The sequence below is a fragment of the Sulfurovum xiamenensis genome (assembly GCF_030347995.1).
Classification (GTDB): domain Bacteria; phylum Campylobacterota; class Campylobacteria; order Campylobacterales; family Sulfurovaceae; genus Sulfurovum; species Sulfurovum xiamenensis.
Genome location: NZ_JAQIBC010000003.1, coordinates 115,344 through 173,014, shown reverse-complemented (window position 1 = coordinate 173,014; position 57,671 = coordinate 115,344). Strand labels below are relative to the sequence as shown.

At 39.6% G+C, this 57,671-nt stretch carries 62 protein-coding genes (1 of these 62 only partly in view); 12 read left to right on the top strand and 50 right to left on the bottom strand.

What is annotated here, in order from left to right; translation table 11 throughout:
• The first annotated feature begins 252 nt into the window (after positions 1-252).
• Entirely contained in the window at positions 253-600 is a 348-nt protein-coding gene (locus tag PF327_RS06470; protein WP_008245582.1) for a hypothetical protein, read from the top strand.
• Positions 601-724: 124 nt separating this feature from the next.
• On the opposite strand, the gene PF327_RS06465 is transcribed toward PF327_RS06470, so the two are convergent.
• The 3 genes from PF327_RS06465 to PF327_RS06455 form a co-directional block, all read right to left on the bottom strand.
• Complete coding sequence (locus tag PF327_RS06465) at positions 725-1,279, bottom strand: hypothetical protein (RefSeq protein ID WP_008245583.1); 555 nt, start codon at positions 1,277-1,279, stop codon at positions 725-727.
• Between the two features lie 63 nt (positions 1,280-1,342).
• A complete protein-coding gene (locus PF327_RS06460) occupies positions 1,343-1,864 on the bottom strand; it encodes a hypothetical protein (protein ID WP_155993873.1) in 522 nt (173 codons plus the stop codon).
• Positions 1,865-1,866: 2 nt separating this feature from the next.
• Positions 1,867-2,421 (bottom strand): hypothetical protein, encoded by a 555-nt coding sequence (locus PF327_RS06455; protein ID WP_008245587.1) that lies wholly within the window; start codon positions 2,419-2,421, stop codon positions 1,867-1,869.
• Between the two features lie 117 nt (positions 2,422-2,538).
• Between PF327_RS06455 and PF327_RS06450 the strand changes: the two genes are divergently transcribed.
• The 4 genes from PF327_RS06450 to PF327_RS06435 all read left to right on the top strand — a co-directional run bounded on the left by PF327_RS06450 (position 2,539) and on the right by PF327_RS06435 (position 5,387).
• The gene (locus PF327_RS06450; RefSeq protein WP_289401794.1) at positions 2,539-3,504 is read left to right on the top strand and encodes a DUF2167 domain-containing protein; all 966 of its coding nucleotides are present in this window, start codon (positions 2,539-2,541) and stop codon (positions 3,502-3,504) included.
• A 111-nt stretch (positions 3,505-3,615) separates the two neighbouring features.
• Positions 3,616-4,113, top strand: a complete 498-nt coding sequence (locus PF327_RS06445; protein WP_008245590.1) for a DUF2569 domain-containing protein — start codon at positions 3,616-3,618, stop codon at positions 4,111-4,113.
• Positions 4,114-4,157: 44 nt separating this feature from the next.
• Complete coding sequence (locus PF327_RS06440; protein ID WP_289401793.1) at positions 4,158-4,673, top strand: hypothetical protein; 516 nt, start codon at positions 4,158-4,160, stop codon at positions 4,671-4,673.
• A 42-nt stretch (positions 4,674-4,715) separates the two neighbouring features.
• Positions 4,716-5,387 carry a penicillin-insensitive murein endopeptidase gene (locus PF327_RS06435; protein ID WP_008245592.1) on the top strand — a complete coding sequence of 224 codons (672 nt, stop codon included), beginning with the start codon at positions 4,716-4,718 and terminating at the stop codon, positions 5,385-5,387.
• A 293-nt stretch (positions 5,388-5,680) separates the two neighbouring features.
• Here the strand turns inward: PF327_RS06435 and PF327_RS11450 are convergent, their stop codons facing one another.
• Positions 5,681-5,962 carry a GNAT family N-acetyltransferase gene (locus PF327_RS11450; protein WP_008245593.1) on the bottom strand — a complete coding sequence of 94 codons (282 nt, stop codon included), beginning with the start codon at positions 5,960-5,962 and terminating at the stop codon, positions 5,681-5,683.
• A 501-nt stretch (positions 5,963-6,463) separates the two neighbouring features.
• Positions 6,464-8,557: a molybdopterin oxidoreductase family protein gene (locus tag PF327_RS06430; protein WP_289401792.1), complete on the bottom strand. Its 2,094-nt coding sequence runs from the start codon at positions 8,555-8,557 to the stop codon at positions 6,464-6,466.
• A 180-nt stretch (positions 8,558-8,737) separates the two neighbouring features.
• Here PF327_RS06430 and PF327_RS06425 point away from each other — a divergent pair, with 180 nt between their 5' ends.
• Both PF327_RS06425 and PF327_RS06420 read left to right on the top strand, forming a co-directional pair.
• Positions 8,738-9,988: an L-lactate MFS transporter gene (locus PF327_RS06425; protein WP_289401791.1), complete on the top strand. Its 1,251-nt coding sequence runs from the start codon at positions 8,738-8,740 to the stop codon at positions 9,986-9,988.
• 126 nt (positions 9,989-10,114) lie between these two features.
• The gene (locus PF327_RS06420; protein WP_289401790.1) at positions 10,115-10,363 is read left to right on the top strand and encodes a hypothetical protein; all 249 of its coding nucleotides are present in this window, start codon (positions 10,115-10,117) and stop codon (positions 10,361-10,363) included.
• Between the two features lie 166 nt (positions 10,364-10,529).
• Here PF327_RS06420 and PF327_RS06415 read toward each other — a convergent pair whose 3' ends face one another.
• From PF327_RS06415 to PF327_RS06370, 10 genes are all read right to left on the bottom strand, one after another.
• Entirely contained in the window at positions 10,530-11,027 is a 498-nt protein-coding gene (locus PF327_RS06415) for a YajQ family cyclic di-GMP-binding protein (RefSeq protein ID WP_289401789.1), read from the bottom strand.
• A 10-nt stretch (positions 11,028-11,037) separates the two neighbouring features.
• Positions 11,038-12,300 carry a homoserine dehydrogenase gene (locus PF327_RS06410; protein WP_289401788.1) on the bottom strand — a complete coding sequence of 421 codons (1,263 nt, stop codon included), beginning with the start codon at positions 12,298-12,300 and terminating at the stop codon, positions 11,038-11,040.
• A complete protein-coding gene (locus PF327_RS06405; RefSeq protein ID WP_289401787.1) occupies positions 12,293-13,525 on the bottom strand; it encodes an LL-diaminopimelate aminotransferase in 1,233 nt (410 codons plus the stop codon). The genes PF327_RS06410 and PF327_RS06405 overlap by 8 nt, the downstream gene beginning before the upstream one ends.
• Positions 13,526-13,581: 56 nt before the next feature.
• Positions 13,582-14,178: a hypothetical protein gene (locus tag PF327_RS06400; RefSeq protein ID WP_289401785.1), complete on the bottom strand. Its 597-nt coding sequence runs from the start codon at positions 14,176-14,178 to the stop codon at positions 13,582-13,584.
• Positions 14,165-14,851, bottom strand: a complete 687-nt coding sequence (gene rlmB, locus PF327_RS06395) for a 23S rRNA (guanosine(2251)-2'-O)-methyltransferase RlmB (protein WP_289401784.1) — start codon at positions 14,849-14,851, stop codon at positions 14,165-14,167. Before rlmB ends, PF327_RS06400 begins: the two co-directional genes overlap by 14 nt.
• 67 nt (positions 14,852-14,918) lie before the next feature.
• Positions 14,919-15,734 carry a 16S rRNA (cytidine(1402)-2'-O)-methyltransferase gene (gene rsmI / locus PF327_RS06390; RefSeq protein ID WP_289401783.1) on the bottom strand — a complete coding sequence of 272 codons (816 nt, stop codon included), beginning with the start codon at positions 15,732-15,734 and terminating at the stop codon, positions 14,919-14,921.
• 102 nt (positions 15,735-15,836) lie between these two features.
• Positions 15,837-16,037, bottom strand: a complete 201-nt coding sequence (gene rpmE, locus PF327_RS06385) for a 50S ribosomal protein L31 (protein WP_008245603.1) — start codon at positions 16,035-16,037, stop codon at positions 15,837-15,839.
• A gap of 184 nt (positions 16,038-16,221) precedes the next feature.
• Complete coding sequence (locus PF327_RS06380; RefSeq protein ID WP_289401782.1) at positions 16,222-16,968, bottom strand: DUF4395 domain-containing protein; 747 nt, start codon at positions 16,966-16,968, stop codon at positions 16,222-16,224.
• 157 nt (positions 16,969-17,125) lie between these two features.
• Positions 17,126-17,794, bottom strand: coding sequence for a 16S rRNA (uracil(1498)-N(3))-methyltransferase (locus tag PF327_RS06375; RefSeq protein WP_289401781.1), 669 nt, complete (start codon positions 17,792-17,794; stop codon positions 17,126-17,128).
• Between the two features lie 2 nt (positions 17,795-17,796).
• Positions 17,797-18,222: a hypothetical protein gene (locus tag PF327_RS06370; RefSeq protein WP_008245615.1), complete on the bottom strand. Its 426-nt coding sequence runs from the start codon at positions 18,220-18,222 to the stop codon at positions 17,797-17,799.
• Between the two features lie 87 nt (positions 18,223-18,309).
• Here PF327_RS06370 and PF327_RS06365 point away from each other — a divergent pair, with 87 nt between their 5' ends.
• Positions 18,310-19,527 (top strand): molybdopterin molybdotransferase MoeA, encoded by a 1,218-nt coding sequence (locus tag PF327_RS06365; RefSeq protein ID WP_289401780.1) that lies wholly within the window; start codon positions 18,310-18,312, stop codon positions 19,525-19,527.
• 28 nt (positions 19,528-19,555) lie between these two features.
• On the opposite strand, the gene PF327_RS06360 is transcribed toward PF327_RS06365, so the two are convergent.
• The 8 genes from PF327_RS06360 to mnmG all read right to left on the bottom strand — a co-directional run bounded on the left by PF327_RS06360 (position 19,556) and on the right by mnmG (position 27,639).
• Entirely contained in the window at positions 19,556-20,119 is a 564-nt protein-coding gene (locus PF327_RS06360; protein ID WP_289401779.1) for a c-type cytochrome, read from the bottom strand.
• A gap of 53 nt (positions 20,120-20,172) precedes the next feature.
• Complete coding sequence (locus PF327_RS06355; protein WP_008245631.1) at positions 20,173-20,754, bottom strand: 6-pyruvoyl trahydropterin synthase family protein; 582 nt, start codon at positions 20,752-20,754, stop codon at positions 20,173-20,175.
• 60 nt (positions 20,755-20,814) lie between these two features.
• Positions 20,815-21,573, bottom strand: a complete 759-nt coding sequence (locus PF327_RS06350; RefSeq protein ID WP_289401778.1) for a 7-carboxy-7-deazaguanine synthase QueE — start codon at positions 21,571-21,573, stop codon at positions 20,815-20,817.
• The gene (gene moaA, locus PF327_RS06345; protein ID WP_289401777.1) at positions 21,573-22,550 is read right to left on the bottom strand and encodes a GTP 3',8-cyclase MoaA; all 978 of its coding nucleotides are present in this window, start codon (positions 22,548-22,550) and stop codon (positions 21,573-21,575) included. Before moaA ends, PF327_RS06350 begins: the two co-directional genes overlap by 1 nt.
• Positions 22,551-22,680: 130 nt before the next feature.
• Positions 22,681-23,667, bottom strand: coding sequence for a c-type cytochrome (locus PF327_RS06340; RefSeq protein WP_289401776.1), 987 nt, complete (start codon positions 23,665-23,667; stop codon positions 22,681-22,683).
• 1 nt (position 23,668) lies between these two features.
• Complete coding sequence (locus tag PF327_RS06335; RefSeq protein WP_008245639.1) at positions 23,669-24,898, bottom strand: cytochrome b; 1,230 nt, start codon at positions 24,896-24,898, stop codon at positions 23,669-23,671.
• A 13-nt stretch (positions 24,899-24,911) separates the two neighbouring features.
• Positions 24,912-25,424 (bottom strand): Rieske 2Fe-2S domain-containing protein, encoded by a 513-nt coding sequence (locus PF327_RS06330; RefSeq protein ID WP_008245641.1) that lies wholly within the window; start codon positions 25,422-25,424, stop codon positions 24,912-24,914.
• Between the two features lie 340 nt (positions 25,425-25,764).
• A complete protein-coding gene (mnmG, locus tag PF327_RS06325; protein ID WP_289401775.1) occupies positions 25,765-27,639 on the bottom strand; it encodes a tRNA uridine-5-carboxymethylaminomethyl(34) synthesis enzyme MnmG in 1,875 nt (624 codons plus the stop codon).
• A 98-nt stretch (positions 27,640-27,737) separates the two neighbouring features.
• Here mnmG and ribE point away from each other — a divergent pair, with 98 nt between their 5' ends.
• Positions 27,738-28,355 (top strand): riboflavin synthase, encoded by a 618-nt coding sequence (gene ribE, locus PF327_RS06320; protein WP_289401772.1) that lies wholly within the window; start codon positions 27,738-27,740, stop codon positions 28,353-28,355.
• Entirely contained in the window at positions 28,355-28,648 is a 294-nt protein-coding gene (locus tag PF327_RS06315; RefSeq protein WP_289401771.1) for a cupin domain-containing protein, read from the top strand. The genes ribE and PF327_RS06315 overlap by 1 nt, the downstream gene beginning before the upstream one ends.
• On the opposite strand, the gene PF327_RS06310 is transcribed toward PF327_RS06315, so the two are convergent.
• The 7 genes from PF327_RS06310 to PF327_RS06280 are packed head-to-tail and all read right to left on the bottom strand — an operon-like array spanning position 28,628 to position 36,724.
• Positions 28,628-29,410, bottom strand: a complete 783-nt coding sequence (locus PF327_RS06310) for a tRNA (5-methylaminomethyl-2-thiouridine)(34)-methyltransferase MnmD (RefSeq protein ID WP_289401927.1) — start codon at positions 29,408-29,410, stop codon at positions 28,628-28,630. The two genes, PF327_RS06315 and PF327_RS06310, sit on opposite strands and share 21 nt — an antisense overlap.
• A 30-nt stretch (positions 29,411-29,440) precedes the next feature.
• Positions 29,441-29,956, bottom strand: coding sequence for an S-ribosylhomocysteine lyase (luxS, locus tag PF327_RS06305; RefSeq protein WP_008245649.1), 516 nt, complete (start codon positions 29,954-29,956; stop codon positions 29,441-29,443).
• A gap of 47 nt (positions 29,957-30,003) precedes the next feature.
• Positions 30,004-30,636 (bottom strand): HAD family hydrolase, encoded by a 633-nt coding sequence (locus PF327_RS06300; RefSeq protein ID WP_289401770.1) that lies wholly within the window; start codon positions 30,634-30,636, stop codon positions 30,004-30,006.
• The gene (locus PF327_RS06295) at positions 30,620-32,242 is read right to left on the bottom strand and encodes an ABC transporter ATP-binding protein (RefSeq protein ID WP_289401769.1); all 1,623 of its coding nucleotides are present in this window, start codon (positions 32,240-32,242) and stop codon (positions 30,620-30,622) included. Before PF327_RS06295 ends, PF327_RS06300 begins: the two co-directional genes overlap by 17 nt.
• Positions 32,239-33,609, bottom strand: a complete 1,371-nt coding sequence (locus tag PF327_RS06290; protein WP_289401768.1) for an ABC transporter permease — start codon at positions 33,607-33,609, stop codon at positions 32,239-32,241. Before PF327_RS06290 ends, PF327_RS06295 begins: the two co-directional genes overlap by 4 nt.
• On the bottom strand, positions 33,606-34,583 hold the full coding sequence (locus tag PF327_RS06285; protein ID WP_289401767.1) for an ABC transporter permease: 978 nt from the start codon (positions 34,581-34,583) through the stop codon (positions 33,606-33,608). The genes PF327_RS06290 and PF327_RS06285 overlap by 4 nt, the downstream gene beginning before the upstream one ends.
• Entirely contained in the window at positions 34,577-36,724 is a 2,148-nt protein-coding gene (locus PF327_RS06280; RefSeq protein WP_289401766.1) for an ABC transporter substrate-binding protein, read from the bottom strand. The genes PF327_RS06285 and PF327_RS06280 overlap by 7 nt, the downstream gene beginning before the upstream one ends.
• A gap of 276 nt (positions 36,725-37,000) precedes the next feature.
• On the opposite strand from PF327_RS06280, the gene PF327_RS06275 reads away from it, so the two are divergent.
• Both PF327_RS06275 and PF327_RS06270 read left to right on the top strand, forming a co-directional pair.
• Positions 37,001-38,473 (top strand): NAD(P)/FAD-dependent oxidoreductase, encoded by a 1,473-nt coding sequence (locus tag PF327_RS06275; RefSeq protein WP_289401765.1) that lies wholly within the window; start codon positions 37,001-37,003, stop codon positions 38,471-38,473.
• A gap of 47 nt (positions 38,474-38,520) precedes the next feature.
• Positions 38,521-38,679, top strand: a complete 159-nt coding sequence (locus PF327_RS06270) for a hypothetical protein (RefSeq protein ID WP_008245664.1) — start codon at positions 38,521-38,523, stop codon at positions 38,677-38,679.
• A 176-nt stretch (positions 38,680-38,855) separates the two neighbouring features.
• On the opposite strand, the gene rpsI is transcribed toward PF327_RS06270, so the two are convergent.
• From rpsI to PF327_RS06170, 20 genes are all read right to left on the bottom strand, one after another.
• Entirely contained in the window at positions 38,856-39,245 is a 390-nt protein-coding gene (gene rpsI, locus PF327_RS06265) for a 30S ribosomal protein S9 (RefSeq protein ID WP_008245665.1), read from the bottom strand.
• Positions 39,246-39,247: 2 nt separating this feature from the next.
• Positions 39,248-39,673, bottom strand: coding sequence for a 50S ribosomal protein L13 (gene rplM / locus PF327_RS06260; protein ID WP_038000538.1), 426 nt, complete (start codon positions 39,671-39,673; stop codon positions 39,248-39,250).
• Between the two features lie 95 nt (positions 39,674-39,768).
• On the bottom strand, positions 39,769-42,501 hold the full coding sequence (locus PF327_RS06255) for a RecB-like helicase (protein ID WP_289401763.1): 2,733 nt from the start codon (positions 42,499-42,501) through the stop codon (positions 39,769-39,771).
• Positions 42,498-44,855: a PD-(D/E)XK nuclease family protein gene (locus PF327_RS06250; protein ID WP_289401762.1), complete on the bottom strand. Its 2,358-nt coding sequence runs from the start codon at positions 44,853-44,855 to the stop codon at positions 42,498-42,500. The genes PF327_RS06255 and PF327_RS06250 overlap by 4 nt, the downstream gene beginning before the upstream one ends.
• A 101-nt stretch (positions 44,856-44,956) precedes the next feature.
• Positions 44,957-45,505 carry a FixH family protein gene (locus PF327_RS06245; RefSeq protein WP_008245674.1) on the bottom strand — a complete coding sequence of 183 codons (549 nt, stop codon included), beginning with the start codon at positions 45,503-45,505 and terminating at the stop codon, positions 44,957-44,959.
• Positions 45,492-46,121, bottom strand: a complete 630-nt coding sequence (locus PF327_RS06240; protein ID WP_008245677.1) for a hypothetical protein — start codon at positions 46,119-46,121, stop codon at positions 45,492-45,494. The genes PF327_RS06245 and PF327_RS06240 overlap by 14 nt, the downstream gene beginning before the upstream one ends.
• A gap of 107 nt (positions 46,122-46,228) precedes the next feature.
• The gene (locus PF327_RS06235) at positions 46,229-46,465 is read right to left on the bottom strand and encodes a DUF4006 family protein (protein WP_008245678.1); all 237 of its coding nucleotides are present in this window, start codon (positions 46,463-46,465) and stop codon (positions 46,229-46,231) included.
• Between the two features lie 10 nt (positions 46,466-46,475).
• Positions 46,476-47,366, bottom strand: a complete 891-nt coding sequence (locus PF327_RS06230; RefSeq protein ID WP_289401761.1) for a c-type cytochrome — start codon at positions 47,364-47,366, stop codon at positions 46,476-46,478.
• A complete protein-coding gene (locus tag PF327_RS06225) occupies positions 47,363-47,581 on the bottom strand; it encodes a cytochrome c oxidase, cbb3-type, CcoQ subunit (RefSeq protein ID WP_008245682.1) in 219 nt (72 codons plus the stop codon). The genes PF327_RS06230 and PF327_RS06225 overlap by 4 nt, the downstream gene beginning before the upstream one ends.
• Positions 47,582-47,592: 11 nt before the next feature.
• Positions 47,593-48,261 (bottom strand): cytochrome-c oxidase, cbb3-type subunit II, encoded by a 669-nt coding sequence (gene ccoO, locus PF327_RS06220; protein WP_008245684.1) that lies wholly within the window; start codon positions 48,259-48,261, stop codon positions 47,593-47,595.
• A gap of 15 nt (positions 48,262-48,276) precedes the next feature.
• Entirely contained in the window at positions 48,277-49,743 is a 1,467-nt protein-coding gene (gene ccoN, locus PF327_RS06215) for a cytochrome-c oxidase, cbb3-type subunit I (RefSeq protein WP_008245686.1), read from the bottom strand.
• Positions 49,744-49,993: 250 nt separating this feature from the next.
• Positions 49,994-50,608 (bottom strand): tetratricopeptide repeat protein, encoded by a 615-nt coding sequence (locus PF327_RS06210; RefSeq protein ID WP_289401760.1) that lies wholly within the window; start codon positions 50,606-50,608, stop codon positions 49,994-49,996.
• 1 nt (position 50,609) lies between these two features.
• A complete protein-coding gene (locus tag PF327_RS06205; RefSeq protein WP_289401759.1) occupies positions 50,610-51,143 on the bottom strand; it encodes a hypothetical protein in 534 nt (177 codons plus the stop codon).
• Positions 51,144-51,233: 90 nt separating this feature from the next.
• On the bottom strand, positions 51,234-52,097 hold the full coding sequence (locus PF327_RS06200; RefSeq protein ID WP_289401758.1) for a protoheme IX farnesyltransferase: 864 nt from the start codon (positions 52,095-52,097) through the stop codon (positions 51,234-51,236).
• Positions 52,094-53,305 carry a cytochrome c oxidase subunit II gene (gene coxB, locus PF327_RS06195; protein WP_289401757.1) on the bottom strand — a complete coding sequence of 404 codons (1,212 nt, stop codon included), beginning with the start codon at positions 53,303-53,305 and terminating at the stop codon, positions 52,094-52,096. The genes PF327_RS06200 and coxB overlap by 4 nt, the downstream gene beginning before the upstream one ends.
• Before the next feature lie 15 nt (positions 53,306-53,320).
• Positions 53,321-53,677 carry a cytochrome C oxidase subunit IV family protein gene (locus PF327_RS06190; protein ID WP_289401756.1) on the bottom strand — a complete coding sequence of 119 codons (357 nt, stop codon included), beginning with the start codon at positions 53,675-53,677 and terminating at the stop codon, positions 53,321-53,323.
• Positions 53,664-54,392: a cytochrome c oxidase subunit 3 gene (locus PF327_RS06185; RefSeq protein ID WP_289401755.1), complete on the bottom strand. Its 729-nt coding sequence runs from the start codon at positions 54,390-54,392 to the stop codon at positions 53,664-53,666. The genes PF327_RS06190 and PF327_RS06185 overlap by 14 nt, the downstream gene beginning before the upstream one ends.
• A complete protein-coding gene (locus PF327_RS06180; RefSeq protein ID WP_289401754.1) occupies positions 54,392-56,047 on the bottom strand; it encodes a cytochrome c oxidase subunit I in 1,656 nt (551 codons plus the stop codon). Before PF327_RS06180 ends, PF327_RS06185 begins: the two co-directional genes overlap by 1 nt.
• Positions 56,040-56,834 (bottom strand): SCO family protein, encoded by a 795-nt coding sequence (locus tag PF327_RS06175; RefSeq protein WP_289401753.1) that lies wholly within the window; start codon positions 56,832-56,834, stop codon positions 56,040-56,042. Before PF327_RS06175 ends, PF327_RS06180 begins: the two co-directional genes overlap by 8 nt.
• Before the next feature lie 286 nt (positions 56,835-57,120).
• On the bottom strand, positions 57,121-57,671 hold the 3' portion of the coding sequence (locus PF327_RS06170) for a D-alanine--D-alanine ligase (protein ID WP_289401751.1). 490 nt of this gene lie beyond the right edge of the window; the window shows 551 of its 1,041 coding nt (coding positions 491-1,041); the start codon falls outside the window, past its right edge; the stop codon is at positions 57,121-57,123.

Sequence of the window (57,671 nt, the reverse complement as noted above, 5' to 3'; positions counted from 1 at the left end):
GCTTTAAATTTGATGATTAAGTATAGACCAAAAGAAAAAAGGGAAGAGAAAAGTATGTCATATTGACATTCTTTTAGCAGAACTTTCTTGTTCTTACTCTCTGTAGGTGAAGTGAGAAAAGGTATAAAGTCCAAAAATGAGATACAAAAAATAACTCTATTGGTAGAAAAAAGACAAATCAGATAAAATTTATCCTATTTAAAGCTATCTTTGATATAAGAGTGAATAAACAACATACTAAAGGACATAATCATGACAAACAATGAAGTAACGTCTCAAAAAGAAGATAAAGCGTATGCTACCATATCCTTCACGGATACGGTAGCATTTAACTATACCTTACCCGGTGATAAAGAACCACAAACCATAGAACATGAGCTAACCTTCATTTGGGAAGATACGATCGATAAGTTTATAGAAGAACATGGTACCGACAAACCTTACAAAGTACATACCTTTAAACGGGAAAGAGAACAAAAATTTTTCATAGAACAGATAGAAGGCAGAACGGATGACCTCATAGACGAGGTACAAGAAGAAATAGCCAACAAAATGAAGTTTGGCTTTGACTTTAGTGGACAACTACATAATGACGACTAAATAAAAATTGTAGTGTACACTACAATTATGGATTGCTTATTTGTTGTGTGCATCCTCATCAAGACGATGGAGATGAGTTAAAACCTTATAAAGTTCTCTATTTTATAAGGTTTTGATAACTTCATTATTTTGTACACTTTACATAGTTGGTTAATACATCTTCCCATGCTTTGTCAGAATCAAAATTATTAACCAAAGCACTTTTTGACTGCTCCTCTAAAAAAGCACCCATACCATGCTGAATCATATAATTTGGATAATAGGCTGGTTTGCCTAATTCTTTTAATGCACTGCATATTGTATTTAGCTCACCATTGACTCTTTTTAGTGCTAATTGAAACTCATTCGTATCAGTTTCATTTAAATTGCCTAAATAATTCATTCGTAAAACAGGAATTGCTTGATGTGCAGTCTGGTCTTTGACTCTATGTGCATCGAAACGCCCATATGCCAATGCAGCAAAATAGAGTTCACCGGCTTTTTGATAATCTGATTTCTCTAGACACTTTGCAATACCAACAAAAATATCTGCAGGAGTGTTTGTATTACTAAGTTCTTTTACTTCAATACAATTAGTTGGGTATTTTGATTCTAAATTTCCTTTTGTCTCAATCTTATAAATTTCTGCATTTACAGTAACAATGCATAGTGTAGTAAATACGAATAAGAATTTTTTCATGTGTCATGCTCTCCTAAAGTTTTTATTGTAACTGTCATATTTCAGCGTAGAAATATAAATGACTTAGAGAACTTCAACACTTTTATTTAATGCAGGAAGCCACTCTATTGATATAAAAGGTTTACCATCCTTTTCTTTACACGTTTCTAAAGGTTTTATCGTCATTCTAGTTGCTTTATGACTATGTATGTTGCGTTTCTTGATTTCAACATCATACATATCATCTTCATAGACGGCATTCATGGAATATATGTAGTTACTCTTTGGTGTAACATATGCACCTAATGTTATATTTTGTGATCCGGACAATAATGACACTGTCTTAAAATTAATTCGAAGATAATAGTGTTTATTATTCATAAGTGCAAACTTGTTTATCCCGTTCTGGAGTTTCACTTCCCCTTTCATCTTCTGATTACACGGTCCATCCAATTCATACACTTCTAAATATGTACTACTGTCAGCCTTGACATTCACGGTAAGATTTTTCTTGCCCTGCTGCTGATAAGCTCCTGGTGAAGAAGAGCAGCCATTCAGCAGTAGTACTACACTAGTGAGGGTATAAAATAATAATTTACGTAACATAATTATGGTGCAATATTTGGGCATGATCTAGATCCAGTTTTTGCCCAATTCTTTATAGCGTTAACAATATCTTCTTGAACCCCCATTAACATTGATCCGCGATAAATATCAACTTGTGTTTTATTACCTTTATTATGTAAATCTACAACTGCAATAAAATAACCATCTTTGAAAGCCTCACCATAAATAGCAGATGTCATACCTGATTGTAGACTATCTGAATCACCTTTTACTTCTAAAGTTGATAATGTACGGCCTCTTTTAAACTTTGTTTTATAGTACATGGTGTCCGTACTTGTTTGCATGTAGTATCCATTATGTGTTGTACTTGTATGTTTAAATGCTTTATTTAGACATTTATTTGAATTCCTTTGAAGTAAACTAGCAACTTTATAATATGGACGATTAACAACAAAGCTATCTTTTTTGGTACTGAACATACCACTGCCTACTGAATCACGAACCTCTTGAGGAGTAGTCGGTGATGATGAACTTGCACATCCACTAAAGATACCTGTTAGTAATAGAGCACTGGAGATTATTATAATTTTTTTCATTAAACATCCTAAATTTTGAAGTTTAAGATTGTATCAAGGTTAAGATTTAATTAAGCTTCTATATATCCTAATTTTATATAATAACTTATATTAATATATAAAGAGGGAGAAGAGTACATGAAGTATTTTGGAGTAATTTTTACATTCATTATGTTGTTTTCAAATCAACTGATGGCTGAAAATGAGACAAATTTAACGGCAGAGCAAGAGCAAGAGCAATATATTACTGAAGCTAACAAAATTTTGGATTCACTGAATCCTCAACAAGGTGAGATAAAATTACCTAATGGTGTGGCAACACTACAAGTGCCAGAAAACTTTTATTATCTTAGTCCGGAAGATACAGAAACTGTGTTGGTAAAAATATGGGGGAACCCTCCTGGAGGAGAAAAAACACTGGGTATGATTTTCCCTACCGGGGTAACACCGTATGACAATACCGCTTGGGGTGTGACAGTTGAATATGTGGAAGATGGTTATGTCTCTGATGAGGATGCCGATAAAATAAATTATGATGAACTTCTCTCTGACATGAAAGAGAGTACTGCTAATGCGAGTCAAGAACGTATAAAACAAGGGTATGATGCCATTAGCTTGATTGGATGGGCTGCTAAACCATACTACGATGAAAAAACACATAAGCTGCATTGGGCGAAAGAGATCAAGTTCGGTTCACAAGAGATCAATACGCTCAATTACAATATTCGAGTGTTAGGACGAAAAGGTGTTTTGGTCTTAAACTTTATTGCAGGTATGGATCAGTTGGATATGATAAATTCTAAAATTGATACAGTCTTGAAAATAGCAGACTTCAATGAGGGTTCACGCTATGCAGATTTCAACCCTGATATCGATACGGTCGCAGCATATGGAATTGGTGCATTAGTTGCTGGTAAGGTTGCAGCAAAGGTCGGTATTTTAGCAACAATATTACTGTTTTTGAAAAAATTATGGATTTTCCTTCTTATCGGTGCTGGTGCTTTTGTGAAGAAACTCTTTAGTCGTAAGAAAAATGATGAAATTATAGAAGAAACAGTAGTAAATGAGAATATAGATAAAGATGATACTGAGATTAAACAATAATTAGGATTCTTATGGCGTATATCTTAGATCAGAATAAAAAAAGACATAACAGATAAATAGCCTATATAAGCTATGCGGTACAAATATAGAGAAACTTAACATGGGGAGAACATGAAAGATAAAGATAATTTAAAAGGCTTGGGTGGATGGTTGATACTGGTTGGTATTGGGGTTGTAGTTGCCCCCATCAGATTAATATATGAATACGGTCCAATGTACTATTCTATCTTTACAGATGGATCATTTGAGGTATTGACAACTCCGGGTACAGAAGCTTACAATTCACTCTGGGGTCCACTACTGATCGGTGAAGCACTTGGTAATACATTTTTAGTGCTTGCATCTATCTATCTTGTTTATCTATTTTTTACTAAACATTATCTATTCCCTAAGATTTATATTGCCATTATTCTATTCTCTCTTGTCTTTATCACTTTGGATGCATGGGTCGGTTCACTTGTTATTACGGATGAACCTATGTTTGATCCAGCAACAACTAAAGAGTTCACACGAAGTTTAGTAGGAGCAGTAATATGGATTCCGTATATGCTTGTTTCTAAAAGAGTAAAAGCAACATTCATCGAGCATAAGCCTGAAAAAATACTTTGAGTGTTATAAAGATCTTTCTGAGATATGTTTAAAAGAGTATATAGATGAATATTGAATTAGCAAAAAAGATAGGCAGAAGAAAATCACTAAAATCTGCAACTATAGGTGTAATTCTTATCTATATTATATTTGTTATAGGGGCAGATAAGGAAGGCTTCATATATTCTCTTGTGTGGGTTTTTACAGATCAATATAGAATTAATATTTTAATAGGTATTTTAATATTTTACTTCTTTGCCTATATTGTTGGAGGGAAAGCAGGATATGAAATTTTAATAGAAAAGAAACGTTGGTATAAACTCATTGGAGTCAAATATGCAATGATTGTACTGTTGATAACAGCATTCTTATTTGGATGGACTGGATATTTTCAGGAAGGATTATCTGTACCTGAAATTTTTTCAGATGCATCACCTGAATTTATTGAAGCGTATAAAGCACAGCAAGAACCATTTTATGATTATGTGTTTAAATCATTCTTTTGGATAACACTTGCAGGAAGCATTCCTGCTGTTATTGTAGGTATGTTATTTGGAAGATCAATCAAAAAATCATTATAAATCTATTTCAGGTTTTGAGTAGTTAGAAATAATAAGGTTACAATGAAATATTTAGTATATATAGTTTTATTTTATAGTTCATATGCACCGGCTTTAGAAAGTATATGCTATGGCAGTACATCAAATGGTAGACTGGAAAATGGCGTACAACTTCCAAGTAAAGGGAATAACTTCGTAAGTTACAGTAAAACAGCAGAGATATTAGGCAGAACATATGTGCATTCAAAAGTAAAGGAGATTATATTAGCCTCATATAAATCTCTAGAAACAGAAATGCCTACAAAAGTTTATAAATATGCCGAAACAGGTTTTAAAGAAGGAGGTAAATTCTCTCCTCATAAAACACATCAAAATGGTTTATCAGTAGACTTCATGGTTCCTGTAGTGAACAATAAAGGTAAATCAGAACATCTGCCTACACACATATTCAATAAGTTTGGATATGCCATAGAGTTTGATAAAAAAGGTCACTACAAAGCGTACAGTATTGATTATGAAGCTATGGGAGCACATATTGTTAGCCTACATAAAAGTGTAAAAGAGAGAGGTGCAAAGATATGGAGAGTAATCTTTGATCCGGAACTACAACCTTACCTTTTTCGAACCAAATATGGAAAATATCTTAAAACACATATCAATTTCTCCAAGAAAAGATCTTGGGTAAGGCATGATGAACATTATCATGTTGATTTTATAGTGAAATGTCTTAAGTAGTAAATCATATGGAAACAAAGAAATTACGTATATACTTGACATATATTACAGTATCACTGTATTTATTTTTACTGCTTCCCACGTTTTACGTGGTAACCCATACATCAATTAATAATGAACAACAAAAGTCAGTTTTAAACTCAAACCACTATATGCATTCCCACAAACATCGTGGGAACGAAGAAAAAACACAACGACAAATAGAAAGACTGTCTCAAAGGTATAAAGAAGTAAAAGGGCAAATTAAAAAAAGAATCTTAACAACATATACTACGTATAGTTTTCCCACAACTCTATTTGGTCCACACATAATTTGTAGTATTCTTTTGTTTTGTTTTAAATAAATCTTCTTCAAAATTATTTTTTTCATAAAATATATTCAAACTTTTGCTAATTGATAGCAATGTTATAGTATTAAATTCTTTTTTTAAACAGTTTATTAAATATGTCCCCAAACCACTCTTCTGATAATATGCATCTATTGATATTTGATTTATATAAATCTTTTTTAAAAATTCGTCTTTTATCTTATAGTCTATAAATCCAACTCTATCGATATCTATATATAAATCCAATCTACTATTATTTTTAGTTTGATGTTTATACGCTGTTGTTATATTCTTTGGGTTTTTATTTTCATTAATTATGTTAAATGACTTCTGCTTTGTTGTATTGATATCTATTGTAATAGGGGCTTCCTTAGGGTGAGCACATCCGTTATGGATAAAAGTGCATCGTGAAAAAAGCCTAACAAAAATCTGTTTAATGTTAATTTGAGTAGATCTAAGCTTTAAATATGGTTATAGAATTTTTAAAGGATTATAAAAACGAAGTCAAATACAGATCGAATATTTGAAATTACATTCAGTATATCATAATAATAAGTATTAATGATAAAAAGGACATGACTGCATCAAAAGTTTCGAAATAATGTGATAGGAAATTAAAACCTTATAAAATGTTCTATATAAGGAAGTTTTATAATAAAATTGTTAAAAAAATATAATGGAGTCAAAGAAGAATAGGCGAGTCTCTAAGGTCGCAAATCACGACCTCAAAATCTAACCCAAAACCCTCTACGCACTTACAGGAATAATGTCGACCTGAATCGATTTAAATGCAGCTGTCATGATCAGTTCATCACTCTTATCACCGAAAATCTTATTGAGTTTTGAATCCACATGGTGAAACGTGGTATAGAGTGTTTTAGGACGTACTTTATCTGTGAATTTTACCTTTAATGGATTTGTTTGACCATACTCGGTTTTGAGGATCACCCTCTCCGTTGGGAAATCTGCACTATCGCTTTCATGTACTAAAAGAATATCCTCTGTATGTTTTTTCATGAGGTTCTCTGTATATTTGGTTTGCGCGGAGTTATTATAGTGGGCCATGATTCTTCCAGTCGTCAAGTGGTAGCCCTTAAGTGCTTTATTTAGAATCTCTTCGATCATCCCTGAGAGTTTATACCCATGGTATCTGAATGCTCCGATACCATCTTTGGTTCTAAAATCTTCTCTATGCAGTACCGGTGTACCACCCTCTTCAGTGATCGGCCAGGAAATTCCCTGCTTTTCATTGGCTCTAAGCATCTCATAAGAGGCACCACTGAATCTATTTGTTGCAGTTTTTCTCACATCATTCCAGATATCTTCAGAGGTTTCAAAACCGAACTCCCCTCCCATTTTCTCATCAAGAAGTTTGATCACTTCCCAGTCATCCGGAAGATCAGAGTGTACCAGTGGCGTTGAGAGGTGGACTTTTCTCATGGCATTGATATAGATACCTGTTTTTTCATAGGCTGATTTAACACCCACTACGATGTCTGCACGTTCTGCAATATCTGTCATGAACAGCTCTTGTACAAAGATAAGCTCGAGGTTTTCAAATGCTTTTGTGATCTTATTGATATTCGGATGAATATGCGTGAGATCTTCACCGATATTCAACACACCTTTAATGGTTCCGTCAAGCATGCCATCCACCAACTGAGGTGTCATAAGTCCCACCTCTTTTGGTGCAGTGTAGTCCGGTGCATAGTAAGGAAGCATACCCATATCACAGGCACCTTGTACGTTCGTTTGACCTCTTAAAGGCATTACACCCGCACCATCTTTACCGATGTTCCCGGTCATCAGTGCCAAATGGACGATAGCCATGACCGCGTAAGAGCCATCGACATGTTCAGTGATCCCAAGTCCCCATAAAATAAGAGATTTCTTCGTTGCATACTCACGGGCGATCTCCGGGAGCATATCTGCCAGATACTCATACCCTTCCACTTCTCTGAAAAATTCAGGATTCGCATAAGGATCATTTAAAATGTTCTCTTTAAAGTGTTCAAAGTTCTTTGTTCTGTTCTTGATAAAATCTTTATGGTACAGCTCTTCAGTGATGATCGTATATGCCAACATATTGAGTACAAGCAGATTCGCTTCATGTGGTGTGACTGCTTTATATTTTGAGAATTTATGCAATTTGATCTCACGTACATCAAAACATGCGATAGGTGTACCCTTTTGTGCCGCTTTGATCATACGGTTACCGACAATCGGGTGTGCTTCAGTCGTATTGGAACCCATTACGATCATAAATTCTGTTTTGTAAATATCATCAAACGGGTTACTTGCAGCCCCCTCACCGATGGTCAGTCTCATTCCCTTGAGTGATGGAGAGTGACAGACTCTGGCACAGTTGTCTACGTGTGGAGAGTTCAGTGTATAACGCGTGAACTTTTGGAAATAGTAAGCTGATTCGCATGAAGTTCTAGCCCCTCCAAGCGAACAGACAGATTTTTCACCATATTGTGATTGAATATCTTTGAGCTTCATTGCCCCTGCAGTGGTAGCAGCATCCAGATCAGTCTCATACCAGGTATCATCAAGATCAGTAAGCGAACTGGAAATCGCTTCTTTAATCTCAGGGTTCTTCTCTAAAAAGCTTTTGCGGATACGTGGCGTTCTTAATCTCTCTTTTGCATCAACAAAGTCATATCCATGTGTCCCTTTAATACAAAGTTTTCCTTCAGATGTAGCGCCATCCGGATGTGCAAAAATCTTCTTGATTTTATTCTCTTTTGTGTCAACCTCAGCTGCAATATCACAACCCACACCACAATACGCACAAACACTGTCTATTATTTCACAATTGTTATCAGCTTTTTTTGTCATCATGTACCCTTTTGTACTTAAATAGGAGTAATTTTATCCTATTTTAATTAAAATTATGTTTTTTTAAGTAAGTGTTGTTACTATCTGCCAAATTATATCAAAAAAGGACACTAATATTTACATTTAGTGTAGAGTACAGATATATATGATCCCTGTAATTCAAACATTAAGGAAAATTCAATGACTACACAAGTTAAAAACCGCTGGTTCATGGCCCTGGCTGCGATGGCAATTCACATATCTATAGGCTCTGTCTATGCATGGAGCGTCTATGTAAAACCTATACAGTCCACCATGAACTGGACACTGACGGATGTCACTATCACTTTTTCTATCGCTATCTTCTTCTTGGGTCTCTCTGCCGCACTTATGGGTAAATTCGTAGAGCGTAAAGGACCAAGGGTTGCTGCGACACTTGCAGCTGTTCTATTTGGTCTGGGGACTGTTGGTTCCGGTCTGGCTATCCACCTGGAGTCAAAACTGCTGCTTTACGTTACCTATGGTATTTTAGGAGGAGCTGGACTTGGTATAGGGTACATTTCTCCTGTTTCTATGCTTGTCAAATGGTTCCCGGACAGACGGGGTATGGCAACGGGACTTGCTATCATGGGCTTTGGTTTTGCCTCTGCCATCTCAGGGCCTGCCATAAAAGTCCTGATCGATTCTGTAGGTGTCTCTTCAACTTTTTATATTTTGGGTTCTATCTACTTCATTGTAATGTTTACTGCAGCACAATATCTTGCCAATCCTCCAGAAGGATATATGCCTGCACATTTCACTGCTGCCATCAATGCAGGGAAAAAGAAGCTCAAAGAGGACCTGGTAAACATTACACGTGATGAAGCCGTCAAAACTGCCAGATTTTACGGACTTTGGATCATGCTTTTCATCAATGTGACCTGCGGTATCGCGATCATCTCTGTCGCTTCTCCGCTCTTACAGGAAGTCATAGGTATCTCTGCTTTGGCTGCCGCCTCAGCCGTAGGACTTATGGGTATATTCAACGGTGCAGGTAGAATTGCATGGGCAAGTATCTCGGATTACTTGACAAGACCTGTCGTCTTTATCCTTTTCTTTATCACGCAGATCATTGCATTTTATATGCTTACTACCGTGACAAGTATACTGCTCTTCCAGATCCTCCTTTACTATATCATGACCTGTTACGGCGGTGCATTTGCTTCTGTTCCTGCCTACATCGGTGATATATTCGGTACGAAAGAGCTTGGTGCTATTCATGGGTATATTCTTACTGCCTGGGCGTTAGCCGGTCTTGTAGGTCCTATCATCATCGCCTATGTCAAAGACACAACGGGGAGTTATACGGGTACCTTGTATGTCTTTGTCGCTCTTTTCGTTGTGGCTCTCATTACCTCACTGCTCATGCTTGTAAACATCAAAAAAATAAAAAATAAGCAGATAATGGCATAGTTTTCTATACTTAATTGAGCCCTATAAAGATAAATAAGAGTAAAATTCTCTTATTTATCCTAAAATTAAAGTTTGTATTAATCTTACTCTGTTATTATCACGAAAAATTAAAACCAAAGGATGACTATGTCAACTATAAATATAGCCCAAGAATGTGGATGCTTCAGAAGAAGTGAATTAGAAAACAATGTTACGTTTGATAACAAAGATGATGCGATGATGAAAGCACAAGATATGGTAAGCCATATGAATGAAAAGTTCTGTGGTAAACATGGATTTGAACTTAGAGAAAGTGGTGATAACTTTAGCATCACTATGAAAGTACCTCAAGCAGCTGCTTCAGGTGGATGCTGTGGTGGAGGGCACTGTTCATAAGAACAGTTCTTCCAATCAATAATGTCGTGGCGAACGCCCTCGTAAGCGAAGCGATTCGAGAGCCACGACGATTTTTTGCTTCGTTTGTTCTAAAAAAATGAAGAGAGAAACAATGCCTCGATCAAGCAAAGAGGCAATCATATAAAATTAACAAAACGTTAAACTATTATTTAAAATTCCCAAACACCAACGGTGCTTTAAGCTCAAGCTTTTTCACTTCAGAAATTACAGCCTGAAGATCATCTATCTTCTTCCCCGATACACGTACTTCATCACCCTGTATAGATGGTGTGACCTTTATCTTCATATCTTTGATCGCTTTAACGATCTTTTTGGCTTCATCTTTATCGATCGTGTCAACGATACGGTAGATCACTTTTGTATTACCGCCGGATATGCCTTCAGTTTTCACCTCTTCAAGTGACTTTCCTGCGATACCTCTTTTGATCAGTTTGGAGATCAGTATATCTTTGAGTGCATCTATCTTGGAGTCTGTAGAAGAGCTGAGACTCAAGGTCTTACCCGCTTCATTGAGGTTGATCTCGGCTACCAATCCTTTAAAATCAAAACGTGTAGCCACCTCTTTTTGGGCCATGACGACCGCATTCTTTAGCTCCATCATGTCCAGTTTTGCTGATATATCAAAATAGTGGTCTTTTGCCATCGCAGCTCCTTTACTTCTCGATCCTCATCATAGCGATCTTACCATGTACCACATCCAGTTTTTCTAAAGCGATCATGGCATCTTGCATTTTACTCTCTCTGCAGGTATGTGTTGTAAAAAGCAGTTTGGCTATCTCATCATTTTTAGTAGGCTTTTGAAGCATTGCTTCTATAGAAATATCAAATTTTCCAAGCGTTGAAGTGATCGCTGCAAGCACACCACTTTTGTCATCCACTTCCAGTCTTAGGTAGTACTGGGTCACAATATCCTCTTTAGGCAGAAGCTTAAGCCCACTCTCTAAACCTTTTTTATATCCGAGCATAGGCCCCTGGTTACCACGTACGATATCAACAATATCTGCTATGACTGCAGAAGCAGTAGCATCACCGCCAGCACCAGGTCCGTAGTACATGGTTTCACCTACACGGTCACCTACCACAGTGACTGCATTCATCACACCGTCCACTTTGGCGATCATAGACTCTTGCGGTATCATGGTTGCATGCACTCTAAGCTCTACCCCCTGACCCACTTTTTTGGCGATACCAAGCAGCTTGATCTCATAACCGAACTCTTTTGCAAAAGAGACATCTGTTTGCGTGATATTCTCTATACCTTCAATGAGGATATCTTCAGGTTTTGCATCCAACCCATAGGCGATACTTGCCAAAATGAGCAGTTTGTGCGAAGCATCAAACCCACCCACATCAAACGTAGGATCAGCCTCTGCATACCCCAGTTCTTGAGACTCTTTCAGGATCTCATCATACTGTGCACCTTCATTGATCATTTTGGTAAGCATATAGTTACATGTACCGTTCATGATCCCCTGAATAGACTCTATATGGTTTGCTGAAAGCCCGTTACGCAATGCCCCGATGATAGGTATACCACCAGCGGTACTTGCTTCATACATCAAAGGGATGTCACCGGCTATCTCTTGCAGTTCATAACGATGGTACGCAAGCAGTGCTTTATTCGCAGTCACAACGGCTTTACCGTTCTCAAGCGCTTTTTTAACGAGTCTGTAAGGCTCATCCACACCGCCCATCAACTCTATCACGATGTCGATCTCTGGATCATCAACCACATCATATGGATTATCACTTAGTGTAATGCTTACCCCTCTATCTTTCGAAAGATTTTTCACCACACCCGATTTTACAACGATCTTTTCTCCGGCTCTGGCTTCGATGATGTCACCGTTCTCTTCAAGTATCCTTGCAACACTTGCACCGACAGTACCTACACCTAAGATTCCTACTTTAACCATTCTTTTTCGCCTCTTCCAGTTCTTTGAGGAACTTCTTGATATTTCTCGCAGCTTGACGGATACGGTTTTCATTTTCTATCAGTGCGATACGTACATATTCATCCCCGTATTTACCAAATCCTATACCAGGACTTACAGCAACTCCTGCATGAAGAAGAAGTTGTTTTGAAAACTCTAAAGAACCCATCTCTCTTGCTACTTCAGGTATCTTACCCCAGATGAACATGGATGCACTTGGTTTTGCCAATGGCCAGCCTGCATTGGTAAATGCTTCTATCATCACATCACGTCTTTTCTCATAACGAGGAATGATCTGCTCATCAGGGATATATCCATGCTCATCGAGTGCTACTGTCGCAGCCACTTGGATCGGGGTGAACATTCCATAATCTAACCATGATTTGATACTCTGGAGTGCCCCTATAAGCTTTTTATTTCCTACGATGAAACCTACTCTCCAACCTGCCATATTATAAGACTTTGAAAGTGTATACGACTCAACAGCCACATCTTTTGCACCCTCCACACTCATAATCGATGGTGTCGTGTATCCATCAAATGTGATATCTGCATACGCAATATCTGAAATAATATAAAAACGTTTCCTTTTCGCCAGTGCAACCAGTCTCTCGTAAAACTGTGGTGTCACTGTCGCTGTCGTTGGATTGTGTGGGAAGTTCACCACCAAGAATTTTGCCTGAGGTACGGAATTGTCCAGTGACTCTTCTACATCTGCCAAAAATCTGTCTTCATCTACCTCAAATGTGTTTTCATCAAAAATAAGCTGCATCTTCTCAACATTGGCTCCAGCCAAAATAAATGCCTGAGAGTGAATAGGATAAGTAGGGTCTGGGACAATAGCAACATCACCCGGGTTGGAAATCGCTTGTACAAGATGCACATATCCTTCTTTACTCCCCATTGTGGCAACGATCTCTGTATCAGGGTCGAGATCTGCATTGTACTTACGCTTATACCACTTGCTCATTGCCAAACGAAGTTTATAAATCCCTTTACTTGCACTATACCCATGTGTTTTTGGTTTTTGAGCCGTTTCACATAGTTTATCGATGATAGGTTGTGGCGTAGAAGCATCAGGGTTTCCCATAGAAAAATCTATGATATCCACCCCTTTTCTTCTGAGGTCCATTTTAATCTCATTGATCTCTGCAAAAAGATACTTTGGCAACCGGTTTATTTTTTCAAATTGAATTTCATCAAACATGCTTTACTCACTTTACATTTTTTTTCATTTTTATCATTAGTCCCATCCAGACAGTACTAAAATTGGCTTACAGGTTCAGTCGAAACATTTCCTTCTTCCACCATGGCTTTACCACTCTCTATATGCTCTTTAGGAACAACATCTTCTACTGTTTCTTCTACTACTCTGTTTGTATCCATATTGCTGACAACCACATTGGCAATACTGAGATCTTCTATGCTCATCTCTTCTTTATTTTCTTCATTATCCATGACAGTATTTTCTATCTTTTGTTCATCGATAAAGGGGATGAGCCCACTCAAATGGTTTTTATCGAACTGTGTAAAAAAATACCAAGAAGCATACGCCAAAAGAGCCAAGACAAGAAATAAAAACAATTTTGATTTCCCTTTTTTCTCTTCATCCATAGGATGCACTACAGTAAAACCTTTCTCTTCTTTTTCATTCGAGTAATAGGCCAATGCTTCTTCTTTTAACTGACTTAGATCTGCTTTATACTCTCGTTCTAGAATAGAGATAAAACCTAAGGCTTTGATCTTTTTTATTGCATCAAAATTTGCAGCCAAAAGATTTTCAAGATTCTCTTCAGATATCTTTGTCTTTTGACTGATACTTTTTATCGTATTTTCTTCAAGTATCTCATTTAATTGCATAACCCATCCTATGTATTAAAATCGCTGCGGCTGCACTCACATTCAATGAGTCAAATGCATGTTTCATCTCTATCGATACCCTATGATCCAGTTTAGCTATGACCTTCTTGGAAAGTCCTTTGCCTTCACTCCCCAACACAAGTACACGTTTGGTGTCAAATGTCATCTCTTGTACATTTTCTCCATCCATCGAGGCACCATAGAAAGTAAATCCAAGTTGCTGAAGTTCATTAAATGTATCTAAAATATTTGCTGAGATCATAAAGGGCATATCCAGCATAGCACCGGAACTTGTACGTGCAATGGCAGCAAAATTAAGCTGCTTGACCCCTGCCGAAATTACAGCATCCGCACCGAGTGCATAAGCAGACCTTACAATGGCCCCTATATTCCCCACATCTGTTAAACCATCCAGTACAACAATAAAATCATTTTTTTTGATCTCTGTCAGAGTGCTTTGTTCAAATGCTTCCATCTCAACCAGTATTCCCTGGTGATTTCCGCCCTTACTCATAGATTGGGCCCACTTCTCTTCTAAAAACTTAATACTATTATGGTATTTATGGAACAGCTCTTTAGGAAGTATTCCCTTCTTAGCAACATAGACAGTTTTTATTTTCTCCGAATGCTGCTCCAGAGCATGCAAACAGACTTGTTTTCCATATATAATCATAAAAATGATAACCTTTTTATCCTAGTTACTAATTGAGTGATTTTACCTTTTTTTTGCTTTTACAGTGTTAAGTAGTTTGTGTGAGTTCACTATACCACTCTTTGACACTTTTATCACTAAGCTGTGCAAGCAGTTTCGCTTTAGGTTTTGGGGGTAGGTCCAAACTTAAGACTTCGGTAAAACTAAGACTTTTTTCTATACTTTTTTGGGCTTTGATGATCACTACCCATTCACCGCGTATGTTCAACTCTTTGAATTCTTCATTGAGTGATTTAGCTGTACCTCGATAGTATCTTTGATATTTTTTACTGATCTCTTTTGCCAGAAAAAGTTCTCTATCCTCATCGAGTATCACGATCTCATTTAAAAGTTTTTCCAGACGGTGAGGGGCTTCATACAATACGGTGTTGTAGCCATTGCTCATCGCTTCACTCAGTGCGGTACTTCTCTCTTTGCCTTTGTGCGGTAAAAATGCATAAAAAAGAAATTTTCCCTCTTCAAAACCGCTTGCTGCATACGCTGTGGTCACTGCAGATGCCCCAGGAAGCACATCGTAGGGTATGTTGTTTTCTTGTGCATAAGCAACAAGGATCTGTCCGGGATCAGAGATGATCGGCATACCCGCATCACTGACATATACTACTTCTTTGTCCCCTAAAATGCTGCCAAACTCCTCAAGTCTCTCTTCTCCATTATGTTCATTAAAAGAGTAGAACGATGCATCAGGATACATCATATCAAACCGCTCTTCGAGCAGACGCAAAAGTCGTTTGGTCTGACGTGTATCTTCACATAAAAAGAGTTCAGCTTTTTCAAAAAGCTTCATCGCTCTGATCGTAATATCTTGGGGGTTTCCAATGGGGGTGGGAATAAATGTTAACATAGTAAATACTTTAATGTATGAAGCGTATAAGTGAGTGCTTAAAGAGAAAGCAAACTTAGCATGACTGCAAGCATAGAGAACATACTCTCTATGCTATCAAGATTAACTTAATTTATATTTGTTCTTGAACTTCTCTACTCTACCAGCAGCATCAAGAATTTTTTCAGAACCTGTAAAGAATGGGTGACATTCGTTACAAATATCAATACTTAACGCTTCTTTATTTGTTTTTGTTTGAAATGTGTTACCACAAGCACATGTAACTTTACACTCAACATAATCTGGGTGAATTTCTTTTCTCATTTTCTAACCTTTTAGTTTATTTTGTGTGTCAGGCAACTAACCTGCTCTAGCCGATGACTCTTCCTTTTTCAGAAAAAAGGGGCATTGCAACGCTCTCAGGCGAGACAATATAGGGCGAAATTATACCCAAATAGTTTTAAAAAATTATAAAACGCCTCTCTGCCCATCAGGAGCATACAAGCCTCTACCAATCCTCATCATCATCTGCAAAAGCAGCAGCGGCTTCTCTTTCATACGCTTCATCTTTCTCCTGCTGCAACTGTGCATCGGTCAATACCGCTTCATGCAGGAATTCACCAAAGAAGGTTTGAGGCTCTGAATTCGCTATGAAAAGATAGGTTCCCGCAACAAGTCCGATCATCGTTAAAGCAGTGATCACTTTTTGAACAGGGTTGAACATCTGTATCGGCTCTTTTGCTCGTACTTCACACACACCTCCGGGACAATGTACCGGATCTAGTTTGGTAAAAATTTTATAGAATTTACACCCTACACAGATCGAAAAAGCACTCTCCAAAAATGTAAAAAGAAGACAAAGTACACAGATCAATACTTTGTAAAAAGAGATGTCCCAGTGTATCACAAACCACCATACCATAGGAAGGGCGATAAACCATCCCATCGTCCATGCAAAACGTTTTTGTAATGCACTCACATATTCCGGTTTTTGATTTTGTACAAAAAATTTTCCCACAAGCAAAGAGGGAGAGTAGCTCGGGTTTATGACCCTGACGGTAAAATCAAGAAATAAAAATGCCAGATAGACCCTTGCCACTATTGTGTGGTTAAAACCAATACCGACAAAAATAACGATCATTCCCAACATACCGAGTATACCTGCACCAGCCCGTGCCTCTCGTTCATTGATCACGCCAACATCATATCCTGGGACTTTTTCGCCATATTCCCATAAAAAATTTGGTAACTTCAAACCATTTCCTTTGTTGTCATATCGTCTCATCTACTCATAGGATCGAAACCCAGATGAGCGAATCTAAAAAATAGAATGATGAGTATATCCAAGAAGTATTAATCAAAACATAATATGCCAAAATGTTTCAACATGATACAAGCCAAGTGCTAAAAATCTACAACAGCACTTTCGCCGCAACTGCACATGCCGCACTCTCACTTTTTAATACAAGCGGGGTGTCAAAACCTACAATATCACTCTTTTTGAACAGTGCGACTTCCTCTTCATGAAAGCCCCCTTCACACCCAATGACTATCGTATCGATACCTTCATTTGAAACACAATGATTCTCTGAAAAGTTCAACATCTTGCTATGAGGATTTTTCTCTAAAAACGTCTCCAGGTCATCCGCCATTTCCAACTGCATCAATTCGGATCTTCCTGACTGCTGAGAAGAGTTGAAAAGTATTTTTTCCAGTCGTTTAAAATCGACTTTAAAACTTTTTTGAGAACGTTTACAGTAGATAAAAGTGATCTTTTCTACACCCATTTCATTCAACGACGGAAGCACTTTTTCTATATTTTTAGGGTCGATCACACACCAGCCTATATGCAGTGATACTTTTGCTTTGATCTCAAGTGTTTGACTCTCTTGCAGTTCAAGTATCACGGAACGTTTATCCATGTAAGTGATCAGATAACGATGCAGTAGTCCATCTTCAAGGTTACGAAGATACAAGGTATCCTCTACTTTATGTCTTCGTACTTTAAAAATGTAACGATGCTCGTCTCCAAGCAGGGTAAGCTGAGGCTGACCTGCCTCTTTCTGATAAAGATATAACATGTTTACAGTGCTATCACACCTTTGGCTTTAAGGACCATCAGTACGATCATCACAACCACCAGTAGGATCTGCACGAAAGATATTTTCAAAAATGCACCTTTGAGCAACTTGTGCGCCTCAGCATTGTCTAGATTGGCTATTTTGATCAGCTTATACTTCTTGATCTCTATATACATCAATACCGCCCAGACCACGACCATGATGATCGTCGTTACCGACCAACCCAGATCACCTGTAAACACAGCCACGATACCAGCAAATGCTATCATGGTAGCCAGTGCCTGAAAGATCATCGTATAGATAAAACTTGCTTTTCTGAATCCCAATGGATTGTTTGCTGTCATCATCGGAATCAATAATCCTCCAACCAAAAAGCCCAAAAAGACTTTCACTAAAATACTATGTGCGGCTAACATCTCTTCAACCATATGAATTTCCTGTAATTTTTATTTGTTTAAAAGTGGATTATACCCTATTTAGTTATAATCAACCTAACTTAATTCTAAAGGTTCAATATGCCGGTTTCCATCACCCAAGCACTTGATATTATTGATAAAAATACCCCTGTGGTAAACTCTGAGGTCATACCTATAGAGATGGCATTAGGACGTGTGATGAGTGAAGACTCCATCGCTACATTTGATCTCCCGCGTTTTGACAACTCTGCCATGGATGGCTATGCCGTGAAATGTGCCGATGCGAACAGTACTGTGGAGTGTACAGATGTGATCTATGCCGGTGATGACCCCCAAATGACACTTCAGCCTACAAAGGCCATCAAGATCATGACGGGTGCACCGATCCCAGATGGTTGTGAAGCTATCATCCCCATAGAGAATACCACGGTCATTGGCACACAGGTCACCCTACCAGAAGAGATCAAAAAAGATGGTCATATCAGACGTGCGGGTGAAGATATTAAGAGTGGTTCTGTCTACTTACATAAGGGAGAGAAGGTCACGGCATACAGCATCGCATTGCTTGCCAGCCAGGGAGTGACCCATCTGCGTGTAACACGCAAGATCAAAGTGGCGGTATTTGGTACAGGAGATGAACTACGTCCACACTACGAAAAAATAGCTCCACACCAACTCTACAACTCAAATACGCCTATGTTCCTGGCACGTGCCAAAGAACTGGGATGCGAAGTAGAATACATAGGAAGTTCTGGTGACACGTTAGAGTCTTTGACCTCTGCTATCAAGTCTGCATTGAACGCGGATATCATTATCACATCCGGCGGTATCAGTATGGGGGACAGAGACTTTACCAAAGAAGCTTTTACAAACCTGGGTATGACACTGCACTTTGACAAAGTAGATATCAAACCGGGGAAACCAACTGCGTTTGGGACCATAGGAGAGACTGTTGTGATCAATCTGCCCGGGAACCCACTTGCATCGATGGTAAATTATGAGATGTTCGTACGTGCTGCCATACGTAAAATGTCAGGTATGAAGGCCCATTATCACCATACGATATCCACACAAATGAGAGAAGACTTCACACTAAGGGCAGGTAAACATACCGTACGTCTAGGTATCTTTGACGGAGAGACATTTATGCCGTTCACAAAACAGCTTCCAGGAATGATCTCCCCCTTGGAACAAGCCAATGCCATGCTTATTACCACACCGGAGATCTCGGTGCTTGAAAAAGGCAGAATGGTGAAGATACTACCGATCAATTGGGAATTGACCGCTTCACAAAAGGAAGACTTTTTTACCTTTTAATGGCAAAGAGGGACTTACCCTCTATAAGCTATTTGATTTGTGAAAGATACTCCGCTACTGCTTCGATCTCTTCATCAGACATCGTTGCTACTTGACCCTTCATAAGTGAACCCATACCCGCTACATTTTTGGTACCGGCTTTATACTCTTTGAGAGAAGTGATCAGTGCCTCTTTGTCTTGACCGGCTATGATCGCTGATTTACCCAGGGCTTTGGTCTTACCGTTTGCACCATGACACCCTGTACATTTTGCATAGGCTGCCGGGGCTTCAGGTGTTGCAGATGCTGTCATCGCTGCTGCTTTTTCCTCCACGACTGCCGCTGCTTCAGCTACTTTGGATGCCGCTGTTTCTTTTGCCACTTCTGCCTTTTCTGCTGCTATATCCGCCATCTCTTTTACTTCGACTTTTGCTGCTTCCGCCACCTCAGTTATTTTGCTCTTCGCCGATTCTACAGCATTGATAGTATCTTTTTTCACTGCTTCTGCTACTTTGGTCGTATTCACTTCCGCTGCCACTTTTTGAGTCTCTTCTCCACATGCTGTAAACAACACTGCTGCTGCTACAAGAGAAAGTAATGTACTATTCTTCATATTTCTTTCCTTCTTTCTTTCGTTCAGCTACTATTATAACCAAAAAAAAGGATCTACACTTTTTTTGGATTTTTAATGTGAATATGATTCAGCAGTTTTTCCCAAAGTGCACTGTCGCTCCATTCCTTTTGTACTTGAGGAGAGAATACGATATCTTCAAGCTTGATCGTTCCCATCAGTTCACTATGGGCATCTTCTTTGAACCCTTGTGCATATCCCGTGTCGGTCTCATGTACGATGATACTGTGAAGTTTTACTTCCCTCTCTCCATTTTGCATATCTGTACATGCCAAAACACGTTCCACCATCAGGTAGATCACACGGGAAAACTGTTCGGCTGAAGGGGAAACAGGCAGTTCCACCCATCTGTTACTATAGGTTTTCATCGCTTCTACATACTTTGTATCATCTTTGGACCAAAGTGTGATCGCATGATCAAACGAGTCTATCAGCTCTTTGATAACCCGTTTGGTCAGTCCAAAATCATACACCATTTGTCCGGCATCAAGATAGTTTGACTCTAAAAGTACTTCAATTTTATAAGAGTGCCCATGGATATTTTCGCTGCAGCGCTGTGTGGTACAATCTCGTACAATGTGCGCATTTTCAAATTTAAAAAGTTTTCTGATCAACATCTTTCTTCCTCAAATAGGAGTATATTAATCTGATTTTAACCAAGCTAGCTAAAATTTAGGTTATACACCCTGTGTGGTATCAAAAACACGTATATGCAATCTGTCACTGTACCTAAAATTATGTCTCATACAGAATTCAAACACTGCTTTGTCATTTTTCCAAATCGTATTCCTGCTTTCACCCACAGGCATACAATAGACCGGAAGCTCAGGCAGTATCTGCCGGATGGATGCTATCTCATCCTCTGCGGACGTCTTGACCAGCTCCGCATCGATGGTGAATTTCAAAAAAGACTCTTTGGCATGATCTCGTATGGATCGAAGTGCCTGAGGGATAATACGCTTCTCTTCAGGTTCACCTGAATTGGCCAACTTTAAAGAGAGTGCAAAGATGCAGGAGCTGTAGGCAGGATACTTTTCAAAATCTATTTCGATCGTACCATTGGTTTCAAAAGTGACCTCTATCCCTTCCGAAACTAACCACTCAATGACTGCATAAAACACTTTATCACTATGATACATTAAGGGCTCACCGCCTGTAATGACCACATGCGGTTTATAGCCTATATGGGTGAATTCATTTTGAAGTTTGTCGATCAGTGTTTTGCTCTCATCTACTTTTATCCAGGATTTGGCATAGGCACTGTCTACAGCAAAATAGGTATCGCAGCCATAACGTACTTCACCGTTGACTTCATAACTGGCACCAAAACCGGGACAGTTCAAATTACATCCGCCTGTACGTAAAAAGTACGAAGGCACCCCGGCGTATTTACCTTCACCCTGGATCGAGAAAAACTGTTCAGTAAGGTAAAACATCAGCCACCAGTTTCATAAAAGGCACGTGAGGAGATCTCTTTCTCTTCATTAGGGTTCTCCTCACTCCAACGGTTCTCTTTGGGTTTGTCTTTGAGTACCTGGGCCAAGACATTTGCTGCACCGTGGATATCACCCTTTTTCACTGATTCTGCAATGCTCATCGCTTCATCAAAATAGAGACAGGGAATGAGATTCCCTTCAGCAGTCAAACGTATACGGTTGCAGCTTTCACAGAAATCATGCTTATGCGGGTCTATCAATCCAAACTCTGTACCATCTTCAAGCGCATAATTAAACGATGGACTGGCTCCTTCCCGTCCTAAAGCATGGATCGTATGCCTCTCTTTGACCTTCTCAAGTATCTCTCTACCATGCATACCCTTGAGTGCCTGATCCGCATGTCTGTTTTCCATATACTCTATGAAACGTACTTTGATGTTACGTGCTTTACAGTACTCCAGGATATCAAGGATCTCACCATCATTGATACCTTTAAGAGGTACCATATTGATCTTCACTTTAAGTCCCACTTCTAAAGCTTTCTCGATACCTTTAAGCACTTGGGGAAGTACATCTTTTCCTGCGATCTTCGCTGCCACATCCGCCTTCAGTGAATCAAGTGAAATATTCAGTCTTTTAAGGCCAGCATCCTTCAGTCTTTGTGCTGCTTCAGGAAGAAGATACGCATTGGTTGTTAATGCCAGATCGATATCGGGCTTATAATCAGATATCATCTTGATAAATTTATCCAGGTCTTCTCTGAGTAACGGTTCCCCACCGGTCAGACGAATCTTCGTTACCCCTCCATCAATGGCAACTTTGACAAATAAAAAAAGTTCTTCAAAAGTAAGTAAGTTCTCTTTAGGTACCCATGAAAAAGGTTTTTCCGGCATACAGTACTGACATCTGAAATTACAACGTTCTGTCACTGAGATACGTAAGTAGTTGACTGTACGGCCATGTCCATCTATAAGCATATAAAATCCAATGTATAATTTTTTAAAATTTCTTCAAATTTTTTCTTAGGGTACCTAAATGTAGATAAAAAAGGGATAATGTGTATAAAAAAAGTGAGGACAAGGAAGTTCCCTGTCCTAAGTTACTAAATTAGTGTAGATCTCTCCATTGTGATTTCTTCCACAACAACGCAAGAAGTGAGAAGAGGATAAAGAAACCGATCACGATCGGCCCGATCGCTTCTCTTTTTTCTTTACTTGGATCACCCACTTCAGTCAAGTATGCTTTGACCTTCTCATAGCCTTCATGACTTAATCCCACTCTAGGCATAGAGGTACCGGCCAATTGGCTTTGTGGATTTTCTATAAATGTCTCCATGAAGTGTTCGCTTCTTGCTCTGATGATCATGGAAAGATCAGGAGGAAGTTTACCCATATAGGCTTTCACTGCGTCCTGTTCATCTATCACTTTTATCTTATAGGCAAGTGCCTCTTTTTCATGTTTAAATACAGGTGTTTCACCCAATTGTGTCAGTTTCCCGTAACGCACGGCATGACATCTCATACATGCTTCCATATAAGCTTCTTTAGGGGTTACTTCACCTGCTTTGTTCTCAAGTATATAAGCTACCACATCTGCAATCTGCTGATCATCAGTCATCATAGACTTGATCGAACCCATAGGGTGCATCATCGTATCTGCATACTTATGATCCACGTTCGATGCCATAGCAGGATCTTTGATAAGTGCGATGAGATAATCTTTATCATAAATTGCACCTGCATGATCAAGATTTGGCGGTATTACACCACCCATGTTCATGTTTGCACCATTGTGACATCCCATACATAAACCAAAACCAGCTTCACCTGCTGCAGCATTTCCTTCAAGTTTAGCCACTTTTGCTACATCAGCCCAGAATGCTTCTTTTGCCGCCAGTTTAGAGGCATCACCTGCACGTTCTGCTTCAACGATGTCAGCTGTACCATCATAGATAAATCCATGACTCTCTGTTTTTATCTCATTTCCTTGGGCATCTACTTTCTTGTGCATTTCATGGTGTGCATAAGGCTCTACCAGATAATAGGTCAATAACGAAAAGAAGACAACAACGGCTAATATTTTCAACTCTCTCATGTTATGCTCCTTTCTCTATTTTTTTCTCAAACATGGTAATAACCACCAGGATCGGTCCAAGTGCCAGGAACGTCCATGCAGAGATCTTACCTAAAAGAGCAAATGTAGGATCTGTCGGTGGCAATTTTCCCAAAGCAGTCAATGCGATCATATCGATCAATAATACCCAGAACCACACTTGGAAAAGTCCTCTTTTATGTGCCGGAGCCACATTTGGACTTCTATCGATAAATGGTAAGAAGAACAAGGCTGCCTGTGCAATACCAAACGCGATCAAACCGGCATCTTTTCCAAATGGACGCAGGATCTCATAAGACCACAAGAAGTACCACTCAGGATAAATGTGTGCCGGTGTCTTCAATCCGTCTGCCGGATCAAAATTCACCGGGTCCATCGCGAAGTTAAAGTTATAGAACACCAAATAAAAGAAGAGTATAAAATAGACACCCATTACAAAGACATCTTTACTCAAGAATACCGGAGAGAATGGAATAACTTTAGACTCTTTTTTCTTACCGGCTTTCCAGAGGTCAGCTGCTTCTTTAAAGTCGATCTCTGCACCTTCCTGATTGTTGACATGCGGAATTCTAAGCGTACCAAAATGCAGTACGATAAGCCCTATGATCACCAATGGAAGCAACAATACATGCAACATAAAAAATCTTGTTAAGAATGCATCACCCGGGACATAATCACCACGTATCCACTCAACCAAACCATAGGCTTCAAGTGAACCGCCTGAGAAGAGGTTTGTAATAACCATACCGGCCCAGTAACTCATCTGTCCCCAAGGTAGCATATATCCTGAGAAAGCTTCTGCTGAGAATGCAACAAAGAGTCCCATACCCGAAAGCCAGATCAATTCTCTACCTTTTTTGTAGGAACCATAATAGATACCTGTGAACATATGAATGTAGATGATAAGGAATACGATCGACGCACCCACACCGTGAATATGTCTCCATAACCAACCATATCCTACTTCACTCATGATCGTATAGTTCACAGAATCAAATGCCAGATTTGTATCTGGTTTATAATACATCAGTAAGAAGATACCTGAAATCACGAGCATACCGAATGTTGCTGCCAGGACCATACCCATAGCCCAAAGAAAGTTTATGTCTTTTGGGATCCAGTATTCTGTATTAAGTACTCTTTTGAGTGTATTGATCGCTAAACGCTGATCCAACCACTCATTCAGACTGTTTGCTTTTTCAAAATGTGCCATAACTCCCCTCCCCTTATACTGTTAGACCGGCATCTAACATTTTCTGATATTCTGGACCTGTCTCACCCAGCACAAGCTTTGTGCCCTCTATTTTAAATGGAGGAATTTCAAGTGGACTTGGAGGAGGACCGAAAATTTGGTGTCCACTTGCATCAAACTCTCCACCATGACAAGCACACTTGAATTTATGCTGGTCTTTCTCATAGGCAGGAATACATCCTAAGTGTGTACAAAGACCTATAGAAACATGATATCTATCTGTACCGATCACAATATCTCTGTCATCTGCTTTCATATCTGCTGATTTTTTCAAAATAAAGATCGGCTTTCCTCTCCATTTTTCAACATTCAGTACATTTTCTTGCGCCATACTTAGATCGATCGTAGTAAATCCAGCTGCCTTGACACTCGGCAATGGGTCCCATGTGCGTTTTGCAGCATAAAGTGCACCTACACCCCCTACAGCAGCACATGCACCCAGTGCCATACCCATAAAGTCTCGACGACCTTTTTCGTTTTCTTTCATCTTTGATCCTCCATCAATTAAAACTATGTTTATATTGTATTGTACTTATGGTTAAATAAGAAGTGTAAAAGAAACATAAATTAAAAATATTATAGATTTAATTTATGTTTATAATAATAAATTATTTTAATACTTTTATTATAATTAAAGTATATACATTTCTCTCGTTTCACTTACCCAAAGGTGGACTTATAGATAAAATGAGAATGGAATGGAAATCTATTTCGATGTTTGTATTTTGAATTGGAACAGGTTACACCTACAAAGAGGTGAAACCAGAAAAATGAGTTTGGAGTTGAGTGACAATGGTATAATATCCGTTTATTCGCTTACCGGTGCATCATTTTTTTTTGTTTTTCTGCGCCATTTTGATATGCACATGTATAATTTCCAAAGCCGCAGGGGTCACACCTGATATCTGTGACGCAGCGAACAGTGTAGGTGGCGTAGCAAGTTCAAGTTTTTCTACGATCTCATTGCTTAATCCTGCGATATTTCTATAGGCAAAACCTTCTGGAATTTTAATCTTAAGCATATCATCCATTTGCAGGATCTGCTGCTGCTGTTTTTCTATATAACGGCTGTATTTTGCTTCGATCAAAATCTGTTCTATCACCTCATCATCATACTTGTCAAATTCCGGTAGAAGCGTAATTAATTTTTCTCTGTTGAATTCACCACGCCCTATGACATCCATCATATAGGTTTTGTCATTGATCTTCATCGCCCCTATAGACTCGAGTTTGGCTAAGAACTCTTTGGTAGGCGTGGCATGATGGACTCTCAAGTAATCCAATGCCTCTTCAATATCGGCTTTTTTCTTTTCAAAGCGTTTGATATACGCATCATCCAAAAGACCCAGCTCTTTTCCGTAATGGGAAAGTCTCATATCTGCATTGTCTTCCCGTAAAAGAAGTCTGTACTCTGCACGACTGGTGAACATACGGTATGGTTCTTTGGTCCCCTTGGTCACCAGGTCATCTATCAGTACCCCGATATAGGCTTCATCACGTCTAAGAATAAAAGGTTCTTTCCCTTGTATGCTCAATGCAGCATTGATCCCTGCCATCAGCCCCTGTGCTGCTGCTTCTTCATACCCTGTCGTACCATTGATCTGACCTGCGGTATAGAGTCCTTTGATCTTCTTTGTCTCAAGCGTATGTTTTAGTTCTGTCGGCTGTATATAATCATACTCTATAGCATAACCGTAGCGGACGATCTTCGCATTTTCCATCCCTGCCACCGAGCGTACCATCTCAAGCTGTACATCCGTCGGTAAAGAGGTACTCATACCGTTGATATAATACTCGGTTTCATCGATCGTCTGAGGCTCTACAAAGATCTGGTGTCTAGGTCTGTCCCTGAATCGATTGATCTTATCTTCGATGCTTGGACAGTAGCGCGGTCCCACCCCTTCTATCTGTCCTGAGAACATCGGTGCTCTATAGAAATTACTCTCAATGATCTCATGGGTATCTTCATTGGTGTAGGTCACATAACATGGCAGTTGCTTGGGATTAAATGTCTTTTTATCCGTTCTGAAGGAAAAAGGCGGCGGTGGGGTGTCTCCCGGTTGTATCTCCATACCCGATGTGTCCACGGTCTTCGCATCGATACGCGCACAGGTTCCTGTTTTAAGACGTCCGATATTCAACCCCAGTCCACGCAGATACTCTGCCAGCTCTACAGAGGCAAATTCACCCTGTCGTCCTGCTGTTTGTGTTTTTTCACCTATATGGATAAGCCCGTTAAGGAATGTACCTGCCGTGATGATGACCTTGGATGCCCTGTAAGTATTGTCCAACTGTGTCGTGACACCTTTGACCTCACCCTCTTCTATGATCAGACCTTCTGCGATCTCCTGTTTAACATCAAGATTCTCCGTATTGAGTACCACATTACGCATATAGATACGATACTCATCCATATCTATCTGTGCACGACTCCCTCTTACTGCCGGACCTTTGGAAGCATTGAGCGTACGGAACTGTATCCCCGTTTTATCTGTACACAGACCCATCTCACCGCCAAGTGCATCGACTTCACGGACCAGGTGACCTTTGGCCAATCCGCCTATGGCCGGGTTACAGGAAGATGCACCGATCTGTTCTGCTAATATTGTGATCATCAATGTTTTACTGCCCATACGTGCAGAAGCCAAAGAAGCCTCTATACCTGCATGTCCGCCACCGATGACTATGACATCATAATTCATAAAAAAACCTTACCTCCTGTTCACAAACCGAGGCTTGGAACAAGAAAAAATATATATTTTGCTATAATAATCGAATTATATCTAAAAAAAGAGAGTCTATGTTTACAGGTCTGATACGTGAAATCGCCACAGTAAAAAGCTACCAAAATAATATATTAACCATACAGTCTAAACATAAAGCAAAACTTGGTGACTCTATTGCCATCAACGGTGTCTGTTTGACTGTTATTAAGGTAAACAGTGACGGCTTTGATCTTGAACTGGCAGATGAAACACGTTCCATCATCGATGAAAGTAAGCTCTCCGGTGCTGTGCATATGGAACCTGCGATGATGATGCATGACCGTTTTGAAGGGCACATTGTACAGGGGCATGTCGATTGTGTCGGTACAGTTTCACAGATCACGCCTAGAGAGAATGCCACCGACTTCATTATCACTGTGGATCCAAAATACATCGCTCATATCATACCCAAAGGCTCTATCACCATAGACGGTATCTCTTTGACCGTCAATGATGTAGGTGCAGATTATTTTAGACTCACCATCATCCCACACACACTCAAAGAGACCCTGATGAAAAATTATAAAGTGGGAACCAAACTGAATATAGAGACCGATATGTTTGCCAGGTACATCGACCACATTCTGTCACACAGAAACCCGAAAAAAAGTATGAGCTGGGAAGAGATTGACAGCTTGCAGATGACATACTAGTGAATATTTACGACACTATCACACCTCAAAGCTGTGAAACCTTTACCCCGCTTCTTGAACATAAAAATATCAAAATAAACCGTATCGTCAGCTCAGATGATTTAGATGAAACGGAATATCTACAGGAAGAGGATGAATGGCTGGTCTTACTCGAAGGTGAAGCAACACTGCTTTTAAATGAGTCAGAGCAAACACTGAAAAGAGGAGATACACTCTTCATCCCCGCAAACACACCCCATCGTGTGCTGTATACACAAAATGGTACACTCTGGCTAACGGTCCATATCTTTTAGATACGCTTCATCTTTCATACTGCGTGCCTGGGGATTACGCAGTTTTTTCAGTTCCATATCGATATATTCCAATCCATCTAACATCTTCAAAGAAGCGATCGTCGAAAAACGCATCATTTCAGCCCGGTGTACAAAAATAAAAAAATCATTTTCATACAGTCCCAAACGTACAGCTGCTGCTGTTGAGTAGGTGGTAAGTAGTGCATCCTCTTTGCAAAGTACTCTTATATCGGTAAAGTGTTCTTTTGTCCAAAGCAGTGGATTGTGTGCGGGGCTGAAGGCATCTTGATAAATGATGTCTATTTTGTCTTCGATCTTTGGAATACTTTCTCTTGCATCGCCCAGCAGTATCTCTATCTTGAACTGTTCATCTTCATAGTAAAGATCAGCACTGATCGCTTTGATAATGTGTTGGATACCCTCAAACTCCGGAGGAAAATCAAAGGTATCCAAAGAGCGGACAAGTCCTTCATCAAACTCCGGAGAGAGTATGTGGACTTTTGTCTTCAAACCCTGTGTTTTGATGTAATAGAGTGTGGCAAAGGTATTATACCCCAGACCAAAACAGATATCCAAAATCCTCAGTTCGCTCTTGTTTTGGCTGAAAGTCAATGCGGGTTTTACATGTTTCTCTAAAGACTCATGGAGTGCACCGTCTTTGGTAGAGTGGTAGGGTTCGTCAAATTCAACAGAAAAGAGTGTATGGGTACCATCTTCACACAGTACCAGCTTTTTCTCTTCTCTTAACGATTTATTATACATCAAGCATATCTGCAGGTATCAGGCTGAACACTATTTGTTTGCCTCTTTGATCTGTTTTTTTGTCATTTTCAGTTTTCTATTGTCCATCACGCCTACACCTCTATCCAATACCGTGTGTGCAATCGCTTGTGCTTCATCTAATGAATGCATTTTGTATGTCCCGCACTGATACTTATTCAATTCCGGGATATCTTTTTTGCTTTCAACGCCAAGTACATCTTTCATCGACTTCTTCCACGCTTTGGCTACCTTTTTGGCTTTTGGTGATCCGAGCACTGACATGTAGAATCCTGTACGGCATCCCATAGGAGAGACATCTATGATCTCCACATCCTTACTGTTCAAATTGTCTCGCATAAAACCTGCAAACAGATGTTCTAATGTATGGATACCTTTTTCCGGCAATGCTTCCTGATTGGGTACACAAAAACGCAGGTCATAGACTGTAATATCATCTCCGCTTGGGCTACTCATCTTTTTAGCCACACGTACCGCAGGTGCGATCATCTTCGTATGGTCTACAGTAAAACTGTCTAATAATGGCATAAAATTTCCTTCAAACTATTTTTTTGATTATAGCGTTTTAATTTGTATTATAATTGAGTAATGAACTTCACAGCCTCAAGTGCACTCTTAGAGACATTATCCGTATGCTCCAGTAGTAAGGTTTCATCTGCATATCCGCATGTGACTGCCACACTATTGATCTTTGCCGCATTGGCTGCCAATATATCCATCGGTGTGTCACCTATCATCCAATAGATATTTCTTTCACTCTGCAATTTGGACAACGCTTTAAAGATAGGTTCGGGATGCGGTTTGGGATTTACCACATCCTCTCTGCCTACCAATACATCAAAATAGGTCATCAACCCCATATGTTCCAAAAGCTCTATGGAGTATTTGGCCGTTTTGGTCGTCACAACCCCAAGCCTGGCATGTTGACTTGCTAGTTCCACCGCTTCTCTTGCTTCAGGAAGCAATACGGTCTTCGCACATGAGATCTTTCTATAGTGCCTCTTATAGGCCTGCACATGTGCATCCACATAAGATGCTTCAACGCCCAATGTTGCAAACATCACATCCAAAGGATGTCCTATCTCTGCTTTAATACGTTCCTCATCCGGTACTGCTGTACCAAATGTTTTAAATGCAACATCAAAACTCTCTAGTATCGCTTCTGTTGAATCAATCAGTGTTCCGTCTAAATCAAATAGTATTATCATCTTCTCTTTCTTTATGCATTAATTTTGGTGCTGAAGCAAGTAATTTTTGTGTGTAAGGATGCTGAGGATCTTCCATCACATCTTTCACTAACCCTTGTTCGACTATTTTACCCTCTTTCATCACAGCAACCTCATCGGCTATCATAGGGATAATAGAGAGATCATGTGTGATAAACAGATACGAGACCCCTGATTCTTTTTGCAATCGGCTCAGTAAATCCAGGACCTGTGTCCGTACAGTGACATCCAGTGCTGAAGTAGGTTCATCACAAATGATCAGTTCAGGTTCTACTGCCAATGCTCTTGCGATACCTATGCGTTGACGTTGTCCTCCTGAAAACTCATGCGGATAACGATGCATGTGGGCAGCTTCCAAATCCACTTTTAAAAGAAGTGCCGCAATATACTTATCTTGTTCTCTTCTACTTTTTGGTCCCACATCCAAACTTATCATACCTTCTCTGATGATATTGGCTATGGTCATCCGGGGGTTCAGTGCAGAAAAAGGATCTTGAAACACCACTTGTATCTTACGTCTGTATGAACTTAAAGCTTTTTTATCCAACCCAACCAGATTTTGGTTCTCAAAACGCACTTCTCCCTCTGTCTCATCCAGTAGTGAGAGTATTGCTTTACCAATGGTACTTTTACCGCTTCCGGATTCTCCCACCAGTGCCAGGGTCCTTCCCTTTGCAATAGAAAATGTGACATCATCTACTGCCTTGACAACCCCTGTTGTTCTTTGGAAAAAACCTTTTTTGATGGGAAAATGTACTTTTAGCCCTTCTACCTCAATTAAGGGTTCATAACCTTTTTCTACTTTGGTGTAGGCTTTTGTAGTCCTGGCATCTGCCAACAAGCGCTGCGTATAAGCATGTTGTGGATACGTAAAAAAATCTTTACACGCTGCTTGCTCGACTATCTCTCCTTTTTTCATAACTGCAACCCTATCAGCCATTTCTGAGACGACGGCCATATCATGCGTGATGAACAAAATAGAGAGATCTCTTTGCTTACATATCTTTTTGAGTAACCCGAGTACTTGTGCCTGTATCGTAACATCCAATGCTGTTGTAGGCTCATCAGCAATAAGCAGGTCAGGTTCACAGGCCAGTGCTATGGCTATCATCACTCTTTGTTTTTGTCCACCAGAGAGTTGATGCGGATACCAGTGGTAACGTTCTTCAGGATCTTTCAATGCCACTTCCCTAAATAGGGAGAGTACCTTCTCTTTGATCTGCTCTTTTTTGAGCCCCAAATGCACCTTGAGTACTTCTGCAACTTGCGAACCTACTGTCATAACCGGGTTCAAGGCGGACATAGGTTCCTGAAAGATCATCGCTATTGATTTACCTCGTACTTTTTGCATCTGTGCTTCTGGCAGGGTAAACAATGCACTATCTTTTAAATAGATCTCTCCTGAACGCACAGCTATGACCTCAGGCAGCAGTCGCATGATAGCCAATGAGGTTAAAGACTTACCGGATCCGGACTCGCCCACTAAAGCAAAGATCTCTCCATGTTGAATCTCAAAACTGATACGATCCAACAAGATGTCACTCCCCACACTCAACGACAGATCTTTAATGGTTAAGATACTGCTCATACTTTATTCCTAGGGTCCAGTACCGTTTGAATACGGTCAGAAAATAGATTGGCGGCCAAAACCAAAATAAACATGAATACAAATGCCGAAAAGAGTGACCACCATACCATGGGTTCTCTTGCCATCTCCAGTCGCGCCTGATTGATCATGTTTCCCCATGAGTGCATCGTTGGATCGACCCCTACACCCACATATGACAGTACCGCTTCAGCCAGTACCAGGCCAGAGAAGTCCAACACCACAGAGATAAGAATAATATGCATGAGATTAGGCACTATATGACGACGGATAATCGTAAGCTTGCTCACGCCAAATGCTTTGGCTGCGGTGACAAACTCCATTTGAGAGATTTTAAGTGTCTCAGCCCTAAGCAGTCTACATAAACCTGTCCATGAAGTAATTCCAAGGATCAAAATAAGAAAGAGCAAACGTAGATCAGAACGTTCAAGAGTAGTTTCAAACCATGTGGGATGATTCTCCATCATCACCTGCATAGAGAGTACCCCCGCTGCGATCAGCAGTACACCCGGGATCGAAGAGAGTGTAGTATAAAGATACTGGATCACATCATCTACCCAGCCGCCAAACAACCCTGCACTTACACCTAGGATCACCGCTACAGGTAACATGATAAGTGTGGTAAGTATCCCTATGAGAACGCCGGTACGAATGCTTTTGAAACTTTGATAAAGCACATCGTTGCCTACTTTATCTGTACCCAATACATGATAAGAGTAGCTAAGCATATAAAGCCAGGTAAATGCCATCACCAATACGATGAATGTCACATAAGCCGTACGCCACGGCAAATCACTCTCTCCTTGCCACATCTCTTTCCATGCAAGCATAAATCTTGATCGCTCTCTCCACCAGAGATGCAACACGACCAGTGACAGACTCACTATCAACCCCACACCCAATGCGAACAAAGACTCTTGTACAACGTTATCTTTTGTGGAAACATGCTTTAACGGCAGGTGCACCTGTTTGGTCATACCATTTTCATCTACCATGATGGAACTTGCATACTCTTCCGTTGCAAAAGGTGCAGAGTAGGTACGCTCTGTGTTTTGAATGTTATGTTCAAAGAGTAGATCCAGAAGGGAGACCATCTCAGAACCATACACGACCTCCTGATTTTTTTGTCCTTCAAGAGGCAGTGACAAACGCAAATGTACAGAGTCAAGCAACGTAAACAATAGATAGAACAAAAGTACCGTTGAAGAGGCCATCGCGATACTAGATCTAAAGATCGCATGCCACTGTGCTTTAATTTGAGGAGAACGCGAGATCACCCATGACCCCAGAAAAAGTACTATCATCAATGACCATACCAAGATGTCTGTCCAAAGTAATACCAATTTCATGAGAGCTTCACCCGCGGATCAAAAAGTGTATAGGAGATGTCTGTCAAGATCAATCCCAGGATATAAAGGACCGAACCTAAAAAGACCATCGCTTTAACGATAGCAAAATCTTGCGAATTGATCGCATCGATCGTGTATGAACCAAGTCCGGGAATACCAAAAAAGGATTCCATAATAAGACTTCCCATAAAGAGTGAAGGAATGATCACCACCACCCCTGTCAAAATAGGAAGCATACCGTTACGAAGCACATGCCCGAACAATACTTTGATTTCAGAGAGTCCTTTGGCCCTTGCGGTTCGCACATAATCCTGGTTGATCTGCTCTAAAAAGATACTCCTGTACCAACGTACACCTGACCCTATACCCGAAAACACCCCTATCATCACAGGCAAGAGAATGAACTTTATGCCATCCCATCCACTCTCATAGCCCGATATAGGTACCCAGTGCCATATTTTGGAAAATAGGACCTGCCCTGCAATGATATAAAAGAGACCGGAGACCGACATGATCATCACGGCAATGATCATCATACTCGTATCTAAAATGGAACCTCTAAAAAGTACCAAAAGCAATGCCAGACTGATGTTGGTGATCAATGCGATCACAAATGTAGGTAAAGCAATGGAGAGACTGGGCATCATCCGCTCTTTAATATCCGATCCTATATCACGGTTGCTGTCCGAAAAACCAAAATCAAAGGAGAAGAGTTTGAGTGACTCTTGTACAAAAAGGGTATCTGAAATCTGTGACAGACCTTCTGCTTTGGTATTGACAAAAAGAGGTTTATCATAGCCTCTCTGCTCTTTCCATGACTGTATAAGTTCAGGTGTGACCTGTTTCGCACCTAGCTGTACCCTTGCCATGTCATCGGGACTATTGACCATAAAGAACAGCATAAAGGTAATAAGGTTGACCCCTATCAGTATGGGTATCGCATAGAGTATACGTCTAATGATATAGGCTAACATCTACCCTCCTCTTGAAAGATCACCCTGTTTTGTCTGTTTCTGTAAATACGACGAAGTGAAAATGCCATGATCACTAGAAACAATACCATGATGAACAGTGGCATCACTGCAGGCTGATTCCATTTTTTTTGTTTTTCTACCCGCAAAGCAGCATCTATACGTTTATACTTCAGTGTATTGTTTGCCATGGCATTGGGAATTACATTACGGTACCATGCATGAGACAAGGCCAAAGACTTAGGATGAATACCCCACACCCAGGGTGCATCCTCTCTTGATATGTTTACCATTTGACGTATAATTTCCATTCTCTCAGGTGTATTCTTCATCGTTTTCATTTTTTCAAAGAGTGTGTCAAACACCGGGTTTTTATAATTTGAGGAGTTGATCCCCACACCATTGGTATCAATAGAGGCATTTCCCCCATAGAGCAAAAAGAGAAAGTTTTCCGGATCCGGATAATCTGCATTCCAGCCCCATGAAAAAAGTTGTGTCTTCCCTTTACGTACTTTATCTTGAAAGCGATTATAGTCAGTCGCACGTATCACAAGCTGTATCCCCAAACTATCAAACTGTTTACGATACCAGTCCATCAAAGCTCTGTCATCAGGACCCGTAGCAGTCGTATCATAGTGAAGTTTCAAAGGCTTTCCTGTTTTCTTTGAAACACCATTTGGGTATCCTGCTTCTGCCAAGAGCTGCTTGGCAAACGCCAGTGACTTGCGTACTCTCTTCCCGTCAACCCAGTCATAGACCACACTGTTTGTACCTTCTTCCCCCTCTTCATAGCCAAAAATACCGGGAGGTATCACACCTTGTGCTGCTATCCCTCTTTCATTCATGAAGATAGTGATGTACTCTTCCTGATCAATGGCAATACTAATCGCTTGTCTTAATTTTCTAGCTGACTCTGTATATCCGCCAACAATAGGATCTACCATATTAAAGGCCATATAGTAAATGGAAGGCTGCACAGATCCGATCAAAGATATACCTTTTTTCTGCATCTCTTCACTTAGCCCCATAGTCCCCGATGAAGAGATCTGTACAGCTTGGTCAAACGCTTCTGAACTGATGCCTGAAGCATCATAATACCCCTGTAAAAACTTGTTCCATAAAGGTATACTCTCTTTTTCCAGTGCATAAATGATTTCATCTATAAAGGGTAATTTCTTCCCTGAATCATTATGATCTGAACCGGGATAGATCTCATCATGAAAATTTGGGTTTTTCACCAGACGCATCTGTTTATTTGGATTGTTCTCTGCCAGATAATAGGCTCCTGTGCCCACAGGATACCAATTGAGCGTCAGATTTTTAGCCACTAAACCCTGTTGCTGGTAAAAGATATCTGCCTCCCAAGGAATAGGTGCAAAGAAATTCATCGTAAGCCAATAGAGAAACTGCGGGTATTTTCCATGTATCTCTATGACCAGTGTATAATCATCTACAACCTTTACACCTGCAATATCATACGCACGCAGATCAAGTACTTCCCTCTTTGCTTTCTTCTTTTTTGCTATCTTTGTAATGGCACTCGAATATGACTTTAACCCCACAATATAGGTTTGCATAGTGTCCAGAACGGGAGAATGGTTCTGCCTTACCCCCATACGCTTTATGGCATAGGCATAATCTGCTGCCAGTAAATGACGTGTACCCTTCTTTGGAAAATCATCCAATGTCTCTATCTTTTCAAGATCCTCTTGGCTCAATGCTGCATAAAGAAGGTCCCCTTTTTCATCTTTCGCAAATGCAGGATGGTTTTGATACATAACATCTTTTCTCAAGTCCAGACGGTATTCAGTGAATGCCACACTCTTATCATTTTCATCTACTTCTTCTCTCTCTTTGTTCAAATACCGTATTGTTGGCATTTCCATGAGTGTCAGTGGTTCAAGCGTATAAGGTCTTTGAAGATAATTATACTGTAACGGAGGTTCATAGATTTGACCGATGAATGCCCACTCATTAGCATTATAGGAGACAACCGGGTCCAATCTCTTAGGAGGGAGTGAAAAAGAGCTAAAAAGCGTATTGGAGGCACTCTTTTTCTTACTGTGAGGGTTATTCCAAACATCTGCTTGAAGCAATGATACGATCATCATCAATAAAAAGATCTTTATCCTACCCATCTGCATCTATTTTTATCTTCCTTTATCGTGAACTGCTTCTAAATTATATCAGAGGTAAAATAGTAGCATACTTTAGTCATTTTAGGCTAATTCGTACTTATGGAGACTCAGTATGATCAATAATATTGATTTATGTAGGATCTGTTTTTGGTGTATAAACTATAGGTATTCTACGCCATAAATAAGTTTTTATGATATATATCATTAATTTTATTGATTTTAATTCTCTTTTAAAAATTTATTTCCTAGAATGAGTACATACAATTTATAAAAAGGACGAAGATGGCACGATTGGTAGTAATGGGTGGTGGCGTTTCAGGACACACTGCTGCAACATTTGCAAAAAAATGGCTAGGAAAAGCGCATGAAGTGGTGGTAGTGACTCCAAATTCTCATTGGAACTGGATCCCATCGAACATTTGGGTAGGTGTAGGAGAGATGACAAAAGCAGATGTTGTTTTCCCCCTCGCACCGGTCTATAAAAAAGCAGGGATCGACTACAGACAGGCCTTGGCAGTCTCAATCCATCCAAATGGTAAAGCTGAGAGTGATGCTCCGTACATCATCATAGAATCTACACAAGAAGAAACGAAAGGCAAAACAGAAGAGTTGACCTATGATTATCTTATCAATGCCACTGGACCTAAACTGAACTTCGATGCAACACCGGGGTTAGGTAATGGTAAAGGTGGTTTGGGAGAACATACTGTTTCTGTTTGTACGGCAGACCATGCAGTACATGCAAATGAAGCATTGGAAAAAGTGTTTGAAAAAGCAAAAGCAGGGGAAAGACAAAAACTTCTGATAGGTACAGGCCATGGTACATGTACCTGTCAGGGAGCAGCCTTTGAGTATATTTTTAACATTGAACATGAAGCCAGAAAAGCGGGTATCCGTGATATGTTGGATATAAAATGGATCTCAAACGAATCATTCCTTGGTGACTTTGGGATGGGTGGTCTGCATATGAAAGTGGGAGGGTATACTGTCAGTTCCAAACTGTTTGCGGAATCACTTTATGCGGAAAGAAATGTTCCATGGATCATCGGAGCCCATGTGAACAAAATAGAAGCGGGTAAGCTCCATTATGAACTTTTGGATGGGTCCATGGGCGAGGAAGAGTTTGACTTCTCTATGCTGATCCCGCCATTTTCAGGTGTGGGGCTCAAAGCGTATGACAAAGATGGTTCAGATATCACAGATACACTCTTTGCACCGAACGGTTTTATGAAAGTCGATGCAAAATATGATGCAGGCACCTATGAGAACTGGAAAGCATCTGACTGGCCAAGAACCTACCAAAACCCGTCATTTACTAATATCTTTGCATGCGGTATAGCCTTTGCACCACCACATCTGATCTCTAAACCTATGAGTTCTCCAAACGGTACACCGATCAACCCTACACCCCCAAGAACAGGTATGCCTGCAGGTATCATTGGCAAAGCTGTTGCCCACTCTGTATGCAATATGATCAAAAATGGAGACAACGCTCATCTCCATGAAGCTTCTATGGCAGAAATGGGTGCAGCCTGTGTTGCAAGTGCCGGTAAAGGTCTTTTTGATGGTCAGGCTGCAGCCATGACAGTCTACCCTGTGGTACCGGATTTTGAAAAGTACCCGGGTACAGGCCGTGATACCGACTATACTTTTGGAGAGATCGGTCTTGCAGGTCACTGGATCAAACATATCCTACACCATATGTTCATCTACAAAGCAAAACTCAAGCCAGGTTGGACATTGATCCCGGAATAAAAAAGTCTCAACTAAACGTGAAAAATACTATAAAAAAAGGAGTTAACATGAAAGAAGAAGAAGTAAATTTTCAAAATGAACAATTTAACTTAACCATGATCCCGGGTAAATTTGCAAGAGCTATGCGAACCTGTAAAATTTGGCAATTCATTCGGTTTATTGTAATTAACATTAAAATGTTGATCGTTGTACGTAAAAGTCACTAAAATATCTTGTATCTTGGTGCATATTGGGGCGATAGATAAAAAGTAGGGAGTGTATCATATGTAGATTTTGCAAGAGAAATGCTCTTGCAAAAAGTACCAAGGAAAAACCTTGGGGAAAGTAGTCGAAATATATCTCCGAAGAGATTTTCCAAAGACAAGCTTTGAGAAAAGATCGACTATCTTTTTGAGAACTGTGGAGATCTTCTCGCTTTTTTCTTACCTGGTTTCTTTCTTTCAACGACTCTTGAGTCTCTAGTAAGAAGTCCCATTGGCTTAAGGATCGCTCTAAAAGATGGTTCAAACTCTACAAGTGCTTTAGTGATACCATGTTTAAGTGCATCTGCTTGAGCAGCATAACCACCACCAAGTGTCGTAGCTTTAATGTTCATAGACTCAAGTTGCTTTGTTGCTTCAAGTGGAAGTCTCACTTTCATCTTCAATGTTTCGTGTCCACCTAGCCATTGATCAAGTGTTTTACCGTTGATAAGCATTTCACCATTACCTGGAGTCAACCAAACTTTAGCGATCGCTGCTTTTCTTTTTCCTGTTGCGTACATAGTTGCCATGCTTACGCTCCCTTATTGATTTGCGCAGTGTGTGGGTGTTCAGCACCTGCATATACTTTAAGCTTTTTCAGCATTGCTCTACCAAGAGTCGTCTTTGGAAGCATACCTCTAACAGCAAGCTTATAAAGTTTCTCTGTATGGTTTTCTAACATATCATCAAGTTTTTTACTTTTAGTAGAACCAAAGTAACCACTGTGAGTAAAATACTCTTTCTCTTGAAGTTTAACCCCTGAGAACTTTGCTTTTTCAGCATTGATGATAACTACGTAATCACCACAATCTACATTTGGTGTAAATGATGGTTTATGTTTACCTCTAAGAATTGCCGCTACGTCAGTTAAGATACGACCAAAAGTTTTACCTTCTGCATCGATCAGAACCCAGTCACGTTGTACTTCAGAAGGTTTAAGAACTGATGTCAATTTCATGAATTTTCCTTGTTTAAATAGAACACTTTACACTGTAAATATTCTTTTGTGGACGGATTGTACCCACTTAACCTTAAAATTTATTTAAATTAAGATTAATTTAAGTTTTTTATCTCTATTTCTTCTTCTAACAGATAAAGGATCATTCCTTCTGTTCTTTTTCCTGTAATATTGGCTATGGCTTTTTGATAATATCTCACCTGATTTTCATGTTTCAGTGCATACTTCTTTGAACTTTTATAGTCTATGACCACACAGTGATCCTCATACTCCAGTAAAAGATCTATCTGTTTCAACTCCCCCTCAAAACTAAGAGACTGCTCTTTTCTGACCTTGGCACCATCGAGGATCTGTTGGAAGGCTTGATGGTCTATCAAATTTCTGATACGATTTTCTATCTGTGCCATACTTGGATCAGTCAACTGCTGGCCATAACGATTTTTCAATGACAGTATAGCCAATTCCAAACTCTTTTCATCAAAAGAGCCTAGCATCTCCAAGGTATAATGCAATGCCGTACCAAACAGAATAGCCTCGTAATCCTTCTCTTCTTCCTCATCAGCAGAATTCACCTCTTGTGTACCGTAGTTCGAGATAACGACAGATGTATCTTCGTGCTTTGTGAATGCCTCACGACTTGATATTTCATGCACCTTCAATGTACCAATGCACATTGTCTGCATGCCTATTTCATCAAAAACAGAGTCTTTAGGCTTTCGAATAACGATCAGCCCTTCCACTGCACGGGTTAAAGCCACATAGAGTACATTTTTACTGTCTTTTATTGCAGAAGCTTTTCTCTCTTCCATGATCTGCGCATACGCCTCATCAAAGTTTTCTCTGCCTTTGGTTCTGTAAAGAATTTTATCAATGTAAAGGTTGTCATTGTAATGATAGATCAATGCCGACTTGTCAGAATTTTTACGTGTCAATTTGTCCAAAAGTATGACATACTCAAACTCCAAACCTTTTGATCCATGTACTGTCATGATCTTTGCACCGTGTACAGAGTTAGATGCCACTGCAATACTCGAACTTTTAAACTCTTCTACAAATGTGGGTATATCTGAAAAAGCAGAAGCAAATTCCAACAGTTTTAAAATATTCATATCCTCATCAAAATACCCAAACTCTCTTACCAGCCTGTCTGTCACCTGTAAAGGAGACATAAAGGCAGAGAACCAGGAAACATCTACCTCTTCCAAAGTTTTACCTACCTTGAGCATCATTGCCTGAGCATCTATTTTCTCACCAAAGAACAGATACTCGCACATGGCAACCAAAGCAGCAATTTTAGGCATGTTTTTTAATGAAGAGGATGTTTTTAAAAGTGTGTGTATCCCTTCATGTTCACACGCTTCTTGTAAACTCTGTCCATCTTTATTCGTATGTACCAAAAATGCGATCTCATCTATATCTACACCCATCTGTAAAAGTTTTTTAGCATGTGTCACGGCATCCTCTATGAGTACTTCAGACTCCAGCACTTCAACATACCCTTCAGATGCTCCGGGTCTGCTCTTTTGGGCCGTGTACCCTTCCATAGTGGTCTCAAACCAACGGTTGACCTGCTCTACAACATTTCTGGAGCTTCTGTAATTCGTATCCATAGGCAGTATCTCTACTCCATAGTTTTGGGCCACTTTGTCAAACAGCTCTTCCACCCCGCCGCGAAAACGGTAAAGCGACTGTTTGGTATCTCCCACATAAAAAAAGCTCTTAAATTCACTCTGCCCATATCCTGAAAATATCTCATCGATAAGCGGTTTCAGCAGTAAAAACTGTAACGTAGAAGTATCCTGAAACTCATCAAGCAGGATATGTTTGAACTTGGAGTCTATCTTGAAATACAGAAACTCTTTGCTGAGGCTTTCATGCAAGAGTCGGTAGGTAAAATAGGTCAGATCATCAAAGGTCAAAACGCCTGATATCTTTGCACTCATAATGGTCGCATTTTTATAATAGTCATAGATTTTAAAAAGGTTATCTAAAACGATCGCTTCTTTTACTTTCGACCAATGTGCCAACTCTTTTTTGAGAAAAGCATAGAGTCCTTCTATCTCATCATTGGCTACTTTCTTGAACCACGTGTGTTCTCCCAATGTTTCTTTTTCAAAAAGAGATTTACCAAATAACTCTTTGATACTCGTTGTGTCAAACTGTTTCATGCAGCGTGCTGGGGCCCCTGCATCGCTAAGCGCTTTGATCATCTTAACTCTCAAGCTTTCACATGCTTCTTCCTGTCTGGCTAAAGCAAGAGTTCCCTCTTCTTGCTTTGGCAATAAAGGGTCTACCTTATAAAAGTTTTGCATCAGATCAAAGATCTTCATAAAACGTTTGTCTTCGATATCCATAGCCAACTTCACTAAATTCGAAAGTACCCCCTGTGCCTGCACTTCTTCGAGGAAATGTTTTTCCAGCGCATCTTCACCCTGCTCTTTGGTGACGAAATCCGGTTCAAGTCCTATCTCCAAAGAGGCCGAACGCAAGATGGAAGAGAAAAAACTGTCAAGTGTAACGATGTAGGAACTGCTCGCAAGGAACCGCGCCAAAACCTCAGGCTGTTTGCGTAAAAGTTCCTCACGTGAGAGTTCTGTCTGTACACAGATCGCATCCGTGAATGCTTCATTGTTTTTGTCGGCCAAGCCACGTAAAGAATCGACCACCCTTTGACGCATCTCTGCTGCTGCTTTGTTAGTAAAAGTAGCTGCCAAAATAGCACTCGGAGATTCTCCCATGAAAAGGAGTGAAATGTACCGTACAGAGAGTGCAAATGTCTTACCAGACCCTGCAGAAGCTGAGTAGGCCAAAAAAGGTTTGAAACTCATAGATACTCTCCTCTCTCACACATCAAAGTAAATTCGCAGTACTTGCATTTTTGCAGATCCTCACACTTTTCAGCCGTAAAAGAGTTGGTCTGTTTGAGATCTATGATATGTTGGGCCAGGATTTCATTTTTCTCTTCAAGTGCTGTGATCTCCTCTATCCTACCTCCCTCCAGTATCTTGACGAAAGCCAAAGTGATATTTTGGTATTTTTTTGTAAGCATATGATGGTAGATGCTCATCTGAAAATCTGCGAGATTCTCGAGATTCTTGGTTTTGTTGGCTTCAGCAGTTGAGCCGCTTTTATAGTCAAGTATCAGTGTATCTGTGGTGTTCTGGTCTATGCGGTCTATGCGTCCTTTGAAACGGAGACCTCCAATCTCTCCATGTACTTCCACTTCTCTCTCCACCACGCTCCAATCACTCTTGAAATGCTCTATCTGAGACGTGACGAATCCTTTTAATTTCTCTTTCCAGAGCAGTTTTTTGTATGCCGTTTTAGAATCATCAAAAGGAAGTAACTGATCTAAAAGAATATCTAACTTTTTTTGCATCTCATCAGCGTTTTCATAACTTGCTTTTTCTCTATATAAGTGATCTAAAAGCAGATGTAAAAAAGCACCCTCATTCAGCTCTTCTTCTTTTTTTGCTTCTATCTTTTGTATATACCGATAGTAGTACTTTCGCTTACACTCCAGATAGGTTTTCAATCTTGAGGCTGACCAAGTTATGTCCTGCGCGTTAAAATGTTCTACCTGCGGATCTTTCTCCTCTACACACTGTGAAGTTTGGTCATAAAGTAGAGTGCTTAGTACAGGTGTCGGTACTGCACCTTTAAGCCCCAGTTCATACAGGAATTTTGAGGGGAGTTTATTGTCACTGCTGCTGTAGAGTATGGCTACCTCTTTGGCTTGTTCGAGTAAGCGTTTATAATACTGTTTTTGCAACGCTTCTCTGTCATTTTTAGTAGGGAGATTGGCAAAAGCCCGGACTGAAGAGTTAAGAAACTGGTCTTTACTTGAAGCTGCGGGGACAACCCCTTCATTAAAATCGACGATGACCACACCTTCAAAACTCACACCCCGGGTCTCCAACACACCCATCACCGTGACCATGCCGCCCCGAACATCATCGATAGTGATCTTGGAAAGTGCTTTAAGCCAGAAGAAGAGCCACTCTTTTAAACGCAGCTCTTCTTTTGCAAATATTTTCAGAAAGTGCAGATACTTTTCATAGACACGCTCATTCATCTTCTCTTTTTTCTCACCCTGAAGCAGTGGACACTCTAACAGTCCCAAGCCGTCTATCGCACGAAAAAAAGCTTCAATATTGCAGTGTTTTGCTGGGGAGAGTTTCTCTACTATTTCAAGATCAAATCCATAACGTTCCAACAGTTGTCTGTGTTCACTCTCAAAGTTTTGCCAATATCTATACAGTGCTTCAAGTGATTTGTAGATACGGCCGTTAGCATAATCATACCCCATCGCAAAGTTCAGATTATTTTGGGTATCAAATAGGGTAAAGTGCTCTTTAAAGCTTTCATCAGGCAAGATAAGCACGATCTCTTCGGGAAGTATACCGGAACGGACCATCTTTTCTATCTGGACAAAAGCAACCGCTATCTGTTCTTGTCGTTCCTCCACAGAGAAAACATTCGCATTGATCTTTGCATCATTGGGCCGTGTCGAAACTATTTTTTTATCGCTTAGATCAAAACTTACGATTGCATCGTTTTCCAAAGTGATACCCAGTGCTTCAAAACGTTCCTGCATCTTCACATTAAATGGGCTGGTTGTGTAATGTATGATAAGCTGTGTACGCTTGGCTATTTTTTCGATAAGCTCCAACTCAAAGTGGCTCAAATATCCTTCTAAATGTATCTCTATATTTTCATACGCTTGTAAAAATCCCTCATTGATTCTATAGGTATGGGGAATCAATGCTTTGTCTGTAAAACCTTTTGCATCAAGCAGTCTTCTATAGTTCTCAAAAAGTTGTTCCAAGATCCCAAGATGTGTTTCAAACTCTGCATAGGCATCTGCCTGAACCAGAATATCAAAGCTTATCTGTTCAGCAGCCAACTCTTCAAAAAATTTGAAAAGTGCATCACTCTTGGTAAAGAACCTTACAAGCTCAAGATTGAGATTCAACGATTCAAAAGCTTGAAATGAGGCTGCTTCACGTAAAAGAAGGATACGCTGTAGCGGATCTATCTGTACTTTATCATCCAGAAGAATAGCACGCTGTTCGAACTCATCCATCCGCATGAGTGCCGGTAAAAAACCATCCTGTTCTTTCTGTGCCGCACTTACGGTTCTTAATGCTCTTGATGTGGGATAAATATGGAGTTGATTCATGCTGAGTAGTATAGCATAGAGTGGAGGATAAAAAAACAAAATCTGTCATATTGACAGAAAAAGAAGTTGACAAGGTATAGTCTTGTCAAAATGTTTAGATTTTATGGTTTGAGATAAGCGGATATTTCAGAGTAACCTATCGTATCGCCGACTTCTGCTCTAAGCTGCAAGGTGTATCTTCCCGCTTTAGTGATCTCTACATCTCTGATTTGGTATTTTCCATCCTCATACGGAACATTGTTAAAAAGTTTATCTTCTTTTCTGCTGTGAGGCTGTGTCAGTAAAAAGGTGACATTTGCATCAGAGACTTTTGTACCGTCTTTGGTAACCACCTCATAAGAAAATGCATTCATACCCTGTAACAATTTCACAGGATTTGGTTGAGGACGGTTACTGTTCACATTATCTGTCATGACCATGGTTTCCACATTTAATAGATGAATGGCATATGCCTTATCAAAGGCTATTTTTTTCTCCATGATCTGATTAATATTCATATCAGCCATCTGGTATTTGAGCATATATTGATTAGACTCTTGTACCGGTATCGATGATGCTGATTTTACTGTCCAGTAACTGAGTGTGATCCCGAGTACAAGAAAGCCCAGTATCATATGTGGCCAGTATGTTTTTGCGCTATTTTTTGCCATTTTTTATCCTCATATATAGTGGTCTGATTGCAAATATCCAGAGTACTAAGAATGAACCGATATAGATCAAAACACTTAACCCCCATACCATATGCCGCGTCTCATTCGGTATTGTCTTGGTCAGTTCAACCCCTTTTGAGCGAGCAATGCCTTCTGCAAGCTCTGAAAAAGCCTGCAGTACACCGATATTATGTTTATCTTCATCGGAGTTACTGTCTTTGGAAGAGACAATATCCACTGCAGCATCTCTTACATCATTATAGTCATAAAGAGTGCGAATCGCATCAGATGAAGGGATCAATCCTACCCTACCCTTTGTATCTGTCTGCTCTGTGATCCGTGCCTGTGGTGCAAATATAAATAAGACATAAGGCTTGCTCATCTGCGCTTCATACTTCTTGCTATACTCTACCAGATTGAAACCTACAGGAAAGTGTTCATTGGTTGCTATCACATATCCATTGATACCTGTTTTTGAAAAAAGTTCATCACCCATCTCATTGATAAGTTGTGCAGCTTCAATTTTTAGAATGTCATCTTTAAGTATATGACCAGCGTTTAGAAGAAGAGGAAGTACCAAAGCAAGCAAGGTTGCCCTTACTTTTGCTTTGAACATATTTTATCCTACGTATAAAAGGTTGCCACTCAGTGACAAATAGAGTGCCGCAGCTGCAGCAAAAGCCATACACGCGATAAGTACTTTATCCATATATTTAATCATTATTAATCCTTTTTCTCTGCATCTATAAATGAATACTGCTTATTCTCTACATCGATCATTTTTACATTCTGTATATCTCTGATCTTAGTTGGATCATAAGGCTTTACCGCTGCATGTCTTTGTACAACAACAACCATGAGCATCAATGTGATCAAAATTGCAAGTAAACCTACGATCGAGATCAAAACCCCGAATATTCCATGTAGTCCAAATAAACTTCGTTTTGTATTTTCTGCCATATGAAACTCCTTACTTTGACAATGACTGAATATATACAGTCAAAGCTTTCTCTTGTACTGGTGTAATAAGTGTCTTAAATGATGGCATTTTACCGATCATACCCTTTTTACCATTCTGCAACGTATGATTCATCAATGCAGCATCATAAGATACTAGATTTGGTGACATACCATTGTTGCCTTTACCATCCATTCCATGACAAGAACCACATGCAGCAAATGCTGCAGGCTGCTCACCTTTCATGCCACCGGCAACATACGCTGCAATCGCTTCAGCATCTGCACCTTGTGCCATACCTCCAGGCATTGCACCCATAGGATATCCTAATTGGTTTTGACCATTATTGATCACATCCAATACTTGTTCTTTACTCATTCTTGCAGTAAAGTCCTGTGCTTTACCAGAAAGACCATCTCCTGTCACACCGTGACATTGCTGACACTGTACCAAAAAGATAGACTCTCCCATCTCTTTAAGTGTTGCCTCATCTGCATTTTTGTGTATTTCTTCAAACTTCTTATTATAAGCAATCACATCTTCATTGTACTCACCAATCTGACTATAGGCATTCACAGGATACCCTATAAGTCCATACCACATGGACCAAAGGAAAACCGCCAAGAATGAATATGCCCAACCTGAAGGAAGTTCATTTTCATACTCACCGATACCATCCCAGTTTTCCTCTGCCAGTTTACCAGATGCTGTGTCTGTTTTCATTTGATTGACATATTTAACCGCAACCGATGCTGTGATCGTAGCGACTGCTATTGCTCCCCCCATTGTTATCGCATTGACTGAATCTGCAAAGATATCAATATCCAAACTCGTTACAACAGCTATCGTTGCAATGATCAATACTGCTGCAAATGCCAATGCTTTTACCATTAATGCATTCATTTATTCTCCTCCTTATATTCTCTTTCTGACGCGGGTTTATCTTCTACAGGTGTACTTGTGACTTCATCATCCAGTGCAATATTCCCGTATTTTTCATAATCACGCTCACCTTTTTTTTCACTTCTGTACAGGTGTATGATATACCCATACAACATCACTACCAAAAAAATGGTCATAAAGAAACTGGCATAGCCTTGAAGATCCCTAATGTCCATCTTTCTCTCACCTATTTCAAACTGTTAAGGTAAGCAATCAGTGCTACGATCTCAGGTACTTCACCTCTCGCAACTGCTTCTTTAACATCTTTGTTTTTCATATCATCAGCAATCGCTTTCGCGTCTGCAAGAACTTTTGGTTTGTGTGCTTCCCATGCAGCTCTGGTTCCTTTAAACTCAGGACCATATGGCGTATGAAATGCATTTTTAACTGTGACCGCTTCTGCATACGCAGTTTCAATATCAGCCAAGTTTGTAAACTGATGTTTATATGCCGGCATGATAGAACCTGGTACGATCTCAGCAGGATTCAGCATGTGATTTTCGTGCCAATCTGTTGTTCTGTAGTTTCCTACACGGTGAAGATCCGGACCTGTTCTTTTAGAACCCCAAAGGAATGGTCTGTCAAAAGCATACTCACCTGACAATGAATAATCCCCATAACGATCCGTCTCTGATTTAAATGGACGAATAAGCTGTGAGTGACATGACATACAGTTATCTTTAATATAGACATTTTTACCTGCAAGTTCAAGTACAGTACGAGGTTTAAGGTCTACTACCGGTCTTGCCGCCTTCGCAAAGTTCGGTACGATCTCAATAAGTCCTGCAAATGCGATAACGATCGAAATCCCCGAAGCAAAGAAGAATGGATTTTTTTCTAACCAATGAAAAAACATAATAAACTACCTCCCTTATGCCATAGGTGTTCTAAACTGTGGTTCTTCTGTAATCTCTTTAGCAGAAGTCATAGTTTTATACATATTGTAAGCGAACATAATGAAACCAATAAGGTACATTACACCTGCAAGCGCTCTAATCGTGTAGTAAGGATGAAGTACATTGACCGTATCGATGAAACTATACATCAAGTTACCATACTCATCTACGGCTCTCCACATCATACCTTGTGTAATACCTGCGATCCACATAGATGTAAAGTAAAGCACAACCGCTGTTGTTTGAAGCCAGAACTGTGTCTCCATAAGTTTTCTAGAGTAAATCTCTCTTTTGAACATACGCGGAGCCATATGGAACAGTGAAGCCATGATCATAAATGTCACCCAACCAAGTACACCATCATGCACGTGTCCAGGAATCCAGTCAGTAAAGTGTGCAATGGCATTGACTGATTTGATCGCTTGGATAGGACCTTCGATCGTTGATAACATATAGAATGTAGATGCAAGCACCATAAATTTGATCAGCGGATTTTCTGTTAACTGATTCCACTCACCTTTCATCGTAAGAAGCATGTTGATCGCTGAACCCCATGATGGCAAGATAAGTACTACAGAGAACGCAGAACCCATTGTTTGCATCCAGTCTGGCACTGTTGACCATAATAGGTGGTGAGACCCTGCCCAAAGGTAAACGAACATCAATCCCCAGAAAGAGAGTAAAGAGAGCTTATAAGAATAGATAGCCTGTCCAGACTCTTTTGGAAGGAAGTAGTAGATCATACCAACGATAGGCACTGTAAAACCAAATGCAACCGCATTATGACCATACCACCATTGTACTAGTGCGTCATTCGTACCTGAATACATAGATACAGAGTGAGTGATTGCACCTAGACCCTCTGTTGCGAAATAAGTAGGAATTGACATATTGTTGAAAAGATAAAGCATAGCAATACCAAGGAAACATGCAAGGAAATACCATACAGAGATATAAAGTGCTTTCTCTCTTCTAATTCCTATAAGACCCATGATACCAACACCCCAAAGTACCCAGATTACAACAACAACAAGATCAACCCACCACTCATACTGAGCATACTCTTTACCACTGGAGATACCCAATAGTAATGATACAGTTGCTATCAACGCGCCCACAAAGTATAGCCAAAACTGAATGTTTCCGACCACCATCAAAAACTTCGATTCTGCCATAGATACTTTAAGGACTCTTTGCCCTATATAAAACCAAGTAGCAAAGATTGCTGAAACCGTAAATCCAAATACTACGGTATTTGTATGAAGTGGTCTGAGTCTTGAGAATGTCCCATACTCACCCAATAGATAGTTTAATTCAGGAAATGCCATTTGTGCGGCAATAATCGTACCGATCAACATTCCTAAAAATCCAAACAAAATAGTTAAAAAGGTAAACTTTTTTGCTAATGAATAATCATATTCCAATGCTGCATTTGATTGCATACATACCCCCTTGAATAAATTCTATGTTATAAAATTACAACACTCAATAATAATTATAATCTTATTTGATTATATCTGTACTTAAAAAATTATTTAATGTAAATATATGTAGGGATACGTTACATTTAACGTAAATATGTAGGGATTTAAAGCATCAAAAGAGAAATTAACTCCTGTTTAATCTATCAATTTTATTGATTTTTTTAGGAGTAATACACTCCTAAATATACTTTGAGGGGGAAGAAGAGAGTTATTGAAACCAGCTTTTGATCGTCGTCCAGATTCCAGTTTCTATACCTTTATCTTCGTTATCTAACTCAACAAATCGATCACATCCGGCTTTCAATCCAACATCACAACCTTTTTTGTAATATTCTTTTTCTTTGGTTCTGTTTTTTTCTACACCGAAACCGCCACGATAGATAATAGCCACGTTAAAACATGCATCACCGCTTTTTAATTCACATGCTTTTTCATAAAACACTCTTGATTTCACATCATCAGGTCTTACGTCATGACCGTCACGGTAGATCGTTCCCATCGCCTCACATGCTGATTTTATACCTCTTGCACATGATTTCTCGAGATACGGTATTGCCGCACCGTAATTCGTATTTTTATAGTAGTTATCACCCATGATATCACACGCTCTATCTTCACCAAGCGTACAAGCTTTACGTATATAACTCAACCCTTCTTCTTTAATATCCTGTACCTTCGCATTCTCCCCAGTGACCATAGGGAGTCCGTGCTCATAACAGGCTGTTGCATTATTATCACTACATAGAACCTTTAAAGAAATGCTCTGAGATGCTGAAAGTGTGGATAGAATAAATACACTGAATACCATGAGATGCTTTAACATACTATTTACCTGCTCTTTTCTCTTTATCTTTTTTCATCGCCTCAACAAGATGGGTGTTTTCAGATTCCATCTGCTGGAATGCTTCACTCATTTTATCTTTGAGGGCCTCTTCTACCAAACCATCACTGAGTGCAGCTTCATAATATTTTTTAAAATCCATATAAGGTGTGACCCCCGAAGAGAGTATCATTTTAAAATCAATACCAGGAAAGTACACCTCCCATGCTTTGGTAGCTGTTTTTAATACCTTCTTATTGTTAAAGTAAGAGACTGCCACAACGATCTGCATGGCAAATACAAGAAGTATAATGTAAAATACAATGGCCTGTGCGATACCCAACGCTTTAAAAGATGCAGGATTGAATATAGCGGCATACATCGCAAACGGTAAAATAAGAAAAGCCAATTTAATCCACTTGCTGCTCAGTCCCCCGAACAGTGCATTATCATAGATAAGTCTTTTTTTGATCTTGTAGTTATGTTCTTTAAAAACACTCTGTATGATCGTTTGAATTGTATATTGGTTTTCTTGCATCTTTGTTCCTTAGAATGTCACTCATATAAGTGTAGTAAGTTTAAATAAACTGTAGTTTAATAGCAGAAAAAATCTGCTATTGAAATATCATTAGAGATGATGTTTTACATACTCATCGATACTAAGAAGTATAATAATACCTAAAAATGCTGCATTGATCTTCCAGAAGATCGCACGTGCATCTGTAAGTTTAAACTCTTTTTTGAGCAGTTGCAGTGACGTGATAAATGCCCATATCCCCAATGCTGCAGAAAGCACCACTGTAACTGTTAAATAAACATTAAATGTATAAACCAGATAGATACCTGCATGTATGGTCAGTATGAGCCACACAAATGTGAGTCTTTGCAGGGTACCTTCCCCAAACAGACGCATTGCTGTAGGGTATCCGCCGTCTTTGTAGTCTCCATGAAAGAGCATCACCAATAACCAGAAGTGCGGCACCTGCCAGATAAAATAATAGACTGCCAAAGCAATGAACTCTAACTCAAAGAGTGTATGACCAGCTGCAAGCCACCCGATAGCCGGAGGGATGACACCCAATATCGCACCAGGAACCACTGCTACAGCAGATCTCTTTTTCAAAGGTGTATACATAAGGTTATACCAAATGAATGCAAACCCAAAAAAGTTTATCCCGGTCAACCCTAAGAGTGAATAGATAAACACAAATGAGGCCAGGATCAATACTAATGCAATGATAATCCCTGTACGAGGTGACATACGACCCGATGCGATAGGACGATTCTTCGTTCTTTCCATCTTGGAATCTTCTCTATACTCTTGTACTTGATTAAGAGTCGAAACCCCCATCGCTACAAGAAGTACAGAGAAGGTAGCAACAAACATATCTACACCAATCTCTCCCTTTGCCATGATATAGGCAAAGAGTGCAGATAGACTGACTGCAAAGGAGAGAATAAACTTGGTAACGCTAAAGAAATCTTTTATCATTTAGCTTTGTCGTCGAGATATTTAGCAATTGTTGAAATCTCTTCTTCTGTCATATCAGGGTATGCTGGCATTCCACCATTCATGCCTTTTTTACCTTTCTTGAATACATGACTCATAAATGTCGTATCGTATCCTACAAGACTTGGAGCCATACCATACTGACCCTTACCATCTTCACCATGACATGAAGAACATGCAGCAAATGATGCAGGTTTTTCACCTTTCATGCCACCAGCAACATAGGCAGCGATCTCTTCAGCATCTGCACCTGTAGCCATACCAGCTGGCATTGGTCCCATAGCATAACCAAGTTGATCTTGACCATTATGGATCACATCCAATACTCGTTCTTTTGTCCATCTAGATTTAAGAGAAGGTCCAACTATTACTTTATCTGTTTCAATTGCATGACATTGTGTACATCCATGTCGTTGTACTAGTGCATCACCACCTTTAGCATAATTACCTTTTGGTGTATTCTCTGTACTATTAAACCATGCATCATACTCCGCTTTTGGAAGTACTACTACTCTAGAATACATATATGAGTGGTCTGTACCACAGTACTCGGCACACTCAACATCATACTCACCCACTTTAGTTGCATGAAACCATTGTTTTGTTGTACGTCCAGGAACCACATCCTCTTTCATACGGAATGCAGGGATATAGAATGCGTGAATTACATCATCCACCGGTGCAGTCATCTCTAAAATGACATCTGTATTCACAGGTACATAAAGTGCAGTGATACCCATCGTACCTTCTTCTATCACCTTACCATTCTCATCCTTAACAGGTTTTTCGTATGCCCCACCAATTTTGTGTACATAGCCATCTTTATTTGCAGCGTACTCATATTTCCACTTCCACTTAGAACCTTCAACCTTAACCACCACAGTGTCATCTGTGACTGTTGGGAGGGTTCTGAACATTTGTAGTGTCGTATTACCATAGTAAAAGAAAACCATCACCGCAATAATTGGAATGATCGTCCATGCCAATTCCAACCCGGTATGATGGGTCAAGGTACCGATATCTTCATTTTTGACCTTATCTGCACGATACTTCCATGCAAAATAAAGCATCGGTGCAACTACTGATAAAAATAGTGCAATTGAAATCCATACATGCAGCCAGAACGCAAATTCATGATCTGCGTTAAAACTCGATGCATGTGTACTAAATCCTTCTAATGTATTACTCATATAATAAAACCTCTCTTAGTGTACTGCAGGAGTAGTAGCAGTATTTGTAACTTGCGGCGTAATAAAACTTTCTGCCTCAAATTGGAAATTGGCAACGTCGATACCAATAACGATAATAAAGAAAACTGCGACCAATGATAATGAAAACCATACCATAGCCCCAATCAATTTCTCACCTTTTAAGTGCATGTAGTAAATTACGATCAGCCAAGCTTTAGCAACTGCAACAAGCATTTGTGCCAAAAATGTTGATTTTGTCATAAATAAACCTGGTTGTACAAATGTTACTGCTGTCAATAATAATAAACCTATTAGTACTTTGTAATATACTTTTTTCTCTTCTTGATAATTTACTGTATTAGTGGTGCCCATTTGTACCTCCTCCAAAAATCATACTAAAGTCTGACATTTGAATACCGTCAGCTCCGATCATATAGTAGTAAGGGAATACGAATACCCAAATAAGGTGTACGATATCCCAGTATAGTGCGATGTTCCAGTGTAAAATATGATGCTCTGGGCTTACTTTACCTGCATTGATTCTTTTAAGTAACCAAAGCATAAGACCAATACCAATGATAATATGGAATCCGTGGAGTCCAGTCATTGAAAAGTAAAGACCATAGAATAATTTCTGACCAAATGGTAAAGATGATTCAGGCAATAGCTTGTCATGCATCAAGAAAATACCGTGATGATACTCAGCTGTCCATTCGAATCCTTTGATCACCAAGAAAGCAACTGCCAAAATGATAGTCGCCCAGATCATAAGCTTAGCACCTTTCACATCACCTGCTCTCATTCTAAGTAATCCTAGTCCCATTGTAAGTGCAGATACCAGTAGAATCACTGTATTCGTACCACCCAATAGTCTATTTAAAGCTGCAGAAGCATCTAAAAAGTCTTGAGGGTGTAGTGAATTATAGTAAGCAAGTGCAAGGAACATTGCTCCAAACATCATTACTTCTGTAAGCATAAACAGCCAGAAACCTAGTTTCCCGCCGTAAAAATCACCTTGCCAACCTTGTACTTCATGTTGATTTCCATCACGATCTATCGCGATCTCAGGTACGTATTCGTGTCCCATTAGTCTATCCTTTGCATCGTTTCATAATTAAATTTAACCACTGGCTCACCATGTTTATACTCATATGGATCAAAATCAACATATGGCACTTTAGAGTGGTTCTCTAGTGGCGGTGGTGATGATGGTAAGTGCCACTCAAGTGTAGTCGCATTCCATGGATTAGGCGTCGTTGCCTCACCTTTTGTCCAACCTTTAAAGAGTACCCAGAACATATAGATAAGACCAGCGATAAAGATCACTGCTCCATAGAATGAAAGTTGGTGATAAATTTCAAATTCCGGTAAGTAGTCAAAGTAACGTCTTGGCATACCATAGTAACCAGCGATGAACATTGGGAACCATAGTAGGTTAAATCCGATAAAGTTAAGATAGAAAGCGATTTTTGCTTTTGTTTCGTTATACATTTTACCTGTTACAAGCGGGAACCAATAGTGCATACCTGCAAACAGCAAGAATACAACCCCACCAAGAATCGCGTAATGGAAGTGTGCAACTGTGTAATAGGTATCTTGTAAGTGAACGTCCATACCGATCATAGTAATAGTCACCCCTGTGATACCACCGATCGCAAATGTAATAATTGTTCCTAGTGCCCAGATCATTGGTGTTGAAAGAACGATCTTACCTTGATACATTGTAGCAACCCAGTCATAGAACTTTACACCTGTTGGGATCGCAACAAAGAAAGTAAGGAATGAGAATACCGTCTTAGCAATATCTGACATACCTGATGTATAAAGGTGGTGACCCCATACAAGGTAACCGATACCTGCAATTGATGCTGAAGAAAGAGCGATCGTTCTATATCCGAATACCTCTTTTCTTGAGAATGTAGGAATGATTTCAGACATAATACCGAATGCTGGAAGGATCATAAGATAAACAGCCGGGTGAGAGTAGATCCAGAATAAGTGTTGGAACAATACAGGGTCTCCCCCTTTAGCCGGGTCAAAGATACCAATACCAAAATATTTTTCCAAAATAGCCAATACAAGCGTAATACCAACAACTGGTGTTGCAAGAAGCTGGATCCATGCTGTTGCGTAGATACCCCATACAAAAAGTGGCATTTTAAAGAAAGTCATACCTGGTGCTCTAAGTCTGTGAATCGTTACAAGAAAGTTAAGTCCAGTAAGAATAGATGCAAATCCAAGAACAAATGCAGCTACAAGCGCCATAATAACGTTTGTTCCTGTATTCATAGAGTATGGCGCATAGAATGTCCAACCTGTATCCGCTACACCTTCACCTATAAATAGTGATGCAAGTGCAATACAACAACCAGCAATATAGAGCCAGAATGTAAACCAGTTCAATCTTGGGAAAGATACATCTTTCGCACCGATCATCAATGGCATAACAATGTTTCCAAATATTGCAGGGATCCCCGGGATAATAAAGAGGAAGATCATGATCACACCATGTAGTGTGAATGCCTGGTTGAACGTGTTTCCATCCATATATTGTCCCCCTGGTGCAAACAGTTCAAGTCTCATTGCAAATGCTGTAAATACAGCTACAAAAAAGAATACAAACATGACAGCTGCATACATAATACCAATTCTTTTATGGTCGATAGTAAGCATCCACTGCATGAATGTACTCTTAGGGTGCCCAATGGCACAGTGTGTTTCGTCGAAATAAGTTTTACTCATCTATGTCTCTCCTTTGATTTAGATGTTCTTCTTGATCTCTTCTTCCTGCCTTAATAAGCCAGATAAAAAAGATAATTGTAATCGTTAATATTACTGTTGCTGCTATCTTCTCCCAGGCAAAAACATAGGTTTTGCCTTTTGGATCGTATGCGAAACAATACAGTAATGTTTTAGCTATGGTCGGTCCAACCTTGCCTTGTGCTGACTCCAATACTGCCATTTTCACATCAAAAGGAAGTTGTTCGATACCGTTAAGGTAACGTGTGATCTTTCCTTCTGGTGAAATGACTATCAATGATGCAGCATGGATCCACTCAACCACACCCGCTCTGGATACTTCCTTTTTATAGGTAAATCCAACTTTGTCAGCCAAAATAGCCGAAGAGTTGTTTTCACTGAGTAAAAAGTGCCATGCATCCTTCACGTAGGGTCTGCTCATAGCGGCTAACATCGTCTTTCTTTTCGCTTTTGCTAAAGGCGGTGTTTCATCCGGTGCAAAACTGATAGTCAATACTTTGTAGTCAGTATTTTCAGCCAAGTCAAGCTTAGACAACATTTTTGCCATATCTTCTAGTTGTGGTGTACAGATACCTGCACATCTAAAGTAGTTCAAAGAGATAATAGTTGGTTTTCCATCCATATACTCTTTAAGTGTTCTACTTTTACCGTCTTCATCTATAAATGTTAAATCAAGCGGAACGTATTCCCCTAACTTTTCATTTACACCTAAAGACTCTGCTTGTAGTACAGTTAGAAACAGTAATACAAGCATCACAATTTTCTTCATCTACACTCCCCTGTTTATGTCTATATTTGTAAAAATACGAACAATTCTAGGGCACAATCACTTAAATGGCAATGAAAAAATATTGATTAAAGTGTATTTGATTGATAAAAAAGACTTTTAAGTTACAGAAAGTAATTTTTTTAATTATATATAAGATTTTGTAATTTTTTACATTAGATTAAGTAAACTGATTATGGGTAGGATTATTTTAAGGGAAAGTGTACGCTTCCCCTGATGGATATGATAGAATAAAGAATGGTACTATAACACTTATAGTAAGAAAAGTTTAGGCTTTGCCTTTTGCACTTTGGATAGAATGTATGTATTGGTAATCTACTGCTATATTTTGCTCTTTAGGAAGATGTTTTGAAAGTCTCTCTACCAACCCTTCAAAATCTTCGAACAGATAATTCGCCATAGAACCCGGGATAGGGTTGATCTCGTTCAGAAGTACTTTACCCTCAACAACAAAAAAGTCACAACGTATGATACTCCCTCTGAAAAGAGGGTCATAGATCTTTTTGAAACTCTCTTGGATCTTCGCTTTTAGCGCATCTGAAATATCCGCTGCCAAAACTTGAGAATCTCTCGAAAAGTCCATGTATTTTTTTTCAAAATCCAGGAACTCCTCTTTGTGAGGTTCTTCTACGATAGAAAGTTCCCAATCATTCGTGTATGTCCCTGCCTGGTTAAACTCTTTCACCCCTTCGATAAAAGGTTCTATGATCACATCGGTGTCAAATTCAAAAGCGACATCAAGCGCATAATCAAGCTCTGAAGCGTCTTTTACAATACTTACACCTATGCTGGAACCCAAACGGACCGGTTTGATAATAA

Bases quoted from the DNA above. Each gene is read 5' to 3' on its own strand.
- PF327_RS06235 (WP_008245678.1), bottom strand. From the start codon at position 46,465: ATGGCAGAAAATACAAAACGAAGTTTATTTGGACTACATGGAATATTC.
- PF327_RS06370 (WP_008245615.1), bottom strand. From the start codon at position 18,222: ATGGTTGAAGAGATGTTAGCCGCACATAGTATTTTAGTGAAAGTCTTT.
- rplM (WP_038000538.1), bottom strand. From the start codon at position 39,673: ATGAAATTGACATCAGTTCTTAAACCTTCTGAAGTACAACGTGACTGG.
- PF327_RS06400 (WP_289401785.1), bottom strand. From the start codon at position 14,178: ATGCAATTAAATGAGATACTTGAAGAAAATACGATAAAAAGTATCAGT.
- PF327_RS06455 (WP_008245587.1), bottom strand. From the start codon at position 2,421: ATGAAAAAAATTATAATAATCTCCAGTGCTCTATTACTAACAGGTATC.
- PF327_RS06335 (WP_008245639.1), bottom strand. From the start codon at position 24,898: ATGGCACATTTTGAAAAAGCAAACAGTCTGAATGAGTGGTTGGATCAG.
- ribE (WP_289401772.1), top strand. From the start codon at position 27,738: ATGTTTACAGGTCTGATACGTGAAATCGCCACAGTAAAAAGCTACCAA.
- PF327_RS06250 (WP_289401762.1), bottom strand. From the start codon at position 44,855: ATGAATCAACTCCATATTTATCCCACATCAAGAGCATTAAGAACCGTA.
- PF327_RS06445 (WP_008245590.1), top strand. From the start codon at position 3,616: ATGAAAGATAAAGATAATTTAAAAGGCTTGGGTGGATGGTTGATACTG.
- PF327_RS06295 (WP_289401769.1), bottom strand. From the start codon at position 32,242: ATGAGCAGTATCTTAACCATTAAAGATCTGTCGTTGAGTGTGGGGAGT.
- PF327_RS06435 (WP_008245592.1), top strand. From the start codon at position 4,716: ATGAAATATTTAGTATATATAGTTTTATTTTATAGTTCATATGCACCG.
- rpsI (WP_008245665.1), bottom strand. From the start codon at position 39,245: ATGGCAACTATGTACGCAACAGGAAAAAGAAAAGCAGCGATCGCTAAA.
- PF327_RS06270 (WP_008245664.1), top strand. From the start codon at position 38,521: ATGAAAGAAGAAGAAGTAAATTTTCAAAATGAACAATTTAACTTAACC.
- PF327_RS06290 (WP_289401768.1), bottom strand. From the start codon at position 33,609: ATGAAATTGGTATTACTTTGGACAGACATCTTGGTATGGTCATTGATG.
- PF327_RS06240 (WP_008245677.1), bottom strand. From the start codon at position 46,121: ATGTTCAAAGCAAAAGTAAGGGCAACCTTGCTTGCTTTGGTACTTCCT.
- PF327_RS06340 (WP_289401776.1), bottom strand. From the start codon at position 23,667: ATGAGAGAGTTGAAAATATTAGCCGTTGTTGTCTTCTTTTCGTTATTG.
- PF327_RS06225 (WP_008245682.1), bottom strand. From the start codon at position 47,581: ATGGACATTAGGGATCTTCAAGGCTATGCCAGTTTCTTTATGACCATT.
- PF327_RS06175 (WP_289401753.1), bottom strand. From the start codon at position 56,834: ATGAAGAAAATTGTGATGCTTGTATTACTGTTTCTAACTGTACTACAA.
- rsmI (WP_289401783.1), bottom strand. From the start codon at position 15,734: ATGTTAACATTTATTCCCACCCCCATTGGAAACCCCCAAGATATTACG.
- PF327_RS06365 (WP_289401780.1), top strand. From the start codon at position 18,310: ATGCCGGTTTCCATCACCCAAGCACTTGATATTATTGATAAAAATACC.
- PF327_RS06210 (WP_289401760.1), bottom strand. From the start codon at position 50,608: ATGTTAAAGCATCTCATGGTATTCAGTGTATTTATTCTATCCACACTT.
- PF327_RS06275 (WP_289401765.1), top strand. From the start codon at position 37,001: ATGGCACGATTGGTAGTAATGGGTGGTGGCGTTTCAGGACACACTGCT.
- PF327_RS06300 (WP_289401770.1), bottom strand. From the start codon at position 30,636: ATGATAATACTATTTGATTTAGACGGAACACTGATTGATTCAACAGAA.
- coxB (WP_289401757.1), bottom strand. From the start codon at position 53,305: ATGAGTAATACATTAGAAGGATTTAGTACACATGCATCGAGTTTTAAC.
- rlmB (WP_289401784.1), bottom strand. From the start codon at position 14,851: ATGATTATATATGGAAAACAAGTCTGTTTGCATGCTCTGGAGCAGCAT.
- PF327_RS06355 (WP_008245631.1), bottom strand. From the start codon at position 20,754: ATGTTGATCAGAAAACTTTTTAAATTTGAAAATGCGCACATTGTACGA.
- PF327_RS06440 (WP_289401793.1), top strand. From the start codon at position 4,158: ATGAATATTGAATTAGCAAAAAAGATAGGCAGAAGAAAATCACTAAAA.
- PF327_RS06450 (WP_289401794.1), top strand. From the start codon at position 2,539: ATGAAGTATTTTGGAGTAATTTTTACATTCATTATGTTGTTTTCAAAT.
- PF327_RS06310 (WP_289401927.1), bottom strand. From the start codon at position 29,410: ATGTATAATAAATCGTTAAGAGAAGAGAAAAAGCTGGTACTGTGTGAA.
- PF327_RS06255 (WP_289401763.1), bottom strand. From the start codon at position 42,501: ATGAGTTTCAAACCTTTTTTGGCCTACTCAGCTTCTGCAGGGTCTGGT.
- PF327_RS06420 (WP_289401790.1), top strand. From the start codon at position 10,115: ATGTCAACTATAAATATAGCCCAAGAATGTGGATGCTTCAGAAGAAGT.
- mnmG (WP_289401775.1), bottom strand. From the start codon at position 27,639: ATGAATTATGATGTCATAGTCATCGGTGGCGGACATGCAGGTATAGAG.
- PF327_RS06375 (WP_289401781.1), bottom strand. From the start codon at position 17,794: ATGTTATATCTTTATCAGAAAGAGGCAGGTCAGCCTCAGCTTACCCTG.
- PF327_RS06185 (WP_289401755.1), bottom strand. From the start codon at position 54,392: ATGGGACACGAATACGTACCTGAGATCGCGATAGATCGTGATGGAAAT.
- ccoN (WP_008245686.1), bottom strand. From the start codon at position 49,743: ATGCAATCAAATGCAGCATTGGAATATGATTATTCATTAGCAAAAAAG.
- PF327_RS06460 (WP_155993873.1), bottom strand. From the start codon at position 1,864: ATGTTACGTAAATTATTATTTTATACCCTCACTAGTGTAGTACTACTG.
- PF327_RS06180 (WP_289401754.1), bottom strand. From the start codon at position 56,047: ATGAGTAAAACTTATTTCGACGAAACACACTGTGCCATTGGGCACCCT.
- PF327_RS06230 (WP_289401761.1), bottom strand. From the start codon at position 47,366: ATGAATGCATTAATGGTAAAAGCATTGGCATTTGCAGCAGTATTGATC.
- luxS (WP_008245649.1), bottom strand. From the start codon at position 29,956: ATGCCATTATTAGACAGTTTTACTGTAGACCATACGAAGATGATCGCA.
- rpmE (WP_008245603.1), bottom strand. From the start codon at position 16,037: ATGAGAAAAGAAATTCACCCAGATTATGTTGAGTGTAAAGTTACATGT.
- PF327_RS06190 (WP_289401756.1), bottom strand. From the start codon at position 53,677: ATGGGCACCACTAATACAGTAAATTATCAAGAAGAGAAAAAAGTATAT.
- PF327_RS06330 (WP_008245641.1), bottom strand. From the start codon at position 25,424: ATGAAAGAAAACGAAAAAGGTCGTCGAGACTTTATGGGTATGGCACTG.
- PF327_RS06200 (WP_289401758.1), bottom strand. From the start codon at position 52,097: ATGATAAAAGATTTCTTTAGCGTTACCAAGTTTATTCTCTCCTTTGCA.
- PF327_RS06430 (WP_289401792.1), bottom strand. From the start codon at position 8,557: ATGACAAAAAAAGCTGATAACAATTGTGAAATAATAGACAGTGTTTGT.
- PF327_RS06470 (WP_008245582.1), top strand. From the start codon at position 253: ATGACAAACAATGAAGTAACGTCTCAAAAAGAAGATAAAGCGTATGCT.
- PF327_RS06205 (WP_289401759.1), bottom strand. From the start codon at position 51,143: ATGCAAGAAAACCAATATACAATTCAAACGATCATACAGAGTGTTTTT.
- PF327_RS06280 (WP_289401766.1), bottom strand. From the start codon at position 36,724: ATGCAGATGGGTAGGATAAAGATCTTTTTATTGATGATGATCGTATCA.
- PF327_RS06360 (WP_289401779.1), bottom strand. From the start codon at position 20,119: ATGAAGAATAGTACATTACTTTCTCTTGTAGCAGCAGCAGTGTTGTTT.
- PF327_RS06415 (WP_289401789.1), bottom strand. From the start codon at position 11,027: ATGGCAAAAGACCACTATTTTGATATATCAGCAAAACTGGACATGATG.
- PF327_RS06410 (WP_289401788.1), bottom strand. From the start codon at position 12,300: ATGGTTAAAGTAGGAATCTTAGGTGTAGGTACTGTCGGTGCAAGTGTT.
- PF327_RS06245 (WP_008245674.1), bottom strand. From the start codon at position 45,505: ATGGCAAAAAATAGCGCAAAAACATACTGGCCACATATGATACTGGGC.
- PF327_RS06465 (WP_008245583.1), bottom strand. From the start codon at position 1,279: ATGAAAAAATTCTTATTCGTATTTACTACACTATGCATTGTTACTGTA.
- PF327_RS06405 (WP_289401787.1), bottom strand. From the start codon at position 13,525: ATGTTTGATGAAATTCAATTTGAAAAAATAAACCGGTTGCCAAAGTAT.
- PF327_RS06425 (WP_289401791.1), top strand. From the start codon at position 8,738: ATGACTACACAAGTTAAAAACCGCTGGTTCATGGCCCTGGCTGCGATG.
- moaA (WP_289401777.1), bottom strand. From the start codon at position 22,550: ATGCTTATAGATGGACATGGCCGTACAGTCAACTACTTACGTATCTCA.
- PF327_RS06350 (WP_289401778.1), bottom strand. From the start codon at position 21,573: ATGTTTTACCTTACTGAACAGTTTTTCTCGATCCAGGGTGAAGGTAAA.
- ccoO (WP_008245684.1), bottom strand. From the start codon at position 48,261: ATGTTTTTTCATTGGTTAGAAAAAAATCCATTCTTCTTTGCTTCGGGG.
- PF327_RS06285 (WP_289401767.1), bottom strand. From the start codon at position 34,583: ATGTTAGCCTATATCATTAGACGTATACTCTATGCGATACCCATACTG.